This window comes from Exiguobacterium sp. CH10 (assembly GCF_018617635.1).
GTDB classification, from domain to species: Bacteria; Bacillota; Bacilli; order Exiguobacteriales; family Exiguobacteriaceae; genus Exiguobacterium; species Exiguobacterium aestuarii_A.
This window is the reverse complement of sequence record NZ_JACSKO010000006.1, coordinates 1-57,671: the sequence shown is the minus strand read 5'-3', so window position 1 is coordinate 57,671 and position 57,671 is coordinate 1. Positions and strand designations below refer to the sequence as shown.

The window sequence follows — 57,671 nt, the reverse complement described above, 5'->3', positions numbered from 1 at the left end:
GCTTCTTCGCAAGCAATTGATTCACGTGCTGAAAAAATCGGATACGATATTAACGCTATGGGATTATACAACGTTACTGTCGGTGGCTATAACGGAATTGGATTAATGTCATTTGATATGTCAATAACAAGTAAAGTGAGATGGGATGCTTCTACGTCAACTGGACTTAAAGTTACTCAAACGTATTCGCAAGTAGGAGATAAGTCTCGTTAAGCAGTATAATAAGTATTAAAAATATTTTTTAAGAAATGAAAACAATTTTCTAGAGGTACACCATTCTCCGGAATGGTGTTTTTGTTTGGTATCCATTTAGTAATTTCTTATCAATTTGAAACCGATTAAAGTAACAGCTTACTTTAATACAATGGTCATGGTATTATTTAATAAAATCATCGTTGTGTTAAAAGGAGGCTTATCATGTATACGATTGATGAGGCATTTGAAATCTTATCGAAGAACAAGCTCACAAGTCATAAGGAGACGGTCCACTGGGTACGAAAAGGCGTGATCCAGGCAGAACCGCTCGAGTCACGTAAAAAAGGATATCGGATCAGTGAGGAGGCGCTCGAACAGTTCATCAAAGAACGGATGCCTGAAGGGTGGGAGCTGCATCCGGAGTCGGTGACAGGGGAAGCAAGGGATGTCATCAAGAATGAAGAAGAGGCCCCGTATCATGTTGAAGTCGATGTAGAAGCGATTAAAGAACGGGTCCGCGAGGAGATGTGGTATGAGCTTCTCGGTAAATTCGTCTTTGAAGACTATTTTGTCCTGAAGAAATCGGAGGTCAAGGCTGCCGTCGAGCATATGCGCTATTCAAAAGAGTTCGAAGCCGAGGTGTGGGAACGTTGCTCGGAGCACACGTGGGGCCACGCAACACCTCGAGTCCCGTACCTGCTCGATTACTTCATGTTCGAAGGAGAGCGGATTCCCTTCAATAAAGATTTCGGTGGAAGAGATGAGCAAATCATCCACGCGTTAATTGAGAAAATTCGGCTCGATAAAGTGAATCGAAAACGTAAATGAATATAAAAAGACATTCTCTTAGAAATGGAGAATGTCTTTTTTACAATCATCATTGTTTTAATTTTTGGGTTGAAATCATTCCCCGACCATCCCGTCATTGTCGTTATCACGCATATAAGGATAAAGCCAATGGTCGCTCATTATCGGCATCGTGAAACCGGCGTCTTTCGCCTATTGAATCGTCACCTGACCGTCTCCATTCGTATCTCATCACCAGCAGGCTCGTTCGTGGCTGGGGATTCCAACTCACTTTCTGTGAGTGCCTCGTTCAACTCGTCCGGATTGACCTTGTCGAACGAGTCGGTAACCACATTTCTTTTGACCGTATATGTGTATTGGTAATGTGATGTAATATAAGTTTTCGTATCTAGATATGTGATGATCATTTTAAAGTCAATCGCGCCGCCGTCCTTACGGATAACATGTCACCTGTCGAGCTTACTGTATTCGACGCCTGAAACCTTAACGACCGTCTGACGTGACACGGATCAATTTACAATGCTCATTCGTGGACGCACAATACTCGCAATCCCCATATTTGATATCGATAGGTCCTTCTGTAATAGTCGCCGCACTTGATTCCGTGGTGCCCGGCTCGGACGTCTTGATGTTTTTCCTCTGTCGTAAGTATTTTTTCTGTGTTCTCTACTGTAGAGGAAATGCTCTATTGGGAACATCAGGAAAATAAAGGTATAGCTTGAGGTGCGGCTGAGTAAGTGAAATTCATTTCCTTTCTCTTGAATGAATAGTTTCAGTATTACCAATTCTTTTATTTATCTGACTGTGAATCCAAGTTGTTTGAGACTCGTGTATATCCAATTTCATCATTAAGGACCTCTGTTCGTTTGCTTACTCATCAAATATAAAAAACGAACATTGATAAAAAGATGAGTTAATGGACAATTAAGACAAAATGAAAAGGACTATTTAAAGCCCTTTTCATTTTTTGTGAAAAGATAAACAAATATGTCTTTCTAACGTTCGTTAACGGGAATTACTATTAGAAAAATCATTTTATGTTTTTCATTCAAATATTCACTTGAATATTGACCAAGGAAAGGTATATACTATATTCAAGTGAACACTTGAATATCAATGGGGTGATAATGTGAATAAGAAAGATACTTGTGAAATTTTTTGTTATGACGAGGAAAAGGTCAATCGAATACAAGGTGATTTAAAAACAATCGATATTGTTAGTGTTGCCCAAATGTTAAAAGCAATTGCGGATGAAAATAGGGCAAAGATTACCTATGCTTTGTGTCAAGATGAAGAGTTATGTGTGTGTGATATAGCAAATATTATTGGTATTACGGTGGCAAATGCTTCTCATCATTTAAGGACCCTTCATAAGCAGGGGATTGTAAGATATAGAAAAGAAGGAAAACTAGCGTTTTATTCGTTAGACGATGAACATATTAGACAAATAATGATGATTGTACTAGAACATAAGAAAGAAGTGAATGTCAATGTCTGATCAAAAGGCAATAACATCTGAACAAGAAATGAAGGCCTATCGTGTACAAGGTTTTACTTGCGCAAACTGCGCGGGTAAATTCGAAAAAAATGTAAAACAGCTATCTGGAGTTGAGGATGCAAAAGTAAATTTTGGTGCATCTAAAATTGCTGTTTATGGTAATGCAACGATAGAAGAACTAGAAAAAGCAGGTGCATTTGAGAATCTCAAAGTGACACCTGAAAAATCTGCTCGCCAAGCATCACAAGAGGTAAAAGAAGATACGAAAGAAGATAAAGTGCCATTTTATAAAAAGCACAGTACGCTGCTCTTTGCGTCCTTATTGATTGCGTTCGGTTACCTGTCCCAGAGTGTGAATGGGGAAGAGAACCTCGTTACTACATTATTATTTTTAGCATCCATGTTGATCGGAGGATTATCGCTTTTCAAAGTCGGTTTGCAAAACTTGTTTCGCTTTGAGTTTGACATGAAAACCCTTATGACAGTGGCTGTTATAGGTGGCGCTATCATTGGGGAATGGGGAGAAGTGGCCATTGTTGTCATTCTCTTTGCGATTAGTGAAGCTCTTGAACGATTCTCTATGGATAAAGCAAGACAATCCATTCGTTCATTAATGGATATTGCACCAAAAGAGGCACTCGTTAGACGAAATGGGCAAGAAATGATGATCCATGTGGATGACATTGCCATTGGTGATATTATGATCGTGAAACCCGGCCAGAAGATTGCCATGGACGGGACTGTAGTAAGCGGCTATTCGGCTGTTAACCAGGCGGCCATTACGGGCGAGTCTGTTCCTGTTGCGAAAACGGTTGATGATGAAGTGTTTGCAGGTACTTTAAATGAAGAAGGCTTGCTTGAGGTAAAAATAACTAAGCTGGTAGAAGACACAACGATTGCAAAAATTATTCATCTTGTAGAGGAAGCACAGGGAGAACGTGCCCCATCTCAAGCATTTGTCGAAAAATTCGCGAAATATTATACGCCAGTCATTATGGTCATTGCAGCTTTAGTCGCTATAGTCCCTCCATTATTCTTTGATGGCAGTTGGGAAACATGGATTTATCAAGGATTAGCTGTTCTTGTTGTCGGCTGTCCTTGTGCATTGGTTATTTCCACTCCGATTTCCATTGTTTCAGCAATCGGGAATGCAGCGAAAAAGGGCGTTCTTATAAAAGGCGGTATTTATCTAGAAGAAATGGGTGCCTTAAAGGCCATTGCATTTGATAAAACGGGCACACTAACAAAAGGTGTCCCAGTGGTAACTGATTTTAATGTGTTGAACAAGCAGGCAAATGAAAAAGAATTGCTGTCCATCATTACTGCATTAGAATATCGTTCCCAGCATCCTCTTGCTTCAGCCATTATGAAAAAAGCAGAAGCGGAGAACATTAATTATTCTGACGTACAGGTAGAGGATTTCTCTTCTATCACAGGAAAGGGTATAAAGGGTATCGTAAACGGGACGACTTATTACATCGGTAGCCCGAAACTCTTTAAGGAATTATTGACTAATGATTTCGATAAAGACTTAGAGCAAAATGTTACTACTCTTCAAAACCAAGGCAAGACAGCTATGGTGGTCGGAACTGAAAAAGAAATACTTGCTGTGATTGCGGTAGCGGATGAAGTACGTGAATCAAGTAAAGACGTTATTCAGAAATTGCATCAACTTGGCATCAAAAAGACCATTATGCTTACAGGCGATAACCAAGGTACCGCGAATGCGATCGGCGGCCATGTTGGCGTATCGGATATTCAGGCAGAACTGATGCCAGAGGATAAATTAAACTATATTAAACAATTGAGATCCGAGTACGGAAAAGTAGCCATGATTGGAGATGGTGTCAATGATGCCCCTGCGTTAGCAGCTTCTACCGTTGGGATTGCAATGGGTGGAGCTGGTACAGATACAGCACTGGAAACGGCAGACGTTGCTTTAATGGGAGATGATTTAAGAAAACTTCCATTCACTGTGAAACTAAGCCGTAAATCCCTAAATATCATCAAAGCTAACATCACCTTTGCAATTGCCATTAAATTTATTGCCTTGCTATTGGTCATACCGGGCTGGTTAACACTTTGGATTGCCATCCTTTCAGACATGGGGGCAACTCTTCTGGTAGCGTTAAATAGTATGCGGCTTATGCGGGTCAAGGAATAAAAGGGAAAAGGGCTTTCTGGTTGTCTGGAAAGCCCTTTTTCTTACCATGTATAGAAATTTGGGGGTTAGTTACATTAAAAATGATTAAAAACGGGTACACGTTACAGGCTGGTTCACAGCAGTTTTAGGATTACATATTGCACGAAAACGGTTCTGTTTTTTCGTGAAAGACCGTTCGTTTATTTCATTCTGAAATCACCGGAGGAGGAAGCTAAAATGACAAAAGATGTCGATTTGTTAGTAATAGGAGCAGGATCTGGAGGTTATGTGGCGGCCATACGGGCGGCCCAGTTGGGGAAAAAAGTGGTTCTGGTAGATAAAGCAGAACTAGGGGGCGTTTGCCTTAACCGGGGGTGTATCCCATCAAAAGCTCTTATTAGTGCGTCTGAGCGGGTAAAACATATTCAACACGCCAGTGCAATGGGCATCAAGGTTTCTGGTGAAGTTCAAGTAGATATGCCGGAAGTAGTAAAGTGGAAAGACGGCATCGTGAATAAGTTAACCAGCGGGGTTAAGACCTTACTGAAAGGCAATGGAGTAGAGGTAATCAGTGGAGAAGCCTATCTTACTAAACCCTATACGGCTAAAATCAAAATGAATAACGAAGAACAAGTATATTCCTACAAAGATTTAATCCTTGCGATAGGATCTTTGCCTTTCGAACTAAAAAGTATGCCATTTGATAAAAAAAGAATCATTTCTTCCACTGAGGCATTAGTGCTGCAGGAAGTACCAAAACATTTAGTTGTGGTAGGCGGTGGTTATATTGGTTTGGAGCTGGGCACTGCTTATGCCAAATTCGGATCAAAAGTGACCATTCTCGAAGGGTCCAACACGATTCTTCCAGGTACCGATCCTATGCTTACAAATGTGGTAAAACGGCATCTAAAAGAACTAGGTATCACAGTTGTAACCAATGCTCTGGTCCAAGGCGGAGAAAACACAGGGGATGAAGTAAAAGTTCGTGTACAGGTTGATGGCAAGGAAGAAGTGGTTAACGGAGATTATTGCTTAGTTTCTATAGGAAGAAAGCCGAACACAGGGAAAATTGGGTTGGAAAATATCGGAGTAGAATTAGACGAGCGTGGTTTTATTAAGATAAATGAGAAATGCCAGACAAACGTGGAGCATGTTTATGCAATAGGTGACTGTGCTGGCGGATACCTCCTTGCCCATAAAGCTAGCTACGAAGGAAAAGTAGCTGCAGAAGTGATTAGCGGACAAAACAGCATCATTGATTTTCAAGCCATGCCTTTTGTTATCTTCAGTGATCCTGAAGTTGCCTACACAGGATTAACAGAGAAAGAAGCAAAAGAACAGGGATACGAAACGGTTTCCAGCCGTTTTCCATTCCAAGCGAACGGAAGGGCATTATCTGTTTCAGATGCAGATGGCTTTGTGCAGATTGTAGCCGAGAAGAACAGCAAAAGGGTGTTAGGCGCACAGATGGTAGGACCAGAAGTATCGTCGCTTATTGCTGAAGCAGTTTTTGCCATTGAATCTGGAGCAACTGCCGAAGATCTAAGCCTTACAATCCATGCCCATCCAACGTTGCCTGAGCCATTGATGGAAGCGGCGGAAGGGGTGATGGGGCACGCCATTCACATGCTGAATAAAAAGAAATAATGTGAATGCAGCAGACCTGCACTTTTCATAAGTACAGGTTAAACTTTTCATTTAATGGAGTGGGGGAATTAATGGACATTTTGTTTTACGTCCTAACTGCGGCTTTCGCAAATGTCCTGGGTGGCTTTGTGATCTTTCTTAAAAAAAATTGGTCTAGAAGGGGCTTAAATGGCTTAATGGCGCTGAGCGCCGGGATACTTTTCGCTATTGCGATTATGGATTTAATACCAGAAGCATTAGAAATTCAGGAATCCAGTGCCCTATATATTGTTATTGGATTTGGTTTGATCTTTTTGTTCCAGCAGTTTCTTGCACCCCATTTTCATTTCGGAGAAGAGACTCATAAACATTCTCATTCTCAAAGCACAACCTTTAGTGCTTTATTGGGCATGCTGGTTCACACGTTTTTTGATGGTGTCTCTATTGTAGCCAGTTTCAAAATAGACGAGAGAATAGGATTTGTTGTATTGATTGCTGTATTAATACATAAAATTCCGGATGGTTTAACGATTTCTTCCATCGTATTTGCAAGCTTTGAAAGCAAGAAGAAGGCGATAGGAGCATCTTTCTTATTGGGTCTATCAACGATAACAGGCGCGATCGCAGCCGTGTCTCTAACACAATTTTTTATGGTAGATAGCAGCATCCTCGCGATAGCTCTTTCCATTACAGCAGGAATATTTCTATACATATCTACCGTTGACTTGCTGCCTGTTGTTAGTGCCACTGAAGACAGAGTCGTTATTCTTTTCTTTTTTGTAGGGATATTGCTATATTTAGCTCTTCACTGGATAGGGGAGCTACTTCCCGTATATTTACACTAAGCAGGGGAGAACCTATTCATAACATTCAAACATACGTGCGAATGTTTTAATAACTTACCATGGAGTTGATAAAAGTGGCTTTGACTATTATTTCCGCAATTGGGGCTTTCTTAGTAACCAATATTGATGATATTTTTGTTTTGATGCTGCTGTTCTCTCAGGCAAATGCACAGGCTAGAGCGACTGGCGGTTTAAAGATGAACGCGCAGACAAAGAGTAACCGGATCTACCCTAAAGATATAGTCATTGGGCAATACTTAGGTTTTGCCTTGCTGGTTTTGATCAGTCTTTTGGGAACTTTTGGCGTCATGTTGATTCCAGAAAAATGGGTTGGATTGCTTGGTTTAATTCCGATCTATTTAGGGATTAAACTGTTTATTAAGGGTGAAGATGAAGATGAAGGTGCGATCCTCTCCAGTTTAAACTCAGGGAGATTTAACAAACTATTTATGAGTGTAGCCTTCATCACATTCGCTAATGGCGGGGACAATATCGGCATCTATGTGCCTTATTTTACAACTTTAAGTGTGAATGAACTGGTAATTACGGTTATTATCTTCTTTATAATGGTTGCTGTCTGGTGTTTTGTAGGATATCGTTTAGCTTCCTTCAGACATGTTTCTGAAGTTTTGGAGAAATACGGAAGATGGATTATCCCTATAGTCTTTGTTGGATTAGGGGTATACATCATGGCAGAGAACGAAACTTTCAGTGCCCTTTTGAGTTTAATAAATTATTAAAAAATAATCTGAACTGCCCCCCGTCAAGTAGACAGTGGAAATAATAAAAGTGATTTAAGCGGCTTTCGCTCTATATTCTTTAGGGCTGAGGCCGTTTAATCGTTTTTGGTATCTTTCGTGATTATAAAAATAGATGTACTCATTTATGGCAATGTTAAGTTCTTCAAAGGTCTGATACTTATGTAAATAATACTTTTCACATTTTAACGTGCCGAAAAAAGATTCCATTGGTCCATTATCAATACAGCGACCAACCCGTGACATACTTTGAGTCATTCCTGCCGCCTCTAATTTACGCTTGAACGCCTTAGAGGTGTATTGGAATCCACGATCACTATGAATCAGTGGGTGTTCTTGATGCAATCGTACGATTGCCTGGTCAAGCGTTTTAAATACCAGTTGATTATTATTAGAGTGTCCCAGCACATAGCTAATAATGGATCCGTCATAAAGATCACGAATCACACTGAGATAGGCCTTCTTAGATAGGCCATATTTAAATTCTGTCACATCCGTTACCCATTTCTCATTCGGCTTTTTAACTGTGAATTCACGGTTTAATACGTTCTCTGCCACATGTTGTGGTGACGACTTTTTGTGCCGTTTTCGCTTCTGGCGGATGACCGAACGGATCTCATGGATACGCATGAGACGATAGATGCGCTTCTCATTGTATGCCGGCAGGTCATGCTGGCGTCGTCTGCGATTGACCGTCATGGTGATCCGTCGATAACCGTAGGTCCCGTTCACCTGGTCGTAGAGGAGGCGGATGTCTTCCAATAGGCTCAAGTTCTCTTCTTCGCGTACCGAGACGGTACGCTTCAACCATTTATAGTAGGCGGCCCGTGAGACCTGCGCGATCTCGCACAGGAGCACGACCGGGAACGTGTCGGTCGTCGACATTTCCTCGATGACCATGTATCGCAATTGTAGCCTGATCTGGCTGATCAACCTCTCCTCTCGATTTCCTCCAACTTTTTTAGGAACAGGTTCTCGGCACGAAGGCGCTCGTTCTCCCGCTCGATCTGTTGAATGCGACGTTCGAGCTTCTCCTCGTTGGTCAGTTCCTCTTCTTGCTTCGTCCGTCCGCGCCGGTCCTCGAGCCCGTGCACGCCGTCGGCGTCATATTTTTTCGTCCACCCATAGACCTGTTGGTACGACACGGCGAATACCTCGGCCGTCCGTTGATAGTTCCGTCCGTTGTCCAGGCAATACCTGACTATCTCCATGCGTTCCTCGAATGCGGTCTTTCTCCCTTTTGTCATAGCTCGATCCATCCCTTTTCTCGAATCTGTTAACTCGCTATGACTAGTATACTTCTTAATCCATTTTCGAAGAACAGATCCATCACTGATTTGATAGTTGGAGAGGACTTCCATCGTGGTGGCCCCGTCGAGGTAGTCACGGACGGCCGCGATTTTCTGTTCCTTGGTGTACAGTTTCCATGTCTTCGATTCCTTCAATGCGTCACTCCCGCCGGTATCGAATTTCACTTTCCACACCCGGAGGGTATTCTCAGAAACGTGATGAGTCTCCATGATTTCCTTCCATGTATGCGTTTCTTCTTCCATCATGCGCAGTGCAGCCAGTTTTTGTTCGATTGAATGCCGACTTCTCGCCATAAAAAAACACTCCCCAATAGAATAAACAGATTTGTTATTTCATCTGTCTACCTATTGGGGAGCATATCATTCTTGAGTCAGTTATTCTTTTTGTTTATTTATTTAGGAGTCAGTATGTACTTTCTCACAAAAGATGAAAAAAATTAAAGAAGTACAAAAATATATAATGTCTTGATGTTTTAGGAAGCTATTCTTTGATGATAAAGTTAATGAGAGCTAATCAGGATTTTATTTCATTTTTAGGGAAGTCTGTGTCACGAAATAATTTTCGTGACACAGACTTCGAACAACCGCCAGGGCGTTAGTCCATCGATTGTTCCACGTGAATGATTACCTCGAACGGCACATGGATGATCCCGTCCCGCTGATTGGCCAGTTCGACGGTCCGCTCCAAATAGTTCGTCCGGTGCACGAACCCCTTGAATCTTTTCATCTCCCGCTCCTCCACATATCTCACCTCCACCATATCCCCGCTGAAGATCGCGTCATTCAACACATTCTCATAGACCGATAGGACCTGTTCATCGACATCGGGCATCTCAATCTTTTGGATTTCCTTGTAGTACTTCGTCAGCAGCGCCTTGTGCTCGGGCATGAGGAATGGGATCCATTTTAACTCACCCCGGTCGCGATACATCGTCATAACAATCACCCCTCTCAATAAAACGAACGTTTGTTCTTATTTTATACCCGATTTGTCTCGTTTGAACAGTCTTTTTCGTGATTGGTGATCCGTGCGTCCTGTTTCCGTACTCTAGCTTGCTGGTCGTCGGTGCAAGGGACGTCAAAAAAATGACGCGCCCTCCGGTCCGTCTTCCTCCGCTTAAAGCTCAAAGCGAGGCTTTTCGCTCGTTGGCTACGGAAGCCTGTCCCTCCGTTTGCTCTACGCATTTTTTTGAGGCTCTCCCTGCGGTCGCCCTTGCACCGTCTCCCGACGCTCGCTGCGTTCCCGTCAACAGGACGCACAACGGTGTTCGTTCTGAGGTCAGCTTATCCGAAAGGGGACAAATCATCATGGAACTATCCGCCATCATCGAGGTCATCCGTATCAAACAAGAGGTTCGCGAGGAAATGGTCGCCCTCGAGCACGCCATTATCCATTCGCCGGACAGCGCCCGACAAATCGGGTCATCGTTCATCGGGGATGACGACCGTGAAGTGTTCCTCGTCATCATGCTTAACACGAAGAACCGGGTCATCGGCGTCCATCGGGCGCACGTCGGGAGCGTCAACTCGAGCGTCGTCCACCCACGGGAGGTCTTCAAATGCGCCATCTTGAACAACGCCTCGTGCCTCATTGTTTGCCATCAGCACCCGAGCGGGGACCCGACCCCGAGCCGGGAGGACATCCTCGTCTCCGAACGGTTACATGAAGCAGGGGACCTCATCGGCATCCCGGTGCTCGACCATCTCATCCTCGGAGCGGCCGAGTCGTACGTCAGCATGAAACAGCGAGGTTACATGGGTTGAACAGAATGGAGTGGGGCCGGGGGACCGGTCTCGGTCCTTCCGGTAAGGGCAAGGACGAAAAACGTGCGTTTTTCTTTGAGGGGACGGGCGACTCGCGTTGCTCTCGCCTAGATCCATAGAGCGGGATCCGGAAAAGGTCCGTTTTCGTATGACGAAAACGAGATGGTTCGTGTGTGAAGATTGGACGTTGTTTTGGACTGTCTCGTAAGAAGATTGTTTGATGAAATGGCAGAAGTGAAAACACGGTTTGTTTATTGAAAATGACCATGTTTTCTAAACAAGCCCTAGGGCTTGTTTGAAACAACACCAGGGCTTACGTGAAAGTAGCCGAGATGTTGCTTACGTGGATGCGAGATATCATTAGGCTATCAAATGGAGAGGATGATTCAGATGGACAGCTTCCAACTAGATCAACAGACGATGGACGAGATGACGGAGGTATTGCTTCGACGCCTTCCTGACCGGATTCAAGAAGATTTTGACGACTTAAAACTTGTGAGCATGGATCTGCTTTGTGATGTGAAGGAAGGAGAACGCTTGACCCACCTCACCGTCTTTTTCAATACCAATATGATTCGACGGAATCGTCGTACATAAGAAAAAGGAATGTTTGTATACATGTATATTTGTATACGTGTATACATGTATATGTGTATACAGTTTTAAAAAGTCTTCATTTCTGTAGGTTCATGAACAAGGACTGAACTGGCTCTGGAGGGGGAATCGTTTTAGAGAGGACCAGAAGGGGGGAGACGTGATGAACGAGGGACTGCTTGATGACTATGCGTTCGAAGGGTTGGATCCGTTCGTCCGGACGGTGTTCTCGGAACTGATGGAACATCCCGAGTGGATGCGTGTCGTCGACAAGGAACATTGCGTCGAGAAGGTCGTCCGGTTCGATGAGGGACGGAACTCGCCTTACTTTCGCGTGGTGATCTATCTGGATGCGGAAGAGCGTCCAATCAAGATCGTGTATCTATATGGGACATGGGTGGTGGCGGATGGGGATGTCAGTTTCGTCGTCTCAGAGCTATCCAGGGATGTATTCGAATATGAGGTGATGCATGTCCATTGGCTCATCAAGTATCGGTTCGAGGATTGGGGCGTGTCTGAAGACGGGGCATGGAAGAAGGAATGGTGATTTGGGCTCATGCGTGAGCGTCTAACGCCTTAGGGCGAAGTCGCTCATCGCACCGCTGCCTCCCTGACGGCCCGATAACAAGAGCTGCCGGCTCACCGCCGCATCTCTATGTTCCTGGACCTTTCTGACGGAAGGCACGGAGCGTAAGAGCAAGGTCAAAACCAAAAACGTGGGCGTGTCTCACGCCACGCGAGGAACACCATTCGGTCGAATGGTGTTTTTGTTTGTAAGCTATTCGTTTTTTTTCTGATCAACTCGGATTCCGTTCAGAAATTAGCTTACTTTAATACAATGAATATAGTATTATTTAATAAAACCATCATTGTGTTAAAGGGAGGTCTATTATGTATACGATTGACGAAGCATTTGAAATCTTATCAAAGAACAAGCTCACGACCCACAAGGAGACGGTCCGCAACTGGGTACGAAAAGGCGTGATACAGGCAGAACCGCTCGAGTCGCGTAAAAAAGGCTATCGGATTAGTGAGGAGGCGCTCGAACAGTTCATCAAAGAACGGATGCCTGAAGGATGGGAGCTGTATCCAGAGTCGATGACAGGAGATTCACGAGATGTCGTCAAGAATGAAGAAGAGGCCCCGTATCATGTTGAAGTCGATGTAGAAACGATTAGAGAGCAAGTCCGCGAGGAGATGTGGTACGAGCTTCTCGGTAAATTCGTCTTCGAGGACTATTTCGTCCTAAAGAAATCAGAGGTCAAGGCTGCCGTCGAGCATATGCGCTATTCAAAAGAGTTCGAAGCCGAGGTGTGGGAACGTTGCTCGAAGTATACGTGGGGTTATGCGACACCGCGAGTCCCATACCTGCTCGGATATTTCATGTTCGAAGGGGAGCGGATTCCCTTCGACAAAGATTTCGTAGGGAGAAATGAACAGATCATCCACGCATTGATTGAGAAAATTCGGCTCGATAAAGTGAATCGAAAACGTTTATGAACATAAAAAGACATCCTTTATTTTTAAGGATGTCTTTTTATACCATCAAGTCATTAGTACATAATTCGAGTTTTACTGTACATCGTTTCAGTACCAAGGTAACCAGTATAGTCATAATATTTATAGTATAGAGCTACATTTTGACTATATTTATAAATTCCTTCAGTATACGCGTACATTCGTTTCTTCCAATATAATTTTGGTAGGGCATAAGATACGGCTGCGCTAGCAATAGTAGTAATCACACCTGTGATAGGTCCTCCTAATAGAGAAGCCATGATTCCAGCAACTGATGTAGAGGAAAGCCCGATAATATCGAAGCTTAAATTAACAGTTTTAATGTACTTGTACTTACTTCCAGATCCCGGATCAATTGCGACAGCATATGTACCTACATTTGAAGAAGAAGTTACATTAAAATTTGATGCGGTTTGAATGGGATTTAAGCTCTCAGGTGCATCTTCAAAAACTTCTACGCTTTCATAGGAAATATCATCAATGTTGTATGAAGATACTACTTTGTCAGTTTTCATGTCGACAACATACACGATGTTATTTTCTTTATATATTTTTTGTTTTTCACCTTTTGATTTTGAAATGAAATATCTTTCCCCATTTTTCTGAATTTCCTCTAAAGTACTGTTGTTAGGAAAGTAGTAAATTTTACTGTTAAGTGATTCTTCAGCAACAGCGTATTGAGTATTATTCTTATTTGACTTAGTGTTTGTAGCCGCTTCAGTTACGTTTGTCGTCACCATAGTGGTTAGCAACATTGAGGCCACTAAAGAAGCAGTAATCTTTTTCATAAAAACACCCCTATTATTAATTTAAGAATATTCAGAAAATATCCTTAAATTTAATAATATACTTACAAAAATATTGTTCAACCCTTTTTAGGAAAAAGATTGGAAATTATAATCATTAATAATGATAATCCATAAAAAGGGATTAGTATTGAATACATTTCTTCTCTAGACATATGTACGTCATTGATCATAAATATAGTTAGTCCAATTGTAGCCAGAATCGCTAAAAAGAATGCTATCCACTGAATTTTTTTTCTCATTTTGGTATCCTACTTTCTATTTTATATTTCGGAATTAGTGATTTAATGGTTTTAAAGGCATTTAATTGCTAATTATTTATAATATTAAAACTAATGTGATTTATCTGTCAAATCACATCATTGTAATAAAGTGAATAGACGTATGAAATTAGTGAGAATTTCATACGTCAGAAATTTAAATTAATCGTTCAACATTTATAACAGCTGTTCTTGATAGTGACTTCTTTTCTTCTTCAAGTAATACATTATGCCAACTAGATTCAAGATTTTTGAGGATTGGTTTTTCAATCTTACTGTTCTTTTCTAAATCGTGTAATGGATGAACTGTTTTTTCAGGATCAAAGTGACCGCTAATCAATGACTGATTGGGTAGGACGACTGTATAGGCAATCAATGCGTTCTCACTAAAATCGTGATTGTTGGCGACACCGAACTGTTGAAACCCAAGACCTTTGTCATGAATATACATGAGCGGCTCATTCACACAATCCATCTTCAGATTTGTCTCGAGGGTCGCTTTTGCGTTCAGATAGGATTCCACTTCCTCAGGAAACACACTCTGTACGGCATGTACTCGCTCATAGAGTGTGAGGTCGGTGTCTTTCCATCCCATACGCTGATTTAGCTGCTCGATATATTCAAGTGGAGTCTGTTCCTTTTCTTGCTCCAACGCGCGTACCTTTTCTAAGTGTGACTCGATATGATCAAGGAACGTGGCGGATGTCTGATGGACCTCCTGCAACAGCTGTTCCTTGTCGAGGAGTTCTTTGTCTTTCGTCCAACCGGCCAAATAGGAGAGCGAGAAGTCGTCCGTCGGGAACCCGAGCTGATGTGAGACGACGTAGGCGACCATCTCGGCCTGGAACTCCTTCTCCGGTGCCGTGAGCGGTTTGTTCCGTTCAAAGTTCCGTTCCTGATTGTGTAGCTCCGCGTGAGCGAGTTCGTGGATTAGGACGCTGATGTCCTCAATCGATGTGTTCCGCGGGTTTAAGGCGATTGCATGCAACTCCGGATAGTAACAACCCTTCGCCGTCCCGATCTCGTCGAGCGGTTCCTCCAATAGCGTCACATTTCGGGTATCCGCGAGCGTCGTCAAGGCGTTGCGGATGTCTTGTTCGTTCTCGATCCCGCCATCTCGGTGATACCGTTTGAAGATGTCCGAGACCTCGATCCCTTTTTCGCGTGCGTCGGTCTGCGTGTACTCGAAGACGTGACCAATCTTGAAGTACATCATCTTGCGTGACGGAATGCGTCCTTGTTTCACGCCGTCTTTGATCGGGTTCGGTGCCTTGCTGAGCGGTACCCATTCGTCTTTATGCAGGGCGTACGTCACTGGACTTGGGACGAACACCTTGATGCCACGCTCGCCTTTTTGCACCTGTGCGCCTTGTTTCTCCCAGAACGGATAAGAGCCGACTGCTACCGCGCCGGGGAATTGGGACTCGATCAAGATCGCGTTCCGCATCGAATATTGATGGAACTTGCCGAGGAACTGTAGATGTTCTCGAATCTTTTCTGGACTCTCGAAGTAGCTGTCGATCTGTTTTCCCATCTGTTCCGTCAAGGCCTCGAGCTCGGCTTTCCGTTCTTCGTTCGTCTTCATCTTGTCCATGGTGTCAGACTCCTTCCTTCAACAAGTCGGTGACAGGTTCTGTAGTATCCGTGAATTCGTTCAGTTCACGTTCAAGTTGTGGCGACGTATCCGGGATGTCGAGTAACAGCCGTGTCCGTTCGAAATTGACGGGAAGCAAGACGATTTCGTCTTTTGCGATGGCGGTTAAAAGTTGGTGCTCGGAAACGGACACCGGAATGTCGTACCGTTTTCCATAGATGAGGACCGTAACGGTGTCGGGTCGAAGCGTCAACAGTTGTCCCATCGTGAAGGGACGGTTAAGTGGTCGCATAGAATTCATCCTCTCTCAAAAGTTAGTGTGTCCTTCTTCTGTTTTTGGTGTTCGATACGTTCCTGGACGATGCGTTCCGCCGTCTCGAGGAACGTCGGCTTGAACTGGTCCGTCGTCATGATGTCCTCGATGCCCTCGGTCTGCATGAGCGCCTGCAGGAGCTCTGTCAGGATTTGCCCGTGACGGTCAGAGCGGTTCGCGGCGAACCGGATCCGCTCGAGTTCTGTCGATACCTGCTCGTTGATCGACTCCTCTATATGACGGGAAACCTGCGTGCTGATCGAGCGGGTGAGGAACTGCATGTCCCACTGCTCGTCAGTCAGTTCTTTATGCTCGTCTGCGATATGGTCGATGACCTGACCGAGATGGCCGAAGCGTTTGTCGTCGGCGAACTCCTCCAAATACGCGACCGTCTCCGGCTTTAATCGAAGGCGGATCTGTCTCAACTCTTCCATCGTCCTCCCTCACTTTCCATATTCGATGTCCCGCTCCAGCTGTTCGAAAGCGCGTTGGTTCTTCAAATGTTCGAACTCGTCATTCATGTGCCGTTCGATCCGGTAGAGTGATTCGTTGAATATCTTTTGCTGGTTGAACGCGCGTCGGACCGGATGTTTAGGGGTTTCACTTTTCTTGAATGGCGCCTGTTTTTTCGACAAGTCGCGCATCTCAGAGAGGATGGCGTTCCCCATCCGGGTGTAGAGGTCCTGTCGTTTCGTCGTCCGATAACGCTCGGCCTTCTCCGTGTCGCCATAGCTGCGACGATGGAACAATACTTCCTGTTCAAGCCGCTCGTTGAAGGCTTGAAACTCTGATTTGAAGTGAATGTCGATATAGCGGTCGGTCAGACGGTCGAGTGATTCCTGGAGCGGCTGCATCCCGTTCATGTTGTAGCGCCACTGTCGTTTGTCTTCCGGCAACCGTTCATAGATGTCCTTGAACTGACAGACGAGGTCGGGATGCAGGACACGGTTCGGGAGCGTTTGAATCTTCCGGTTCCGTTTATGGGCGACCAACTCGTCGCGGATGAAGGCGTTCAGTTTCTCCTGTTCTTTCGTCCGGTCGGCGAGGGAATGGATGACCTTCGACTTCATCAGCTCGATCGATTTCGGTTTGCGTTTGCCGCGCTCGCGCATGTGACTCGTCTCGACGATGGCGACATGCACGTGAATGTTGTCGGTGTTGTAATGCACGGCACCGGTCCAGTAGGCATGGACCATCTTCTCTTTTTGGAGCATCGTCTCGACCGCGTTCCGCGTCGCCTGGATCAACCGTTTCTCGTCGACGAGGTCGTCGTGGAGCACACCGGTCTCTAGTAGCCAGGTGTTGTCGAACGAGATAACGTCTTGCCAAAGGATACTCCCGTTCTCTTGTGCATGCTTGAAGATGTCGCGGACAGCGCGACGTTTTTCGTCATTCAATCGGTCGTCCTCACGTGTGAACAGACCGCTCGATTTCGTCTCGTCTTCCATATAGTCGTGATATGTTTCGAACTGTTCGCGGCTGTCTTTCGCGTCCGGTCGATTGATGTAGTCGAGGTATGTCGTATAACGACGCGACTTCTTTTTCGTGCCCGGCACCTTAAATTTCGACTTGATAACGACGCCCGGCGTCTCACGCATCCTGCATCACCTCGTTCAACAACCGGGTCACCTCGGCGAGCTCGTCCGCACTTCGTTTCAGGTGGAGTGTGTTTGCCTCGAGCTGTCGTTCGAGCCGCTCGACCTGCGTCGATTGGATGCCGTTCGCGCACCAGGAGGCGAGCAGTTCTTTCAAATATTGTTGCCGGGAGCGGTTGTGTTCCTTCGCCCATTCATCGATTTGCTTCACGATGACGGGGTCGATGTCGCGGAGTAACAGATCCATCTGCCTGACCACCTTTCTAGAGGCTGTATATTGCCGAGGTCCTAAAAAGTTCGTTCAAAGAGCATAAGGGGAAACTGCTATCACTTGTCGTGATAGCCCAGGCAGAGCCTGGGGTTTCCGTGATATCACCAAAAGTCCGAAAGTGGCACGAAATGTGCCAGTAAAACCAACGATTTGGCACGAAATGTGCCACTTAAATCGACAGTTCCCGGAGCCTAACGCGCAATTTGTCGTGCTTTTCTTCGAGTGCTTGGACCGACTGTTCGAGTTTCTCGAGTTCCAGTGTGAGCTCGTCACGCTTCCGGCCGAGGTCGAAGATTTCGTTCTCCTGTTCGACCTGTTCGTCGAGCGAAAGATAGGGGAGTTCGTCCTCAAGTTCCTCTTTGTCACGGTCGAGTCGCTCGATCTGTTGCCGTTGTGCTTCGACTGACTGCTGTGCTGTTTCCAAATGCCGTTCGGTCTCCGCGAGCTCGTCCTCGACGAATAGTCTCGTGAAGGTTGTCTCATCAGATGAACTGTGGTTCGCCTGTTCGATGGTCCGGTGGTCGGCATAGAGTGACGTCAAAAGACTGTTCTCCCGTTCCTCGGATGTGAGTGTGTCGATCGATTGTGACTCATCCAATCCGTAAATCCGGACAGCGAGCTGGTCGAAGTCGCTCGGCACATCTTTCAATTCGAGCACGTATTGATCGTTCCGGTCATACAGCACCATGACTTCCTTCTCGGAATCCGGACGTGCCTTATAGACATAGCGGAAGAGATGATCGTTCGTGTTACCTGGTGCTTCATCGAGCGAGAGTCGGATGCGTATTGTCTTGGCCTCCGTATCGTAACTGGACGCGTGGAGCGTCACGGTCTCCCCGTTCGAGAGACGGATTGCCTCGTTGATCGGCGTCTCATTGACCGGTGCCTCCTCGGCGAAGAAGAACGACGAGGTACCAAAGAAGAGGAAGCCGATGACAAAGAATGCGCCGAGTACGAGGTAGAACCGGGAGACGTTCTGGGTGAGACGCCGTCGTGTTTGTCGTCGCATCTAGATTCCTCCTTCAGGTGTCAGGTCTTCCATCTCTGTGACGACCAAATGGCCGTCGATGGACTCAAATGTCAGGGCTAACAATTCTTGCGTCACCTCTTCATAACCTGTCTCGGTGATCGACAGGTCTTGTTCGAACCGTATGAGACATTCTTCTCCGGAGTCAGAAGGGAACACCTCAATGTCGCGGACGGTCGTCTCGAACGTGCCGACGTCGCTCCCATCAGCGGCGAAGAGTGTGGCCGCGAGTTCCTCCGACATGACGTCCTTCGCCTGTCGTTTCTGGGTCGTGTAACTGTCCTTCGTGATGGTGAAGGCGTACTCGACGAAGCGCGTCGCCTGTGTCGTCAGCTCCTCCATTCGTTCCGTCTCCTTTGAAGCGACGACTTGTTCGGTGTCCGCTGACGTATCCTCGGAGGTTGCCGATTCAAGGGAAGTGACGCTCTCGTTTTTCGTCTCACTAGGGTCTGAAATACTCGTGACAGCCGTCGCTTGTTGATAGAAAAAGGCGTTCGCCGCGAGTGAAACGAGAAGCAGTACCCCGAACAGGTACGCGAGGTGACGTGCGGTGAAGTTCATTCTTCTTCCTCCTTTCCATACATCCATGACTCAAAATCCGAAGACCGGGGCGGGGTCGATATGACCGGACCATTCACCCGTCTTGATCTCGAAATGCAGATGGTTCCCGCTCGAGCGACCGGTCGTGCCGCAGTACCCGATCGCCTGTCCGGCGTCAATCTGTTGTCCGGTCTGGACGCCGAGACGACTCAGGTGTGCGTACGCCGTGATGTAGTTGTCGTGCCGGACCTGGACGAGATTGCCATACGGTCCACGGTTCCCGCTATAGATGACGGTGCCGCTCTTGACCACGTGGATCGTGTCGGAAGGCGTGCAACTGAAGTCGATGCCGGTGTGGTTGTCCCGTTGTCCGAAAACGACGCGCCACCCGAAACGCGATGTCACGTTGAGCGGGATGGCGAGTGGGGAACGTAACCCCGACAACAGTTCTTTCGTGATGACTCCGTCGGCGACGGCGACCGGTGCGAGATATTTCAACACCGCATCGACATACTCGATGTCCCCGTAACAGGCGCCGTGCTGGACAGCACTCGGTCGATGGCAACGGTAAATGCCGGTGTGCTTCACGCGCTGATACATCATCTGGGAGAACGAGATGGCGAGTTCTTTCGAGTAACGTCCGCCGTTCTCCTGAACATACTCGATAAAGCCGCCGCCGAAGTTGTAGCTCTGTAACGTAAGGTGCACGTCACGGTTCGCCCGTTCGAAGACGGACGCGAAATGTTTGACGCCATAGACGATACTTTCTTCGGGCGAGGTGATGCACCCAATCCGTCCACACTTCGATTCGCTCGCCTGCATCGGGTCGTTCCCGCGTCCGCCGCTCTCCTGCATCATGAGCGCGAGCACGAGGTTCGTCTGTTCGGCCAGCCCGTGCTTCGTCAGTTCCGATTCGACCAAGGCTCGATATTGGAGCACCTGGTCACTCACCTGGAGACCGCCTGTTGTGTCGAACGTGACGTCGGTCGGTTGTTCGTTCTGGACACCTGTGAGCGTGTCGAGGATTCCGACGGTGAGGATGATCAAGAACAAGACGAGTGCCACGATGCCGAGCAGGATGAGCCGCCACTTCAGCGTCGCGAGTTGCCATTTCGATGTGACGGCGAATCGGGCGGTCCGTTTCGCGGCCGCCCACATCAGGCACCTCCACCGAACAGGGCGAGCTCCTCGGGTGCGACATCGACGTCAAAGATGAGGTTCTGCACGCCGGAAATGCTGAGGACGACACGCCCCGTCTCGAGCGAGGGGATGATCCGCATCTCGGAATTCGAAAGTTGGCCATCAAACACCGTCTGGATGATCGGGATGCTCTCCGCATCCTGTTCGCCGATGATCTTGTATTGCGTAAGCTGGAAGAGCGACTTGACGTTCTCCGCGTTCTCGGACTTCGATCCGGCCGGCACGAAGTCTGTGATCAGATGCGACACGAAAAAGATGCCGCCGAAATACTTGCGCGCCTCGCGCATGCAACGTTGCAGATACAGGATGGCCGGCTGCGCGATGTCGCGCGTGTTGATCAAGTGGTGCGCCTCATCGATGACGATGAGATACTTGCATGCCTCTTCGGTCCGGAGCACGCCCTGGTTATAAGCCTTCAGTTGACTCGAACCGTTGGCGATCATCCCGTCCCACAGCATGTTCATCAAGGAGAACACCTGCGCCTGGAACACTTCGTCCCGTAGGCTCGTCAGGTTCCGGAGCGGGAACGAGACGATGAGCTCCTCGTCGAACCGGTCGATCGAGGAGTGCCCGTCGAAGATGTTGCCGTAGTTATGGACGAGGTTCGTGACGGCGAGCTCGATGTTCTCGAGACGTCGGACCCGGTTCGGGCTGATCGCTTCCTTGATTGAGGTGCGCGTGTCGTCCGTGTAGAGCTCACGACGCACGAGATGCAAGAAGTCGGAGAACGTCGGGTACCGCTTCGCCGGATGCGTCGTGATCGGTAGTTCGCCTTGTTCGTCCCAGAGCCCGTGCCGAACGTACAAGTCCCGGAGCAGGATCTCGAATTCGTTCGTTTCTTCCTGCGTCGCCGCCGGATTGATGTAGTGATAGAACACGGCCATCTTCGACAGATGCTGCATGAACGAGAGTGCCTCGTTGGCGCTGCCGTCATTATTCGTCACCGTCTTATAGACATGGAGCGGGTTGATGAGCCCGGCCGACCCGTCGAGCGCGATCTCTTTCCCACCGAGCTGACGCACGAGGTCGGAGAATTCGCCCGTGACGTCGAGGATGCGGATCTTGTTGCCCTTGATCGCCTGATCGAGCACGGTCTTCTTGAGGAGTGTCGATTTCCCGGATCCCATCTTGCCGATCATGAGCGCGTTATAGAACTTGCGCTGTTTGTCCTTGTGGAACAGGTCAAAGATGACGCTGCCGTTCGTGTCGGTCGTCCCGTAATACGTTCCGGTCGCGTCCTGGAGCGACGTGAAATGGAACGGATAACCACCGGCGATGGAGAGGGAAGGGATCTCTTTCCCACGGCGTCGGTTCGGGAGCTTTTGTTGTTGGTCATAGTTCGTGAACAGGCTCTGCCATTCCCATTCCTGTTCGTTCAGGAAAATCGTCGAGCGGAAGTTCCGGGCCTCGAGTTCTTCCATCACTTCCTGTACTTTCACCTCGAGCGCGTCGAGCGTCTTCGCCTTCACATAGAGGCGCAGATGCAGATATTTCATCGTCTCGCCCTGGGTGATCTGTTCATAGAGCTCGTTCAGCTCCTTATATGTCTCTCGAGCGTCGATGCGGTCGATGTTGTCCTTCGCATTCTCGAAGCGTGTGTTCTGTTCGGCCATCGACTTGTTGATGGTCTGGATGATCTCGCGCTTGTCGGCCGTCCCGATGTCGAGCGTCGTCAGAACGCCCGGCATGTTCAGGATCGGTTCGAGCCAGTAGTCATAGACGAGCGACTGATATTTGTAGACATGGAGGCAAGACAGATAGCCGTCCCCGAGCCGGACGAAGTTGGCGTCGAACTTAATGCCGCCCTGTGGCTGGATCTTGGCGATGACGTCAGGGTTATAGCCTTTCTCAATCTTGACGGTCTCCGGGTCCTGGTGTCTGGACAATTTGTCACGCAGGCGCTGCCACATGCTGAGTCACTCCTTTCTTCAGGCGTCGAGTTGCGGTTTCGTGTTCGGGTTGTTTAATTGATAGAGCACATGTACCTTCTGGTCGAGCGTCAGCTCGCGCATCGGGTTCGAGCGGCGGAGCAGTTTATAGAGATGCGTCTTCCGTTCGCGTAGCGTCCGCTCGTCGTCGGCATAAAAAAAGAGGAGATAATCGCGATTGGTGCGATGCTCCTCGAGGTATTCAAGTTCCTGTTTCTTCTTCAATAGAAAGGGCAGGTAGGCCGGTGTCTGATTTTGTCGAATCTGTCGTTCGATGCTGATCTTCTGCCGCTCGAGACTGAGCGGTGTGTTCAGTGGCACTACCTTAAGTGGGTGCGTGTACGCTTGAAAAAGATAGGCGAGCGAGAACACGTCATGGTCTTTTTCCTCCTCATTCAAGGAGTAGATGTCCTTTGAGGTGAGCTGGACCATGTCGAGATACGTCCCGTCGCGCATCTCGAACGCCTCGGTCCCGGTGATGTCGACGACCGGCATCAGTTCGGCGACCGTCGGTTTGACGACGACCTTGTCTTTGACTTTCCGTTTCTCGACCACTTCCTGTTCGTCGAGCCAGGTGCCCGTGCGTCTCGGTTCTTGTAGCGACTCCTCGATGAAAGCCATCTCAGTCACGTCCTTTCGTCTGCGCGTCGAGCGCGAGATAGGTGTCTTTCCGTTTGATGAGCGCGTAATAGAGCGCGTGGACCATCCGCTTCTGCGGGTTCGTCGCCGGCCGGAGCACCATGAACAGCCCGAAGACGACGAGAAAGACCGTGAACGGGATGTGCAGCACCGACGGGATGAGCGGGAGCGTCACGAGCCGGAGCACGATGAGCCCGACGAGGAACAGGAAGTCATGAAGATAGAGCATCTTGTTGATCTTGAGCTCGGTCGTGACCTCGTTCGGGATCCGGTATTTGCGCATGGGTCATCACTCCTTTTTCTTCATGTTGTCAGGTTTCGGTGGCGAGGTCGGATAGATCCGTCGCGACTCTTCCAGGTGCCGGCTATGACGGTGCGTCTGATTCTCACGCACCTGTTCGATGACCTCGGTCTCGACGTCGAGCGCGGTCTCCTGATGGATGGTCCGGCGGGCGCGGCCTTGGCGTTTCTCTGTTGTCGTATCACTCGAGTCTGTCGCAGATGCCGAAGACGAGGATGAATTGTTTAAATGTGTTGCCTCATGAGTTGTCGGTGACGTCCCGTCGTTTCGGGCTAGAGATTCATTGTGACGATTGTTTGATCCGGATGTGGTATCGATAGATCCAGTGACCGGTTCAAGAGTCGACGAAGCCGGGATTGGAGAATGCCCAGAGCTCGACTGATCGTGAATCGATTCCGGTCTTTGCGTTTCCGATAATATTGTTTGATGGTCGGACCCACGTTCGGCATTTGATTCAGGGTTCGTCGAATGGATTGATTCGGGAGACGTGCGACCCGACGTTTCTTTGACATGTGGAGAACTGTGCGCTTCAGGTTCTGATTCTTGACCACTGATTGGTTGCGCAACGTCCTTCGGATTTGTCGGTTTATCTTGGTCGTGTTGACTACGACTTGCGGTTTGATTCGTCTGAGCAACACCATCTGGATCGTTTTGTCTCTCGGTGTCCATCCGCTGTGAAGATTGGCCTGTTGCACTAAGCGGTGAACCGTTCTGCGGTATGGCGTTTGAATCCATCCGCGTCGTCGCGGCCTCATGGAGCGATGGCATCTTCGGTACGCCTTGTGTGGCTCGCGCGACCTTCGAGACCGCATGGGCACCGGCCGAGGTCGCGCCTTTACCGGCAGCATAGGCGCCGAGCGCGACACCCCAGCCCCTTTTGAGCCCGGCATCGATTCCGAATAGCCGCTCGACCATGTTCGGCCCGTCGATCAATGCGACCGAGAAGGCGATGAGGGCGATCAGATAGGCGAACCCGTCCAACGTCTCCGCGAGATAGGCGGTCCCGATCGTGTACAGCTTGATGGAGACGAAGATCAGAATGATCACGAGGAACGTGTTCAAAATGCTTTGGATGACCTTTTTCGTCTTTTGACCACTGTGCAGATCGGCCGGTGCGACGAGGATTGCTAAGACATAGTTGAAGGCAAGCTCGAACGAGAGACGAGCCAGTTTGTAGGCGATCGAGAACAGCGTGAAGCCCATGATTCCGAGTGTCACGAAGATGGTCAACCAGTTCGGCTGATAGCGGTAGTAATACTGGTTGTTCCATTCGACGCCACTTTGGTCGAGTTTACCGAGACTTGTCTCTTTTCCGTTCCATAGAATATAGGACTCGGCCAATTTGTTTCCTGTTGCCGATAAGTCATAGTTGTTCTTGTCGAAAATCTCATTAATTCGGATATTATCAATCAACTCAGTCGGAATGGCATTTAATGATTCGCCTGTATTAGCATCAAAATTCTTCGAATCATGCTCAATCAAATCATGCACATTCCGCTTTAAGATACTCTCAGATAATGAGGCTTCTCCGTCGTAAAGCGAGTCTGTTCCGATTTCTGCGATTGCCTCGTCAGAGAACTCCTGAATTCGGCTCATAGTTGGTGAAAGTAAACCTAAGATCAATAGTGTGATGAACAGGTTGATCAAAAAACTCTCACGTTCAAATTTCTTTTGGAAAATCAACAAGTACCCAGTGAACAAGAAACTTCCTGCTAAAAGAACATACAAAAAAGGTTGAATCGTAAGAACGAATTCAACCACTTGTTCATTATTGAAGAATGTATTGGTTAATAGGATTTGATTCGTGATTGATTCAAGGCCGTCAATCAAGACTGATAGTCCTCTGACAAGAATCCATCCCATTGAGCGCAGTGCGTCATTGACCATACTACTTATTTGGAGTACATCTTCGTATTCCTGTAATTTGGTGATTAAATCGGAATCAGCCATTGAAAGACCCCCAATCTACTGAGTCCTAGTAAAGAAGTCTGCTAACTGTTGTTTGTAATTATCCGCCGTCAACATTCCAACATTGATTTCATCTGTGACGTTTCCATCTTGAATCGAGTATAGAACGGCACCTTTTAGTTCGTCAGTGTATTCAAAGTTACCACGATCGACAAGTTCTTCGCCATCTGGCTGAAACGTATTATAGAGCGTGACTTGTTGACTCTCTTTGTTCGCTACCTCTTTTACGAATTCAACGAACTCTTCGAATTCACCATCTTCTTCTTTTACAATCAGCAAATAATCATCCTCTTCGGCTGTCATGACCTTCTCAACGTGTTCAATATCACGTTGAACCAAAGACTCATTGGAATTTGAGCAAGCTCCAAGTAAAAACAAGCTGATTCCTAAAGTACCCGCAAGTAGTTTCCTCATAACGTTTACCCCTCCGTCAGACGATTTTCCCCTTCAATAGATCCGCGACTTTCAGGTTGACGCGGAAGTCGAACTTATCTATTAGTGTAACAGTTTTCGGGGTGTCTGAGGTGTCGTCCTGATAGACGGTCAGAAAGCCATCGGTCGTCTGAATGTTGAGCACGTCGCCCCGCTCGAGGCGGACGCGCTGCGTCTCGATGATCCTCGCGACGACACGCAATTCGTTCTGGATTCGCTTCTCTCTCGCACTCTCGGCCATGGGTTCGGCCTCCTCTCTACGGTGTGCCTTGCTTCAGTTTCTCGAGTCGTTTCGCGATCATTGTGCTCAAAAAGCTCTTCTGGCTGTCGGTGACGTCGTAAACTCCTAGGTTCAGGTTCGTCTCGAACTCGGGGAGGGACATCCCACCGATGTCATGCCCTTCGAACATCGAACGGAGGATGCTGTCCTGAAGCACGTCACGTACCGTCAAGGACGTGTCTTTCTGATTCGATGGCGCGTTGCTATCCGTCTTGTCTTCCTTCTTCGCGAAACGGACACGGATTTGCTCGAAGTCGAGACCGGCGTGACGGCAGGGGATGTCGATATCATGCAGCGAGCGGTCCGTGTCAAAGTCGTTCGCCAGGTATTCGTAGCGGTACTTCATCGCCGTCTTGCCGCTCAGGAAGATTGGATACGACTGGATGCGTCGCTTCTTCATGTCCTGACGTTTGGTGACACGGATGATGAGCATCTCGCCTTCTTTGAGTCCCATGACCTCGGTCGCTGTCATGAGCCGACGACCGTCCACGTTCTCCGTTTTCGATTTCTTGAACGAGAACGTTTGACCGGAGCGCGATTTCGTGACGATGGTCGCCTCACCGAGCTTCTTCGAAATCAGTTCGGCGGTCGACTCGTCCGCGGTCAATAGATAGTGCGTGTTCCCACAGTTGCCGTCAATCGTCTTCCAATCCTCTCCGTATAGGTTCTCGAGTTGGGAATAGGCTTGGATGACGAGATTGAAGCGCATGTTGCGCCCGAGACAGACGGTGATGATGTTGGCCATGCCCTCAATCGGCGGCATGTTGCCGAATTCATCGAGTAAGAAGACGACCTGACGCTCGCATTTGCCTTGTATAGTCTGCGAGGCGACCCGGGCGAGCGCCGTGTACACCTGTTTGATATAAAGAGATGCGATGACGTTGAATGTCGGGTCATAGTCCGGGACAATCAGGAACACCGCCACAGGTTGGAGTTGATGCATCACCTCTCGGATTTGGATGGCACCGTCGATGGCGTAGTGGAACCTCCCACTCTCCTCGTCATGCGCTTCCAGTTGGATCGTCGCAGTGCTTGAGTCGGTCGAGATTTGAACGGTGTTTCCAGATTGAAGCGACGACGTATGATACACGATGAAGCTGCCATCGTCATCGGTCGTGAGCGCATGGGTTGTCCCATCTGGGAATTTGAACTTGATCCGTGTCAAAGGTTCAGTCCGTCCACTGATCCAGCGGTTGAATCCGATGCGTCGCATGTCGAGCGAGTTCATCGACGTCAGTTTCCCGGTCCCGTTCAACGTGAAGATCCCGAGTTTCGCATTGGTATTGGCTAAAATACTCGCTCGTGTCTGACCACCCGAGAAGTGGAGCGTCGCGAACTGGAGCCGGGCCGGATGGTTCTCCGGGAACCGTTGAAAGAACTCGTCTAGCGCGGAGATTTCCTGTCCTTGTCGCGTCACGACCATTCGTGAGCCGAGGTCCGAGAGCATGAGCGCGACGTTGTACATGTTGATCTTCTCCGGCGTGTCCTTCGCCTCCTCACAGAGTCCGAGGATGAGCGCCGTGCACAGGTCGATCGACGAGTTGGCCCAGAACGGGTCCCGTGCCTTCGGGTCATGGTACAACATGAACGCGACCGAGCGCGCATACTGTTGGGCGAGCGAATAGTTCTCTTCGAGAAATGCGTCAATCGTCAGCTGCAACAGATTGTACGACATTGATTGGAGCGGGTTCATCAGGTTCAACACCTCGACCTGATAGCCGCGTTGCTCGAGCGTCTCCTTTGAGGCCGCGAAGAGCTCACCTTTCGGGTCATTGATGATCAGGCTCGCCTGATTACTGGCTCGACTGTACAGGTCAATCGTCGAGAACACAAACGTCTCGCCCTTCCCAGATCGGGTCGTCCCGATGACCAGGTTATTGACGGGGGAGTCATCGATGAACAGCTCGTTCTTGACCCGTCCAACCGGGACACCGCCCAATCCGTCATACTGTTTCTTCCGGTCCGGGACGCGGCGGTACTGTTGCTTCAGTTCATCGAACGAGGTGAAGCGGGCGCTGCCTTTCTGATCTTTCCGCAGGTCCCGGAAGTTCAGCCATACCTTGCCGAACACGACCAGTCCGATGAACAGACTGAACGACATCAAGCCGATCAAGACGGTCGAAGAGGGAAGACTCACCTCCAAGAACAGGGAGGGGGAGAGAGTCGGAATCGTCGCCCCGGCCAACAGTCCGTCTTGTACGATTGGGGTCATGATTTGTCGAATGATGTTGTAGACACCGTTCAGTAGATAAAAAATCCCGACCGGCAACACCAACAGGCAGAACAGGACGGGGAAAACTAGACGTATCGGGAATCGTAGTGATCGGGACGGAGTTCTCAATTATTTCACCTACCTTAATCTGAATAAAGAATCGTTTCCAGGTTAACTTCTTCAGTAGCGATAGCGGCTTGAATCTTCTCACGGGCCGAAGTGTCCTTGCTAGAGGTCTTCTTCAATTTTTCGTTCAGTTCGTTGATCGTGGCCGTAATGTCTTGGTATTTATCGATCTTTACTTGTACGGCAGGGTCGTTTGTTTTGGACGCCCACTCATTAGCGGACTCGATGTCCCCGAGGTAGAGATAGGCGGTCACTTTCGAGGAGACGCGGGGAGCGGTCCACTCCACGTCATCCGTTTTAGCCACGGTCTCATGGTCCCGTTTCAGCACGGCAAGATCGAACGCGCCCTCATCGGTCGGATATGACGCTTGGAAGTCCTGGAGCCGTTCCAATTTCTCCTGATCGGATAGGTCGAGCCCAGCCAGCTTCGTCTCGATCAGGATGGGGTCATCCGTGAGCTCGAGCGCTTTGTGGTCTGCGCCTTCTGCCAAATAGAGGTCAACCAATAGAGCACTTTCTTCTTCCGACCTCTCTTTCCGCTCTAGCAGTTGGATGAGCGAGGATTCCTCACCTTGGAGCGCCTGTTCGTAGGCGTCTAACCATGCCTCTTCTCCACCGGTCACCTGTTCGGCGTGCGCCTCTTTATCAATGAACCATTGCGTGGCAGTGAACAACGATGTGAATAGAACCCCGGCCGTGGCAACCCCGTAGATGAGGCGGCGCTGCAAGCGGGTCAGCCGTGACTGATAGGTCGACGACACAATCGGGTTCGATTTGGTGGACGGGTGCTTATAGTCTTCCGGTGTCTCGGACTCGATCTCGTCGAGGAGCCACATCTTCTTCGCATTATCCTCTTTCTTCGTCCGGATCCGTTGTACCCGGTCATTCACTTGATGATACAGGTTCGGATAGGTGCCTCCAGTCCCGAACGTGAACGTGCCTCGATAGAGCAACTCGTCTTTCTGGTCGAAGAGCCGGAAGTCACCGGAACAGGTCGTCCCTTCCTCGCTACGTGCCTGGTGCAGATCATGGGTCGCGACGACCGCCTCGGCGAAAGTGAGCCTTTCATAGTTCTGGATCCGTGTATCCGGTACGTCGGTGAATCGTACAAACAGCATCTCGTTCCTCCTCTCGTTTCAAGCAACAAAAAAAGCCTTCCGATTGGAACGCTGCGTGCGTGTGCATTAGAATTTGATGTTCTGGTCGACCATCTCGGCGAGCGTGAACGCGCCCATGACGATGATCAGGCCGACTGCGCCACCGACGAGCCAACCGACGGCCTTCGAGCGACCTCGATCCCCGCCGAAGATGAAGTAGAAGCCCCCGATCGCGAAGGCGATGGCCGCGGCGATGACGGCGAGCCCCTGGAAGAACTGAAGCAAGCTGAGCCCTGTCTCATTGAGTCCCATGTCGTTCCCTCCTTAGTCCTGGTGCGCCGGCGACTTGAAGCTGAGCTTCGCCTCGAGCGCCTCCATGATGAGTTCCTGGTTGTCCTGGATAACCTGTTGATGTTGTTCGTCGAGCCACTCCTCATAGTCCTTCCCACGGATGCGTAAGAGTTTCTCGGCGAAGCTACGGTTCTGTTTCTGTTCTTTTGATGCCACAGTACACACTTCCTTCCCTTGATCTCTTGATGTGCAGCAGCACATCATTAAGGACAGTCGGATTCGGTGCGATGGGTTTCTAGCCGTTCCCCCACGAACTCCGCTCCTCGTTTTGATAAGGAGCTGTACAGGGTTTTTCGATGACCCGAAACGATGCGGTGACCTTGTGGCGAGTTTTAGGCGACTCTCGCCGAACCATCTGTGCGTAGATCCCGCCCACCCGGTCACTGGTGAGGGACACGCCGGTATGTGATTGGAGTAGACCATCCTTAAGGATGTGCTGCTGCGTCGATGTCGGTTACTGTCGGACTCTTTTCCGCTTCTTGACATGGATGAGCTCGTCATCCGGATTCTTTCGTTTAGCGAGCACATGGGCGTCACAGACGACCGTACGGATCCGATAGTAGAGCTGCGTCAACTGGACCGCCTCGCCGCTTCCTTTCTCGATGCCGATGAAACCGTGCAGTTCATAGGTTTTTCCGTCGAACGTGCGGACCGAGTCGGCCTGTGGCAACTCCTTCAGGTCGAACCGGCGTCGCTCGAGCTTGGTGACGGAACGCTTCGCCCCGTATCCGAAGTCGATGGCGTCCCACGGGACCGTTGCGAGCGTGTGTCCGAACGCGCGGGCCAGGTGATCAATATCGGCAATCGACGGCACCGACCGGTTCTGTTCATATTGACTGATGGCGGGCTGCGATATCTCCCCTAATGTCTTCTCTGATAGTTCGACCTGTGACCAGCCCGAGAGCCGGCGGTTCTCCTTCAACCACTCCCCGAATCGATACATAAGCCTTCCCCTTTCTATAAACCAGAGCGGCGACCAAACAGATGTTTCCTTTTGTTGGTTCCAATATAGCAGGATTAAGCTAAAAAGAACATCAGTTTTCTGATATGTAAGAAATTTTACAATTGACGGTTCTTGTCGAATCCGCTCTGTACAAGGGATGAAGAGCAACAGTAACTCAATATTTTTTGTTTTGTCGCACAACTGTAAAAAATAACCCATTTTAGATAGAAAATAATGACAAGTGTTTTGATTTCAAGAGATTATGGTAAGGTACAGGAATAGAGGCGTTGGTAAAGAATAAGGATGAGGAGAGAACTTGGATCGTGGGGTGAGCAAGTGGAGTTGAACGAGGTAATCATCGAGCGGATGAAGGAGCTCGCAGCTGAACATAACATGACCATCCATCAAGTCATTCAAAAAGGTGGATTGAATCAAGCTACAATTTCAGAGCTGATGAGCGGGAGGACAAAACATCCGAAAGTAAGTACAATTCAAAAGTTTTGTAATGGATTAGGAATTCATCTTAGCTCTTTTTTTGATAATGATAGGTTTAAATAATTCATGGCACATGAATCGATAAGGAGAATACTATGGAAAATTCCATTGATGAAGTGAACATAAATGTAAGTTATATAGAGTCATTAATTAAAAATTATAACGGGGGAGAGTTCGAAACTAAAATAAACATGATTCTACAATTACTATCATCTGACTATAACTCCACTAGGGTAGTGAAAGATGGAAAAGTAGATGGCCTTCAATATGAAAAATCGAAAAAAGTGTCTGCCACTTCAATTTATGGTCCTGAAAAACTAGAATTTAGTAAATTCAAAAAAAAAGTTGATGAAGATTATGAAGGTGTAATGGAGTTTTTAAAAACTACCGAGTGTGACTTAAAAGAATGGAATTTCATTATTAATAAAGAGTTGGCCGCTGAACATATTGAATATGTTAAAAGGAAAAATAATTATTCGAAAAAAACTAATATAATTACTCCGAGTAAATTGATGTCTATCATAATATCACAAAATAAAATAACGGAAGTAGCGATGGCTTTAAACGCATTCCAATACCGTTTTCCTTTATCTTTGTTTAGAAGTGATATTTTTATAAAACTATCACTTGATAAATTGTGTGAATTACAAAAAAACAAAGAAAGGGAAATTAAAATCGCTGAGCTTCAAAAGATAATTACATCGATAGAAGATCAAGCATCGCTCTTTCTAATTAAAAAAGAGAGTGGCAAACTTAAACCTTCAAATATTTTGTTAGAAATATTAACTGGTCGGGATTTCCCTCATCAACTTATAAAAATATATAAATATAAAGATGGGTTTTTTAAAGAGGTTTACCAAGATCAGACTATAGATGAGACTGATGGATTGATTATTTCTTTTTCTAATTTTGCCAATCTTTATTTGTTATGTAATAGTCTATTGAATAATGTCCAATCTAACAATTGTTATGATATTCAAAAGACATTAATTAATATGTCGAAAAGTACTGAAGATGCTCGAAAAACAAGAGAAATAATTAGGACCAAAAAGAATTATTGGATGAGTAGTGATCATTATAAATCCCATTAAGTATATGATAATTGCTATTTATATGGTGAAAGTCATGAAAATTTTCTTTGTCGTAGTTTACATGAACTTTGGAAGTAATTATTGAGATAAATGACATAACAAATTCAAGTGACTTTATCCGAACCCCCGTATGGTCGAATATTTGCATGACTAGAAATTTGACTTGCCGTGGTAATCTGTTTCAAGAAGCGTCATCCTAATAAGTAGGGCGTAACGTAACAAGGAGACGTAGCTGGCTAAATATGAGGCAGACAGTAGCTCTAGAAAACGACTTCACAATTATCGACAGATTAGCCTCTTCTCAAAAAACAAGTAAAATCCCTCTTTATAATCCATAATATAAAAAGCCTATTCCAAGTCATAGTAATTACAATACTCACAATGGAATGGCTTTTTTTCTTTAAAATGACTAACTTTTCGTTACAAGGTTAAGGTTAAACTGGAAGTGAGAAAATTTATTACACCTCCACACTATCTTTGCTAGTACTTTGATAGTAAGTTTCCGTCAACAGAGAAACCAAATAGTCATCTCTTAGTACTTTTAAAAACAAATTTTGCGATTTCTTTGTATCTAAAACGAACATATCCGCTGTCTCATTTACCTTAAACTTGTCTTTTAAAGGTTCATAGGCATTTATAAAATCATGGATTTTACTAAAGTTTAAATTATTTAATACCTCTGAATGTGTTTTTATATCTGCTAATTTTCTTGCAAAATTCAAATCATCTATTCTTGAGCTTATATCACTCAAATTTTCGATTAAACTTGAAGCTTCTAATAATTCAATACACTCTGTTGCACTTTTTTTTATTATTTCGTGGAAAGAGAAAGATCTCTCCAATAATTTTAGGTTTTTTACAAAGAGATTATTATTAAAATAAAAAAAATCTGTACTTGGATATACTTTTAGAATATCTTCAGGTATTTGAATTAAGCGTTCTCTTGATTTAATTAGTCCCATCGCTTTGCTATCACGTTTATAGAGATTTATAGGATAGTTATGTTTATAAGATACTATTTTATTGTTGTCATAATTTAAAACAAATACAATTCCTGTTATTTCATTCAAGTTATCGACTAAGAATGAAAACATCTCAAAATCTCGCTCACCTTGAAACTCTGAAAAAATCGAAAATTCCTCTATCGGTTCTTCATAATCGTATTTGAATATGAAGTTTTTTCGTTCTTCAATTCTTGAAATTTCTACCAGCCTAAGATCAGCATTACAAACAATACTTTCATTTAAGTGTTCTAGAAAATCTACCTTTAAAGTCTCTTGATCTTCAGCATCAATATCTGCAAATTTAATTTCATTTCCGTTTTCCTTTTTTAGAATGAAATAAACTTCGCATACAAATCTACTAGATTCAGATACAAAAACTTGAAGTTCTTGCTTTAATTCTGTTAAGTTCATATTCTCACCCTTACATAATAGATATCTTCGTGAATTTTCCTATAACTAAGCGTATCACTCAAGGATACGTTTTCTTTCGAAATAATTATAATTCCTTCTATGTAGTTCCCATTAACTTCAGCATCTATTCTATAAATTCTATAGCCTAACAAAGCTAAAGTAGGGTTAGTATAAAAAATATTTGTTTTTACATACATAACTCCGATTGCTACCAATAGCAGAAATAAAACAATTACATACTTTATTTTAGTAAGATCAAAAGCAATCAATGGAATTATATAAGTAGTAAGAAAAGTCAAATGTTCATAATTCCGATTTTCAATTTTTTTGACTATTATATTATTTCTTTGACTACCTTGAAGCTTATATTTGAATCTGTACATAAAAACTACGCCTAATAAGAAAAAAGAGAATGAAACTATTGGAATTAAATTTTTTAATATTAATTTATCAAAACCAATAAAAGAACAATTATCCTTTATGCATATAGGGACATCAATGGTTACTACTATTATTAATATAAATAGAAGCCATAGCGATATGATGTATAGTTCAATTTTATCCCAACTACTTTTAATCATTTTTACCACCCATTATAATTTTACCAAAAAAATCATAACATTTACATAACGAACTTTTACATCTTAAAATCCTTAACTTGTGATAATATAAGGTTATCACAAGTTAATGGTTTATATCCGAAATCACAGATACTAATGTATTACTTTTAAATTACTAGAATATCTTTTAAAAACATCTGTAAATAATCAAAAATACAGATGTATTACACATAAAATCACTAGTTACTGTTCGTAAGTTTCATTTTGTATGAAAATTGATTAGAAAAGAGGAAGAGGTATGGAGATCAAGAAAAAGCAGCAGGCGTTCGAAGTGGCATTGCGTGAATTGACCGGGGCAAATCCAAAATTAGCCGAGGCGTTGAAAAAGGACCATATCGATCTCGATACGTTAACTGACATCGAAGTGATTGAATTGTTCTGGGCAACGGAACTATTCCCAATCTACGCTGATAAGAGTCCGCACACGCGTCGTGCCTATAAGCAAGATCTCGAGTTCGTTCTCAGTTTTATGATGACCAAAACTGAAGGTCTAAAGCGCTTAACCGTTCTAGATATTCATCGTTATTTGTTTGACGTAAACGAGCAATATTCACCTCGCACTGCACAACGCAAGAACAATATGTTAAAGCGTCTCCTGACTTACCTTCACATCAATAACTATCATCAACACAACTTAGCTTTTCATGTGAAAAATCAGAAGCGACCAGAACCCCTTCGTCGGGAAGTTGATTTTGAAGAAATTGAACGCATTGCTGAATCGTTTCGTTACACGGTTCAACGAGCGCAAAAAAAGGAGCTCATGGAGCTCCGGAACGAGACGATCGGTTATTTGTTGTTGACGACTGGCATGAGGGCTGCAGAACTATTATCAATAAAGTTCACTGACGTAAAACGAAATCAGCATTCATTCTACCTCGAAGTGAAGGGAAAGCGCGACAAGTGGCGCCGCATCCCGCTCACCGAGAAGGCGAACCATCTCGTGAGTCGGCTGCAGGCATTGATGATGATTGAGGGAGTCTCGTCCCCTTTCATCGCCTTCAGCACTAAAAAAGCCAATAAGGCGCTCACCTATGAGTCTCTACGGCTGATGACCCATCAGGCGGTCGACCATGTTGCGAACGAAGAGAAGAGCCCACCCCACTGGTTCCGCCGAGCCTATATCACAAAGCTCCTGGCGAACGGAAATTCGTTGATTGAGGTCATGCAGTTAGCTGGTCACGAATCAATCAACACAACAAATGAATATCTACAAACACTTAGTCATCTTTCAAACATATCGAATGCAAACTTACCTTATAAATAAGTGTATAGTTAGTCAGAATATTCTTTTCCTACTTTTAGACTTTTTACTATTTTATATACACTTTTAATACCTATGAAACTATTTTTAAAATAGATAAAATGAGTACCAACTAATGATAATTGGTACTCATTCTATTGAATGTATAACAAAAATTTCTTCCTCTAAATTAATATCAAAATTAAATTTACTTTTTAGAACTTTTTAATCTCTAGATTTTAATATTCTTTCAATTTCACTTTTATATTCTTCCATGATTAATTGATTTATTTTTTCGAATTTTTCTAAATTTTTGATATTAAAACTTAATCTATCGATATCATTTTGCGTTTCACTATCTGTAAAATCATCATTACCCCAAATTAGCTCCTCGTACAATACAGTCATTTTATTTTTCTCTATTTGACCTTTTGAAATTTCTAACCATTTTATTGTAGCTTCGTTAGTAGAGATTTTTGTAGCTTTATTCAGAATATGCAAAATCCATATCCGAGCAACTTTATCAATTTCTATTGCTAAATCTAGCAAAGAATTAAATTCTTCTGAATCTCCTTTTGATGAATCACTTCTATCGAAAAAGTAATTTTGATTACGTTCAGGATCAAGTCTATTAAGCGTTCGGAAAATAGGTTCAAAGTCGGTAAATGGTTTTGTTTTCCCAGGCAGAATAACTTCGTGCTCCCAAAGCTTAAGAATTGTTTCAAAACACTTTTCTTCTGCCACTGCTTTTTCGATTCCCGTAGAATTTTCTGCAATTTTTATTTGTTCAGCAATATAATGCGCCATCCATCGTCCTAATGTATCTACACCGGGATCTAAATTAAGTTCTTCTACTAGGCTCTTACCATAGTTTATGATATTTTTCCGAGTCTCTGAGTCTTCCATCCGCCGATAAGATAAAGAGTTTGTTGTGTGGTGCCTCATATTTATAAGGTTCCCCCGATCTTTGATATGATCCACTAATTAATTTTTTTCTAATTTGAATTTCAATAATAAGCTCACTTTTATACTCTTTACATAGTTTTTTTAAGAAGGACAAAGAGGCAGAAAGTAATTTCCCACGTCTTATATAGTTTTCATCACTCTCTGTAGACATAGGGGCCCACATTTCACAATTTACTGAAGTATCTGAGTCATTTATTTCTCTCCATTCTCTATTTTCCAAATCAGAATACAAGTTCATTTGCTTAGCAATGGTATCTCCAACTTTATATGCTGGATACAGCAAATGTTTAGAATGAGGATCAAAGTAATCGGCACCCTCAGTAAGTGGCTCTTGATACACCCAGCCCTTTAAATTGAAATCTCCTGAGTTTATTTCCATTCGCTCTTCCTGATATTCAGGCAATTTAAAATCATAAGGGTCGGAACATGTAGTTAAAGCATTTAAAAGTGCATCAGATGTTTTCGCTGATACAAGAGAACTAGCTATGTTAAATTCTTCAGATTTATTACCTTCTGTTTCAGTCCACGTCCCGAAAACATTAAGCCATATTTCTTCATTTCGTTTCGAAAAAATCCCTTCAAGAAAGTCATTTATTTCATCGTATTCATTACTTTCTAAACTATTACCCCCTCTGCTTGCTAAAGGTATAGGATCTCGTCTGTCATACAACCAGTAACCATCATTACGGGTTAACAAGTGTCTATCCAACCATTCTTCAAATTTATCTTTGTTTTCACGATTGGCAAATGGAATTTTGTTAATTATTTTTCCAATAACATTAAACATTGAATGGAATGAAAGATAAAAACTATAGGTTTCTATTGAGGGATAATTCCCATGACTATGGTAAGTATTCTCTTGTTCATATGACATTCTCCATAAATATTGTCGTGGATCATTTAGATAGTCACCTTTAAAATCAATATTCCAGTCATTTATTATCACATTAGAAGCAAGGCGTGCAATCATACCATTTGCAATATTAAACACGGATTCTAAAGACTCGAACCAATAACGTTCAAAGTCATAGCCATGATGAAAATCGAGGCTATTTTGATTTATCTCCTTATAATCTGAATCAAATAACGCCGAATGTGTATTTTCTTCAACCGGCTCCAATTCATTATCATTAATTATCAGAATTGAATCTGATACTTCATACTCAAATTCATTGCCATTTATTGAACCAATATTTAGTAAAATATCGGCTGAATATTTTTGAATCAAAAAATGAGAAAAGTCATGATAAAAGTAACGAAATTTTTCGGTATAAGGTAATAGTATTTCTGCTTTGTCTTTTGAAATTCGTGCAAACGAAATTAACAAAAATAACCTTGCATGAAGATTGTAAAAAGGGAATTCAAAATTTCCGAAGGCTCCAACTGTATCTTTCTCCATCCAGTTGATCAACTGGTCAATTTCATTTTCACAATTAAACTCTGCTAATCTTTTAACACTGTGTGCTGCACACCATCGTATTGATGACTTCGGCGACCCTAAAGCAGACCAAATAAATCCTGTAAGAGCACTTGCTAGACCATCTTGTAAAAACAACTTAGGGGACCATAGACCGTCGCTATAATCAGGATCAATATACATTTCCAATCTATATAAAGAGTAATCTAATAACTTTGTAGCTTCTTGTGTGGAAATATGGTTACTTAGTATGTCTACTATCCCAAAAAAGTCGGAACTTCTAACCATTTCTATATGGTTTGTTATTGCTCCAATTACTCCTTTTTCAATATAGGGAAGATTTGCGATGCCAGCATCCAATGAATTAACAAAAAAACTTAGTGTGCTTTTGTTTAAAAAATATAATGCATGCTTATTACCTATCATTTCCATAAAGTGCGGCCATTCTTTTTTTACACTTACTTTTTTTAGCCATTTTTCCGGTATTAACTCTAATCCAAGTTTCAAATCGTAAAAATCAATTTCCTCGGATTGTATCAATTCATATATGAAATTTTTAGCTGTCGCCTCGGGAACTTGTCTATAAATTTCATTCCAGTACGCTCCTCTATTTCCACCCAAATTGTCAGATTCGCGATAAAAAATTAGTGCTTTTTTAATACTACTAGATGACTCCAAATTTAGACTTTGTAGGTACTCACTCCACTTTGATACTTCGTCACTCTTAGAAGTCACTGACGACGCTACCGGTTCGTGGTTAAGTATATTGTTATTTTTGAGTTTGTTTTTACCCATATTAAGAAGTACATCATCTAATAATTCATTATTTAGAGAATATTCTGTTGAAATTTCTTTAATTTTTGTCCATATCTCTCCTTCTGCTCCATTAATCCTTAACTCTTTGATAATTGAATTAAACAATATAGTCCGATTTTCAATTTTTTCTTCTTTATCTAAACAAAGTAATGCAAAGTTCTCTAAGTCATATATGTTCATGAACGAAGAAAGTGACCAACCCACTTCTGGGGTTATATAACCTCTACTCACAAGCTCGCTAGCTAACTCAACTAATTGGTGATTGAAATTTCCAACTTCTCGATCTCGCCATCTACTTAATGCAGCTATAGCTGAAGCGGGGGATAATCGTGCACAGGTTTTTATAGCTTCATTTCTATTCCAGTATTTTTCTCGCTCCACACTTTCTCCAATTAACTCCGCACAACGAATAAATCTGTATGCTGTTTCGTCACATACGTGTTCATCAACATTTCTAATATTTGCAAGAGAAACAATCGATTCCCATCTTTCTACCAATTCATCACCAAATTTGGACAAAGCATTTATTGCACAATCAAAATAGACAGCTGCATCATCCATATCATTGTTCATTACAGCACGAGCAAGCTTTATATAAAAATCAGCTTTTTCTTCTGGATTAATATTTGTCACGGAGTTTATTTGCTGGTAAGTGTGCTGTTCGCACTTTAGTCTTATTTCCGATAAATGATTTAAACGATAAATGGCACGCACTAAAGTTAAAATATCTTTTAAAAATAAATTGTCTGATTTAAAAATATACTTATCAAAGAATGATTCAACACTATAGCTAAATCCGAATTCATGAAAGATTAAAATGTCACAGCATATCTTCGTAATTTCACGCGGAATGACATCATATTCTTTATATCGATTTACCCTTTCTTTGTTTGAAATTTCCTGAGCCTTATTCAATTCAATTTCAATATCACAAGTATGATTAATTAAGCATCTAATTCTTACAAGGTACCAAGGTAGTAACCCACCTGTAAGTTCTTTAATTTCTCGGGCATCTTGATTATCAGTATACTTTTTTTTATCAATTAATTCTGAAGGAACTAATTCATCCGAATTGATAGTCATATTATCCAAAAGATACATTTTTAAAGAAATTGAACGCAAAAAAGCCGATCGATATGCATCGTTATAATTATTTACGATATATTTAATTTCACTACTAGGGAAATAATAATTTATTAGTCGAATCACTTTATTTTTCGGTAAGTTTGTTGCAGCACATAATTCCGCGAATGAGATAAGTGATGAAGTCATAGTCTCATCATAATGTCTGCTAATGTTTCTTTTTGGGATTCTAGAGCGTTTATTAATTAATAATTCCAGACAATCATTTAATACATTCTTATCTGGAATATATCCAATCTCCATAACCTCTGAAGCGAAGGCTACAACTATATATGGATTTCTCAAACCTAGTTTGGCAAAGCTGTTGGCCGTTTCAACTTCTCCAAAATCTATAAGGCGATTAATCAACATTCTGGAGACGTTATAAATCAAGATATCAGGTGTCCATCTCATTAAATATTTATATGCAGCTTCAACACCAAATAAATTTAGATGGGTGTAAGTGAGTTCAAAAATTTCTTCGTCCTTTAACCTATTGTGAAGAGGATGTTTTTGATCATCTTTCATTACCTTTTGATTTTCAAAGTATATCTTTAGCCAATTATTAGCTCCCCTTAGGTAACTTCTAGATTCTCCATTGAATTTATTTACTGTTGAGAGTAAAGCTGCAGAATATACATTTTCCGACCCCTTCCAATCTCCATTAAGTAGTCGTTTATAGGCGAGTTCTTGAACTCTATTCTCATCTTGTAAAGGTGCTACTAAGTCAACATTTTTTTTAATTAAATCTAATTGTCTACTATTCCCTGCGAATTCTTCTCCTGCCCTCATTGCTAATTTAATTGCTTCAGAATATTTATCTTCTTTCATTGAAGCCTTAAATGCGAATTGAAGACGAAATAGCCTAACATTCCTTTCATCAATTGGATTTTTAGGAAGATGTCTATCAGATAAAGCTAGCTCTACCAGCTCAGAATATTTTCCTGCTTGTAACATTAAGCTTGGTAATGCTGATGCTATATATGCAGAGTCATAGGAAAGCGATTTGATTTGCTCAAGGAAAAAACTAATCTGTTTCGAAGATGCCGCAAAAGTTAGTTTAAACCAAGTTTCTGTAGGTTCATCTCGAAACTGTACAGCGTTATCAGTAATCCATAAAGATTTTCCTATATCAGATACAAAACTTGTAATTGTCCCCTCTTCAACCCCCGTTGCTTTGGATAAAATATTGATTGGGATAAATGGTGGCAACGTAGCTAAAGCTGTACAAATTAAATCAATTTGTTGTTGGTAAACATCACTAAGTTTATCTTTAGATAAATCTATAGCGTATGATAGTTGTGATTCTATTTGTTCATCCACAGTTGTGCCAAAACTACCTAAGTTATTAAACATGTCAGAAATTGTTGTTGTTAAACCCAATGCATTTGATTGAACTCTTGGATTACCGTTTGTAAGCCTATGAAATTCAATTCCATCTTCAATACTTACATAAGGATAGTGGTTTTTTAATAAATAAAAAGATTCACTTTCTGTAAACCCTTTTAATTCTATAGTCTTAATATAATTTTTAGGCTTTAGCATATGTAATCGTTCGCTTCTACATAATGCCACAACTTTAACATCCGCTATTGGGTGTTCGCGAAGTAGTTCGTTAACAAAACAATTATCATTAAATTCCGTTGCTGCCATTTCAGCGTTATCGGCAGCGTCAATAATTAGCACCAAATTCGCCTTTTCGTTTCTCAGTTTCACCCTACTTATAGATACCTCTAATCTTTCAAGAAACTTTCTAATTATGTCTCTTTCCGATGCATTATAATTTACAATAAGTGGATCACAATAACCTTTCATTGATAGTTCATTAATCATTTGAGTCAATGCTTGACGATGGTGGTGTCTTGTTTCACTTCTATTTCTATAGCGCCCCCCACCAAAGCAGTCATAAATAATTCCAACTGAATCATTTGGTAAAGACTCAATGAATTGACGAGCAAATACAGTTTTACCGCTGCCACCTGGGGCGTGGATTATTACTGGATTCACTTCATTCATAACTACTTCTAAAATATCAGAATGTTGCTTTCTCATTACCATTTTCTCTATTTTTTCAAATTCAGGAGGAGCAGGAAATAAATCTCGTTCAGAGGTCACATGAAATATTTTAAGTATTTCTTCACGAGTAATAACTCCATTAGAATCTGGAAGAGCTTTTTGTTGAACCAAGGAAGTCAATTTTTCAACTTCTGGAATGTCTACAATACCTGCAGTTAGTAAAGATATTTCTGCATGCAATTCGAATTTTTGTGCATCATAGTCTCCTTCTCCATCCATAAATATAATTCGTGAACAAAAATCATTTAGGTCATTTATATTCAAGTTTGTATATTTTAAAAGGGTCTGCATATATCTCTTGTTTGGTTTTTCACTTCTGGAAATGATCAGCACTTGACTTTTTAATTCATCGCTAATTGGTCTGTTTGTAACTATTGCAAACTTTACTTTGTTTTTATCAATTCGTTCTTTGGCTATCAAATCGTTATATCTTTTTGCAAAACCTTCAAATGTATTTCTAAGGTCATTAAGCATGAAAGGATTGTTTTTGTGCTTTGTAGTATGTTTCAACTGAAAATAAGTTATATTTTCATCAAATCCATTTTGTGATTGTGAGTATTCTGCTACATCGATAACATATTCCCCCGAAAGATTCCTTTCATTTGACCCCTCTATCACAATGCTATTAATTAGAGTCTTTGGTGATATTAAGGCCAAACATCTTCTTGCCGCCCACCGGTAATGAAACACATCTCCAGCTCTTGAGTATCTTACAAGTTCCGTATCCATATTAAGATCACCTCAGTTATTTTTTATTATTACTAGCATTAATTTAATTATATCGTTTCGAAATCGGAATACCATTTACTCCAAATTATATTTTATTATTCATAATTAGTGGGTGGGGATTTTTTAAATGAGTAAAAGTATGCGCCGGCGCATACTTTTACGGTATTTGAAATAAAATATATCAAATGGAAAATGACCTACAAAAGTATGCTTTTTTATAAATATGCTATATTTAGTGAAGAAGAGGTGATTAACATGGAGAACCACTCATCCTCCAACAGCCGCTCCCAACAAATCATTATTTCGCAAGCGGTTAATACTATTAAACAGCATGGTATGGAGGAGATCCTCCATAGTGTATCCATTTTTGATATTCATAAATTTGTCTCAACGCTCTATCAAGAGCACTATGCGCTTGAAAATATCGAAAGCGCCTATAAAAAGATTCGTTATTATTCTTTTATGAAACTAAAACGCCGCTGGGTAAAAACAGCCGTGCGAAATTATCAAGAGAATCGTGGTTATAATAAAGAACTGCGAGCCAAACACGACATGATCTCAGCTTATGTAAAAGTTGCAGGTCTTGAGGGACTTTACAAAGAGTTTCACGTGAAAACAATTGAAGACTATATGAATCTCTGTATCACAGAGATTGAAGAGTGGGCAGAAGATCCAAACCAACTAATTCATACGTATCCGTACTGGTCTCAAAAAACCGTCAATCAAAAAACTACGACGTTAAAAACAGATGTGCTCATGATATTAGGGGAAGTTGCAAAGGAAATTGATTCAACCAAGCGTGTGGCACATCATTCGCCAACACTTGCTGTTGATATTCCATTTTTCGGGATGTCTGATCGCATCAAAAATAAAACAGAACAACTTGATGAAAAGCTCAATGATGCGTCACAGCTTAACCTCGAGCTTTTGAACTACAACTCGGTCGTCCCCAAATATAAAGATGGCGTCCCACAGAACCTTTCTGTTCTAGTTAGTAAAGAGTTTATTCAAGAGTTAAATGGTAAAGTGCCTGATTTAGATGCGAAAGACTTCGAGGCCTTCACCGAGATCTTGTCATACCGGGATATCTCGTTCCAAACGAGTCGCAAGATCATCTTCCCACTCGTTCAATTAGTTGAAAAACTCTATGCTAACAAGAGTGGAAAGAGCTATGACTTAACAACAAAACGCCTTATGAAACTTGGTTATTATCGAGTAGCTGGGCACAATGAAGAAGGCGATTTCTTTATCCGGGGCCTCTTTTCCTCCGTTACCATCAAGAACGCCACAACCCTTGCGGATAGTCAGGTCATCGTCACAGTAGCTGAAGAAGTGTATGATGATCTACTCAAGCAGCAAATCGTCAGTATCTATGGTGAACAGATTGAACAGTTGAAAGGGAGCTTTGCCTATCATTTGGCATTCGTTCTTCAAAAAGAACGTATTGCGTCGCTTCAGACAGGGGAGCAAAGCCCGGTTCGTCGGCATTGGCGTCAATTTACTTATTCGATTCGCTTCAATAAATCACGAAAGTCAGAGAACTTGCGGGAACTTGAGGCAAATCTTGATCGCATTAAAGAACATGAATTTATTTTGAAAGATTGGCATCGTTCGGGCGACTACTATTTCTTCACGTTTTACCCGCTTGAATCATGGGAGCTATTAAATCATCCCGATACATTGCTACTTTAATAGATACAAACATAGAAGAAGCCTGCTATATTAAAGGCTTCTTCTTTTCAATGCTTACTCTATAGTTTATGTTTCACATGGAACGTTTTTAGATGAAGTGATGATTAAATTCAGGTGAGTGCCAGTATTTAATTATAAGCTGTATCCTATCAAACTACATTTATGCGATTTGGACAAAATCATTTTTTTAATTAGTTGCATAAGCTTGTCGTACTGAAATGACACTTATGAGTAATTTAGAAAAAACATTCTTACCAAATTGTTCGCTTTAGGGTGAAATGATTCGTAAAAGTACGTACTGAAACGACATTTTAATTGAATTTGGTCGCAAATTGCCGTACTAAAATGACACGCCTCTTAATTTGGTCGCAGATCATCGTACTGAAACGACATTTATTTGGTTTTTGTCGCAATTTGTCGTACTGAAACGACACTTCTCAACTTTTTGATGAAAAACCAAAAAAAATTTAAGTGTATGTCTCTTAAAAATGGTCGCAAATCATCGTACTGAAACCGCATTTTCGATTGTTTTGGTCGTGAATCGTCGTACTGAAACGACACTTTTATTAAAATGGTCGCAAACCGTCGTACTGAAACGACATTTTGACTACTTTTCGTATAAAATTTCTACTCTGAATCACTCTCAAATGGCTTTCTTAAGCAATTCCTCCTAATTTGGTCGCAAACCATCGTACTGAAATGACACATTTTTATAGCTCTAAAATGGCTTAACATCAACGTTTCATCAAATTTGGTCGCGATACATCGTACCAAACCCACACTTTGACACTATCTCGAAAGAACAAGATACTAAAACTAGCATATTTTAGGATAGAGGAGGTGTAGGGTACGTGGCTTACAAAAACCGTCACATTTTAGTTGCAAACAAACTACTCGTCGCGATGAGTGGCTTAACTCGTTGGACGAAACGAGCTGATCACTATCGCTATGAACAGCATCACTATAACATCCCTACATGCTTCACTTCTTTTAAGTGGACAAAGTCACGGATTCGTCATGTCCTTACACTTCTTTCTTATGCAGATGACCAAGGCAAGATTGAGTTTATGGAAGATACAGAGCTTGCTTCTTCCGCTCATACATCTGTCCGTTCTTTACATAATAACTTAAAAACATTTGAGAGCCATGGCTTGTTACGGCTTGTCCGGCATTTCCCTGGAGTGCTCTCGATTGAACTGACCGATTATCTTGAGAATTATCGTGACCTTTATGTTGACGGAGCCTCTGTCGTTTCGAAGACCGGGTACACGTCTATTTGGCATGATCTTCTTTCCGAACTGCTCACGCTTGATAACGTGAACGCTTTGCGTCTTGCGTTACGTACACTCGTACAAGTTGAAAAAGATATCCATGTTCAATCACATGACCAAGCCATCCTTACCTATGACGAGATTAAAGGCTTCTTGCCTAAATACTGTGGCCACAAACTTGCCATTCAAAAGATGATGGATCGTTTGAAGTTCCTTCAAGTGTCCCTTGTAGAAGGCAGCCGTCATTTCTTAAATGTGGTGAAGCAAAATCTCACGCTTAAAAAACGCGTTCAAGATATTACACGTCCAGTCCTCGTTGAATTGACGTTAGACAAATCTCAAGACAGTAAAGTGATCCGAGAACAAGAGCGTTCAGACGCTCAAATTGCTTGGTTCGAGTTGCGTAAGCGTGTTGGTGAGTTCTTCGATTTCGATGTATTAAAAGTAAGCCGTGAATCTCTCTACTCAATGAGTGATACGTTCGGTTCATTAGCGTTCCGTGAAGTCTTGGCTGACTTGAAACAAGCGTTTCTTCACCATCGTGAAGACTTAATTCATTCAAGTGAGCATCAACTCTTCTTCAATGAGCCGATTCTTTACCTTCATCAACAACTAAATCATAAAGTGGAAAAATTGACGATCGCATGATGGTCTTTTTGGCATGCCTCATTTTGAAAAATTGTATGAAAACATCCCAAATCTATATCCATTGTTGATTCATTCTATCAAAAGGCATCGTATATGACCTGTGTTTCATAAGGTCATTTTTATATTTTACATCTCTGGAAAAAAATCAAATGTGATCGATTTTATATCAAATATATAGCGAATAAAATTGGCTGTTGGATATGATTTATCAAAAAAGAAATGAAAAAAAAATAGTCTCTTTGAATAAAAGAAACTATACCTGACATATTTACAATCTTCTAAATCTCTCGAAAATGTTGGTGTCAAAAGGATTTTCGGACTTTCATTTTTCCTAATTCTTTTAATCTATCTTTAATTCTTATTCATTCTATTTAATCTTTTTTATTCATAAGAATATGGTTTTGTATTCTTCTCTTAATCGATTAGATCTGAGCGTTTGATTACATGTACATTCTCTAACGACTTAAATCATAGTAATCGTTCAAGAAACCGTTCATTCACTATCATGAAAGTGTCACATACATGATGACTTAATCCTACATACCCCTCATACAATAAAGTATATATCATCTTCTAGGAGGTCTTTCCTATGAAACGAAGTATTCGCTATGATGTTGATTATGTATTCGCTGGTTTTGACAATAGTGAAAAATATGGACAGTGGACGTATCGTGATGAAATTACAGATTTAGAACTTAAAAACGCTGGAGAAAACATTGAGAATCTCGTATTTACGGGTCAAATGTTAGATGAAATTTTTGCAACTGAAATTTTCTATGAGTACGTGACAAAACTACTCGGTGCCCCTTGTGTCACCACTAATGCGATCTTTGAACATTTACATAACGAAGATGACGGTGTCTATACACTAGGATCACTCTCTGTTTCGCTGATGGAGCCAACCTATCAACTTGACGTGTAAATGTATTTTTCATTAGAGCTGCACGATTGTCTTCGGTTTTATTTGATGTCATCTTATCTATCGATGTTTCCATGTTCGGTGTTTTTAACTTTAAATATGTATGGGTTAGAAGCTGTATGCTCCTCTAGTGTCCACATATCCTGATAAGGGCTTAGCTCAAGTTGCTATGTATTTTTCATTCACTAATTTCAAATTCGAAGACTATAACCCAAAGTTGTAGTCTTTTTTTATTTCAAATAGTAAAACTCTCTTGAGATGAGAGTCAAAAGTATACGTTTCGACGTCGAAATGTATACAAATCAGGTGATATATAAAAGTGAATAAAATACGTATACATTTTATTTTTACTTTGTATACAAATTATTTATTTAAATATGTCAGTTATTCATTATTTTTAGTTGTTCCATAAAACAGAGTGTGGCATCATAAGAACTAGAAAGGGGAGAGGACATGAACATATTAACGTTTTACATTTCGAAAGGTGGATCTGGTAAAACTACCTGTTCCTTGAACATGGCCTATGCATTAGGAGAGTTAGGGGAACGTGTTCTTCTCATTGATTTAGATCCTCAGGGTTCTCTTAGCAAACTAATGTTAAAAGAATCCGATACGATCAAATACATGACCATGTTTGATGTACATACTCGAAATTTAGATATCAAAGATATTCTATTTGATGACGAAACGTATCATGTCAGTCTTCTTCCTTCAAATGAACGAAATGCAAGGTTGATCAATCTACTTTCTGAGCAAGATAAGCTTTTCCTATTAAAAGACATGATTGCACCGCTCGAAGATGAATTTGATTGGGTCATCTTAGATTCAGTTCCTTCGATCAACGAACTCTCAAAAGTTGTCTTGTCGACTGCCGATACGACCATTATTCCGTTTATGCCGAAAAAGCTTGTCTTTGATCAGCTAGGAAGTACCATTCGCACCGTACAAAAGGTGAAAAAATTCTATAATCCAGATTTAGAGATTGCCGGGGTCTTACCTGTGGCGATGGATCATACGTTAAAAGCCGATAAAGAATATTTCGAAGCGATGGAACAAATTGCGTTGACTGAGTCGTTGCCTATTTTACCTGTCATCAAGCGATCGACATTTATTGAAAAAGCAGCGGATAGCGGAAAAAGTGTCATTCAATACCGCTCCAGAGAATCAAAACAGTTATCTGAACCGTTTCGAGAGTTGGCACACATGATCCGAACAGCCAGAGGTGATTCTGTATGAAGGCCAGAAATCGTAACATTCATAAAATCAAACCGAGTGAGCAACACCCTTATCAGAGCGGTTTAACGAATATCAGTTCACTGGTTCAAAAGCTGCCAATTTCAAAGGAAGTTGAAGACCTCGTTCACGAAATCAATGAACTCGTCAAAGTACAAACCATTTCCGTATTTGAGATTGGCAAACGGCTAGTGATCGCCCGTTCTGAGATGCATGATAAAAAAGAGTGGGGGACGTTTTTAGAAGCGGTCTCCATGTCCGCCTCACTTGCCTCACGATATATAAAAGCCTATGAGACGCTGCATCCACTAGAGTCATCGCTAACAAGTCTACCAGCATCCAAAATTTTTGAACTCATGTATCTCGATAATGTCGATGAGGTCGTCGAGCAAGGCCTATATATTAATGGTGAAAGAAGACAGGTCGAAGAACTCACGGTCAAACAGATCCGTGATCTTCGAAAAGGGAACACTCATACACCCCTTAAAGTGAAACCTTTTCAGCAAGAGAAAAAGTCATCTTCGATCTTGTCCGCGCGTATTCCAAGTGATCTTTCGGAACAATTTCAACAGTATGCCCATGCACATAATCGTAGTGTCAGTGAGTTACTAGCTGAAATGATTGAACGAACTGTATCAGACAATATAATTGAAGCCACAGATGAACAAGGAGAACAGTCATGAAGAAAATCGCATTGTACAATCGTAAAGGTGGAGTTGGAAAATCAACGACAACCATCAATTTAGCTCATGCCTACGCACGGGATGGCTTACGTGTACTCGTGATTGATGCCGATGATCAGGCGTCTTCAACGAATGGATTAGGTCTGACGAACGACTATGAAGGGAAAGTGCTATTGGATTGTCTACTCGAAGAGAACGATCCATTTTATACACCGATTGAACAAGTCATCGTCACTTGTGAATATGAGACTGGAACGATTTACTTAGTTCCGACAAGACGGTCTGCTTCACCGAGTGATTTAACGAGTCAAATTGGTTATGAGTACCGACTCAGTGAAGAGTTGGCTAAACTAGATGAACTATTTGATATTTGTTTAATTGATTGTCCTGGTTCGACGTCAGCGTTGAATCCTTATGCGCGCTGCGCTCTTGTCGCACAAGATCGAATTATCATGCCTGTACAGATGCAAAAGTTTTCGATGGATGCGGTATACTCGGCTCCTGAAGAGTTAGAAGAAATGAAACGATTCCGAGAAGATATTCATATCGCAGCGTTTATCCCGACAATGGTCAGTGCACGTTCTAAAGGGGATACGACGACGGTAGAAGAACTTGAAGAGCTCGGGAAAGAGGTCGGTATTCCTGTCCTTACAACGATCCCGTATGCCGTTAAGGTACAAACCCTACAACGTGAATCTAGACCCGTGATTGATCATAAAAGTCCTGCAACGGATGCTTATTTACAACTTGCCCAGGAGGTACTTTCTCTATGAGTCGCCCTCGTAAAAAACATACGCCTAAAATTTCGACATTCAGTGCTAATTTACCGGTGAAACAAGGAACACAATCTAGTGAAGATCGTACGGATCAAGTGGAAGCTGTCAAAGAATTTTCTGCAACGACGACTATTACGAACCCGTATCAGTCCTTACCAGCAACCGGACTTTCTCGTATTATCACAAAAAAACTGCCCGAAGACATGGAAGGCATTGTTCAATACTATAATCACATTGATGCGATTCAGGCGACAAGTTTTGTCGAAAAATGCCGTATTCTTGCGCATGCAAATAGGTTGTTCCGTGATCCGGAAACAAAAAAGGAATTTAAACAAGAAGAGGGAAATTGGAAAGACTTCTTAGCGAAGATTGGGATGTCTCATTCCCAAGTGAATCGCTTTGTTTCTTTTTGGAATACGTTTGGTCCGAATATTTTAGAAAAAACGATCGAACAAGATTTCAGTGCGACCAAGTTAGCGGAACTCTTATCATGGCCAGAAGACCCAAAGCTCGCATTACTTGAGAGTAAGAAATATTACACAGCAAATGGGGACAAAACAGTTTATGAAATGACACGTGAAGAATTGCGTGAAGTGAAGCGTATGTTGATCGAGCGTCAAGAACAGCGCGTGCTCGAAGTCGAAACTAACTCTGTGAAACCAATGCGTGTCCAGATTCGCTTTGCTGATTTAACGGATCCTTTATATGTCGGGTTGACTCAAGCCGCTAAAAAAGAGCATGTCTCTGAAGATGAAATCATTAAACGGGCCTTGGACCAGTATCTAAAGGGTTACCAAGATTAAATGTTAAACAATTTAATTTCTATATTTCTTAAAGAGTTAGGAAAAAATTACAAACTCCCTTATTTGGAGTTATTTACTTTCGTTGTAATGATGATTATATTTTTCTATCTTTTTTCAACATTGAAAAAATACTTCGATATGAAAGAAGAACGAAACTTGACTGCATACAATGATCAATTGGATGCTCTATTTTCTGTACATCGAAGTCTTAACAAGGACACTATGGATAGAGAAGAATTAAATGACGCGTTATATAAAATGAGTCAAGTCGGGGACAGTCAGATTGCCACAAAGTCATTCTATTGGATTAATGAGAAAAGTATTAACTATCAAGACGTAATGTCTGTTATAAACATAGAAATCAGACGCCTACATAATCTAAAAGGTAGTACTGTTCCAGGAGGTTTTCTAAGAGATCTAGAAGACCTATATCGGCTGACTCTCAGCTTTGTTCGTCCTGCATTTTTTGCCTTTTTACTATGGATGTTACTTATGAGCTTCATGAGTCTATGCATGATGGTTTGGTTAGGTAATATACAAATGCTCGACTTCTTTGCGGTCGTTTCAATACTGTTGATTGCTCTTCTCTTGTTTAGTTTAATAGGAATCATCTTGCGCTCCCTATTTAAAAAGCCTCGTATTAAAAACTGGAGGAAAGTGTTATTAATCATTTTCATAGGTGGAGGTGGGATCATATCTTTGTATGTAGCCTCTACAAATAAAATTGATGAATTATTAGATTCGTTGGTAATTATATCGCTTCATCTTGCTTGTTTGATTTTTATCATATATATCGATCAAGAGACTTTTCCTGATAGGAAAATCGGTTGAATTATAAGTTACAGGTAAAATAATCGAATAAGTTTCTTATACATGACACCATTACTTATCAAAAAGAATGGTGTCTTTATATATCGAATAAATATTAGACTCCTGCTGATGCATAGAATCGGATTTGTCTACAATTTTATTTTATTAATTTGTAGACTGATGCAAAGAGAGGTATAATCAAATTAGAAGGAAGGTGTCATCATGAACTCAAATACAATCATCGTGAACAATATAAAAACATGGTTACAGGATCATCAAAAGCCGCAACAATGGTTGGCCCAAGAAATCGGAGTCAGCAAGGCATTGGTCGGTCATATGTTGAATGAGAGCCGTGTCATCCAACCACAACGTATCGTTGCGATCGCGAAGGCATTAGGTGTATCGGTCAACGAATTGACAACTGATGCTTCAATGAGAGAAGAGCGGATGACGGTCGAGTTGCGCGGGACACTCTCAAATCGACGGTCCAAAATGGAGCTTGAGCGTCTGAAATTTGCGATAGAGGATTACGTCGTTCTCAAGGGTGATTTATGATGAAGCCAACTACAAAATTTGCGGAAGATACGGCAGAAGCGTTCGCGGCCGACTTTTTAGAGCAAGTCATTGACAGTCACGTCTTTATTGGCGCTTACATTGAGCAGGTATTGGCCAAACGTGCGAACCTCATCTTTCAATATGTCGAGGACGACTCATATTACGGCGTCGCGATCAAGCATATGTCAGGAGAAGAATTCATCGCATTGAACTCCTACCAACCGCTGCGCATGCGTTACTTTACCGCGGCTCATGAACTATGGCACTTGTCTGAAGCAAGCGAGTGGCAAGTCGATGGATTCGATCACGAAAGGGCAGCCGATCGATTCGCCGCTGCGATCATGTTGCCGAAGAGTACGACAAAAGAAGTCTGGGAAAAGCTGAGGGATGGATATGATACGAAGTCTGCCATCATCTATTTGGCAGATATGGCCCAAGTGCCATACGTATCGGTTGTAAGACGACTCCGAGAGCTCAATTATCGATTCACTGACTTAAGTGAACAGGAATCCGATTGGCGCGAGGAACGAAGCAGACTAGGGATTGCCCCGAGTCCACTGGATCAAGCTCAACGCTTCGAATCATTTCCAGCCTATGAACAAGTAGTCGTCAAAGCAGTAGAAGAAGATCGAATGACACGGTTGAGCGCCGCCAATAAACTCTCTGTCTATCGACCTGAGTTGGCTCAAGCGTTACAGGAAGATGAAATCAGTCGTCTTCAAAAGGACACTGCCCATGATTAAGGAGCCGGTGTTCATCGATGCGAACATCATCATTCATGCGGCAAGTTTTCGACAAGCCGATGTTTTCGATTGGATCAATAGTCTCTATAAACAAGTCCTTATCCATGTAGAGGTATTGAATGAACTGAAGACATCTTCGGTAAGAGAAAGGGTCGACACGTTCATCCATGATGGGAAGTGGGTGCTATTCGATCCTGAATCGGAAGCATCGATCGCGACGGATGAACTATATGACCTTTATCTCGTTTATCTGACGGAAGTTCGCCTGGCATTCCAACAACTGGATGAAAAGAAAAAAAGAGAAGGTCGGCCACTCAAACATACGAGTGACTTGGGCGAAATGCATAGTCTTGCTGCCGCGAGATTGATGAGCGCTGGGTTGATATGTAGCGATGACGCGGATATTCGAGAGGTCATCACAGATGCTGAATTGTACATCGTAAACCAAGAGGAAGAGGAAACACTCATACGTCAGCATACCCTCCTAGACTTTTGTATACATTTGAAGCGATATGAAGTCGTGAAGAGGGGCCAGATTCGAAAGTTTTTCAAGACGATTCGTCCTCATGATTTAACTGTATTTGATCAACACATTGATAAGATCTGAATACGATGTTGTATCATCAGGACAAAAAGCACCCAATCTGCGTCAACTTGTGACGTAGATTGGGTGCTTTTTTATGTGTTACTAAAAGAAGAAAACACATGTTTTTGTTTTACAGGATCAATGATACACGTTACTCTTTCCTAGGTTTAGAAATCGGATCCGGAAAAGTAAAGAGTCTTTTCGTTCATTTTTGATGGGTATCGAGAAATATGTATATTTCTCGTGTGAAAATTGATATTGAGAGATCAAAGCATGAGTGATTTTTCTAAAAACAATTGTAGTAAGTTCCCTCTACTAGCTATACAATTTTGACGTGTTTTGCTATGTTTGATGTAATAGAACCCACCACGCCTCTTTAAAATGCGGACCACGGTGGGTCATTTTTTATATAAATGGGGGGAAGACGCGGCTTCTATGAAGCCTAACCAGTTAGAAGTCCCAAAAACCTAAGAAAAGCAACTATCTATTTTAAAAGAGCGCAGTCTATATATTAAAAGGGCCGAAGAAATAGTCAATATGTGACTTCTCTTCGGCCCTTTTAATTAAGAATTATTCTGTTGAAGATTTCGCTCCCGAAGAACAGCAAGCTCTACCTGTTCTTGTAGTCGATGTTCAAAAGCTTCTTTCTCGCGTCGAAGAAGTTGCACTTCTAAGTGAAGTTTTTGATTCTCTTCTTCGAGTTGATCATTCCGACGCGTTTTGCTTTTCAATTCATCTACAGCATCCATTAAACTTTGGTTTTGGCGATTTAATTGTTTTTGGCTCTCTTCTAATTTTCGAATGGTTCCTTCCAAATCAAAAATCATCTTTTTATGAACCTTTAGCTCCTCTTTCGCTAATTGTTTCTCCGTCTCTAGTGCATTTAGTAAGTCTTGTTTATCTGTGTGTAGTTGGTCCAATTGCTGTTGAAGTTGCTCTAGCTCTTCCTGGTGATGCATGACTTTAGCTTCATACTCTAGATTTAGCTCTTCACTTTCCTTCACAACACTGTCTTCGAGTTCTCGTATCGTTTCGGTATATTGAATTGTCATACGTTGAGTTTCTTTTTGTTGCTTCTCTAAGCGAAGCGCTCGTTCTTGAAAGAGTGAAGTAATCTGATTAAGTGTAGTTTCAAGTACACCATTTTCTTCGTCGATTAATGGGTCTGGTGATTGTTTATCAGCTAATTGAATGAATTCTTCAAACAATTGATTCGTCGTTAGGTGTCGTTCTTGCATTAAACGTTGAATATGTTCTGTCACTTCTTCAGAGACACGAAATGACTTTACTTTTGTTTCGTTTGAGGTCATATCCTATTCACTCCACGGTATTTTTTTTTAGTATATCATATGGTTTTGGTTCAATTTCGTATTTGAATTGACATGGAACCTGTATATAGAAATTTAAGATGTACAAATAGGACGTTTACAACTTGTAGGAGGTCATCAAAATGGCTTATAAATTATAATGTTCAATTCCAAAAGCGCTTAAATTCATAATGTACGACACTGATAAAAGTAGATAACTCCATTGTATTTATTGGTATTGATGGATCGGAGGAATAATTGTGTTTGTTCAGTGTGAAGATTTTGAACAAAGTTTAACATCGTCTATATTAACCATGTTACCTTAAGTGTAAACATTTCGACGTCGAAATGTTTACACTTAAATTCTAGTATGGTGTATATAAAAAAGAACCTTGCATGTGATGTAGCGACATTCTTTTTTATAGTTCTGGAATGCGTAAGATATCCTTAAATGTATGCCAGGTTTCCTTAAGTTCTGCTTTTTTAGGAATGTAGATAATGAGACCATCATGCCCTCTAGTTAAATTGACACGACATGCATTTCGTTTGATCTGAAGCGGCGCTCTGTCTGGCATAAAACTGAAAAATGTTACGTAGATCTGCCTATCTGATCAACAAGTGGCCAGTTTACGGGTGCAACCGTTAGAGGAATTTATGTGATGCAGACTAATGGTCTCTTTCTTCGCAGTAGTGTTTATTGTAGTTGTGATCGCATTTTCGGTGGATATGATCCTGGGGAATCAGTTGCATCAGCATGGTCGTAGTTTGTAGCGATTCATGTCGTTTTATAAGTCTGACGTAGTACATGTCAGGTTCGTCTTTTTGATGATAGACAGACTTGGCGCTTACCGTTTTATTTTAAATACATGACTGAAAAAGTGTGATCGTTAGATTACATATAGGTATACACTAATTGACGAAGTAAAAAGTTAGATTTGAAGATATCCCGATAAACGTCCAAAAATATGATTATTATGAGTATTTTTGAATTTATGATACGACCAATTATTCATTTTTATTGAAATTAAAAATCGGTGTTGTAGAGGTGAGTAGAGTATGAGAAAGTAAAATCGACGCCAACAAGAAAAGGATTTTCAGGAAATAATGTACATTTTATTAATCGTAAAATGAAAGGTTGTACTTAGAGTTAAGGAGGTAATCGATCGGTGAAAAACATTTGTAATTGTGAAGATTTAAAACGTATTAAGGTAGAAGCGGATATTGGGGCGGACCCGATCTGGTGTGCAGTTTGCCACTACAATGTGGAATTGGACGTCTTTCCGATTTCTGACTCGTTGAAGCAAGATATTCATGACTGGGTTAGTCGATTTGGGGAATGGGTGGACTGGGAAACCGATACACTCACTACAGACGGAAAGGTCAAGGAGAAACAACATAATAGTGAAGGTGAATTCCTTACTAAACGCTTGAAACAAGAGCTTGGTGAAACATATGAAATTGAATTTATTGCTTCAAAAATGTATGAGACATATGAATAAGGGGGGAGTAAGCGTATGTACAAGTGGATTACTGGAGTTATTTTAACTGTATTTTTGTTCGGTGTAATCGGTCCTAACGTTAGCTATGCCATGCAAGACGAAAGCGAGCTCGATTTCGAACAATATGTTGTTGATTACCACGAGGGACTTGAAGAATTTGATGCTCGAATCTACTATGATAATGCAGAATTAGGTTTGATTGAATCTGAACATAGTAAAGATCCGGGTTTCCAAGTAATGGCGCTTCCGCTCGCGCCTATCATCATTGCAGTTGTAGTTCGCTTAGTTGGACAGTGGGTAGGAAAGCAAGCGGTTAAAAAGATTTCTAAACATGCTGCAGAACGAGCAGGACAACGGGGGATTACTGAACGACAATTTGCCAGTGCAATGGCATATGGAACGAAGTACGTAGATAAAAACACAGGCGCGAAGATTTTGTACCACTCGCCGACCAAAACAACACTGGTATTAGATAAAGCAGGGAAAGTCGTTGTGACTACGTATAAACAAAATAGCCCAAAAGCGGTGTGGAAAAAGCAAAGTTGGTAAAAAGGTTCGGGATTGGCGTGTAACCCGTTAGATTAAGAGAAAAAAGGAGACCTGTAGCGATTCGTTCGCTCCAAGTCTTTTTTTCTTTTTTATGGGTTCGTACACATATTTCGGACTAAATAGATAAAGGGATTACTATAAATTTGTTATTGTGCTTTTAGATTTAAAAGTCCATCTCCAGGGAAATGCTCTCGCCTGAATCCAGAATTCGGATCCGGGAAAAGGAATGTTGTCGCGTGGCGAAAACAAATGGTTTTGGTGAGAAGTCAAAGGCATAAAGAAATCACGTTGTTCCGTCTATTCATGAATGTGTATTTGCGATGTTTGGATTAATGAAAAATGAGTGCGTGTTTGGTGAAAATGACCGTTTTTCCTACGTAAGCCCTGGGCTTGTTTTAAACAAGCCCAGGGCTTATATGAAACAAGCCGAGATGTTGAGAGGTCAGATTCAAGGTATTGTTGAGCTATCAACAGGAGAGGATGATTCAAATGAGTCACACATTGGACCAGCAAACGATTGAAGAGACGAAAGAGGTATTGCTTAGAAGACTTCCTGAACGGATGGACATCGATCCTGGGGTATTTGAGTTAGTAAGCATGGATCTTCTTTGTGATGTGAAGGAAGGAGAACGCTTGACCCACCTCACCGTCTTTTTCAATACCAATATG

55 protein-coding genes and 1 pseudogene (1 of these 56 running past the window's edge) are annotated in these 57,671 nt (G+C 42.8%); 28 read left to right on the top strand and 28 right to left on the bottom strand.

What is annotated here, in order from left to right; genetic code table 11:
- Positions 1 to 213, top strand: partial view of a hypothetical protein gene (locus KNP04_RS14180; RefSeq protein WP_214782782.1) — the final stretch only. Its footprint begins 648 nt before the window's first position; the window shows 213 of its 861 coding nt (coding positions 649–861); its start codon lies off the left edge, out of view; the stop codon is at positions 211 to 213.
- Positions 214 to 417: 204 nt separating this feature from the next.
- Positions 418 to 1,023: a hypothetical protein gene (locus KNP04_RS14175; RefSeq protein ID WP_214704250.1), complete on the top strand. Its 606-nt coding sequence runs from the start codon at positions 418 to 420 to the stop codon at positions 1,021 to 1,023.
- Between the two features lie 75 nt (positions 1,024 to 1,098).
- Here KNP04_RS14175 and KNP04_RS15395 read toward each other — a convergent pair.
- Positions 1,099 to 1,442 (bottom strand): annotated as a pseudogene (locus KNP04_RS15395) (DNA/RNA non-specific endonuclease); the annotation flags it as partial.
- A gap of 689 nt (positions 1,443 to 2,131) precedes the next feature.
- On the opposite strand from KNP04_RS15395, the gene cadC reads away from it, so the two are divergent.
- The 5 genes from cadC to KNP04_RS14145 all read left to right on the top strand — a co-directional run bounded on the left by cadC (position 2,132) and on the right by KNP04_RS14145 (position 7,854).
- Positions 2,132 to 2,500 (top strand): Cd(II)-sensing metalloregulatory transcriptional repressor CadC, encoded by a 369-nt coding sequence (gene cadC / locus KNP04_RS14165; protein ID WP_003322301.1) that lies wholly within the window; start codon positions 2,132 to 2,134, stop codon positions 2,498 to 2,500.
- Entirely contained in the window at positions 2,493 to 4,664 is a 2,172-nt protein-coding gene (locus KNP04_RS14160) for a heavy metal translocating P-type ATPase (protein WP_214720006.1), read from the top strand. Before cadC ends, KNP04_RS14160 begins: the two co-directional genes overlap by 8 nt.
- A 216-nt stretch (positions 4,665 to 4,880) precedes the next feature.
- The gene (gene lpdA, locus KNP04_RS14155) at positions 4,881 to 6,290 is read left to right on the top strand and encodes a dihydrolipoyl dehydrogenase (RefSeq protein WP_029336149.1); all 1,410 of its coding nucleotides are present in this window, start codon (positions 4,881 to 4,883) and stop codon (positions 6,288 to 6,290) included.
- A gap of 71 nt (positions 6,291 to 6,361) precedes the next feature.
- Positions 6,362 to 7,114 (top strand): ZIP family metal transporter, encoded by a 753-nt coding sequence (locus KNP04_RS14150; protein ID WP_214876964.1) that lies wholly within the window; start codon positions 6,362 to 6,364, stop codon positions 7,112 to 7,114.
- A 74-nt stretch (positions 7,115 to 7,188) separates the two neighbouring features.
- Positions 7,189 to 7,854 carry a CadD family cadmium resistance transporter gene (locus KNP04_RS14145; protein ID WP_435528659.1) on the top strand — a complete coding sequence of 222 codons (666 nt, stop codon included), beginning with the start codon at positions 7,189 to 7,191 and terminating at the stop codon, positions 7,852 to 7,854.
- A gap of 54 nt (positions 7,855 to 7,908) precedes the next feature.
- Here KNP04_RS14145 and KNP04_RS14140 read toward each other — a convergent pair.
- Positions 7,909 to 9,476 (bottom strand): IS3 family transposase gene (locus KNP04_RS14140; RefSeq protein WP_214876962.1). Its coding sequence is split into 2 segments (ribosomal slippage): positions 7,909 to 8,825 and positions 8,825 to 9,476, totalling 1,569 coding nucleotides; the frame shifts between segments, so codons are not numbered across the junction.
- Positions 9,477 to 9,777: 301 nt separating this feature from the next.
- Entirely contained in the window at positions 9,778 to 10,119 is a 342-nt protein-coding gene (locus tag KNP04_RS14135) for a YolD-like family protein (protein WP_251129986.1), read from the bottom strand.
- A 371-nt stretch (positions 10,120 to 10,490) separates the two neighbouring features.
- Between KNP04_RS14135 and radC the strand changes: the two genes are divergently transcribed.
- The 4 genes from radC (at position 10,491) to KNP04_RS14115 (ending at position 13,040) form a co-directional block, all read left to right on the top strand.
- Entirely contained in the window at positions 10,491 to 10,946 is a 456-nt protein-coding gene (gene radC, locus KNP04_RS14130; RefSeq protein ID WP_214876953.1) for a RadC family protein, read from the top strand.
- A 390-nt stretch (positions 10,947 to 11,336) separates the two neighbouring features.
- On the top strand, positions 11,337 to 11,543 hold the full coding sequence (locus tag KNP04_RS14125) for a hypothetical protein (protein WP_214876951.1): 207 nt from the start codon (positions 11,337 to 11,339) through the stop codon (positions 11,541 to 11,543).
- A gap of 160 nt (positions 11,544 to 11,703) precedes the next feature.
- On the top strand, positions 11,704 to 12,087 hold the full coding sequence (locus KNP04_RS14120; RefSeq protein WP_214876949.1) for a hypothetical protein: 384 nt from the start codon (positions 11,704 to 11,706) through the stop codon (positions 12,085 to 12,087).
- Positions 12,088 to 12,431: 344 nt separating this feature from the next.
- Positions 12,432 to 13,040, top strand: a complete 609-nt coding sequence (locus KNP04_RS14115) for a helix-turn-helix domain-containing protein (RefSeq protein ID WP_214876948.1) — start codon at positions 12,432 to 12,434, stop codon at positions 13,038 to 13,040.
- Positions 13,041 to 13,093: 53 nt separating this feature from the next.
- Here the strand turns inward: KNP04_RS14115 and KNP04_RS14110 are convergent, their stop codons facing one another.
- From KNP04_RS14110 to KNP04_RS14015, 20 genes are all read right to left on the bottom strand, one after another.
- Complete coding sequence (locus KNP04_RS14110; RefSeq protein WP_214704181.1) at positions 13,094 to 13,846, bottom strand: hypothetical protein; 753 nt, start codon at positions 13,844 to 13,846, stop codon at positions 13,094 to 13,096.
- Positions 13,847 to 14,281: 435 nt separating this feature from the next.
- Complete coding sequence (locus KNP04_RS14105; RefSeq protein WP_214876946.1) at positions 14,282 to 15,718, bottom strand: ImmA/IrrE family metallo-endopeptidase; 1,437 nt, start codon at positions 15,716 to 15,718, stop codon at positions 14,282 to 14,284.
- Positions 15,719 to 15,722: 4 nt separating this feature from the next.
- On the bottom strand, positions 15,723 to 16,010 hold the full coding sequence (locus tag KNP04_RS14100) for a hypothetical protein (RefSeq protein ID WP_214876944.1): 288 nt from the start codon (positions 16,008 to 16,010) through the stop codon (positions 15,723 to 15,725).
- Between the two features lie 5 nt (positions 16,011 to 16,015).
- Entirely contained in the window at positions 16,016 to 16,465 is a 450-nt protein-coding gene (locus tag KNP04_RS14095; RefSeq protein ID WP_214876942.1) for a hypothetical protein, read from the bottom strand.
- Positions 16,466 to 16,474: 9 nt separating this feature from the next.
- Entirely contained in the window at positions 16,475 to 17,629 is a 1,155-nt protein-coding gene (gene mobP2, locus KNP04_RS14090; protein ID WP_214876939.1) for a MobP2 family relaxase, read from the bottom strand.
- Positions 17,622 to 17,873, bottom strand: coding sequence for a hypothetical protein (locus KNP04_RS14085; RefSeq protein ID WP_029596487.1), 252 nt, complete (start codon positions 17,871 to 17,873; stop codon positions 17,622 to 17,624). Before KNP04_RS14085 ends, mobP2 begins: the two co-directional genes overlap by 8 nt.
- A 193-nt stretch (positions 17,874 to 18,066) precedes the next feature.
- Positions 18,067 to 18,906: a hypothetical protein gene (locus KNP04_RS14080; protein ID WP_214876937.1), complete on the bottom strand. Its 840-nt coding sequence runs from the start codon at positions 18,904 to 18,906 to the stop codon at positions 18,067 to 18,069.
- The gene (locus tag KNP04_RS14075; protein WP_214876936.1) at positions 18,907 to 19,485 is read right to left on the bottom strand and encodes a hypothetical protein; all 579 of its coding nucleotides are present in this window, start codon (positions 19,483 to 19,485) and stop codon (positions 18,907 to 18,909) included.
- A 30-nt stretch (positions 19,486 to 19,515) separates the two neighbouring features.
- A complete protein-coding gene (locus KNP04_RS14070) occupies positions 19,516 to 20,622 on the bottom strand; it encodes a lysozyme family protein (protein ID WP_214876934.1) in 1,107 nt (368 codons plus the stop codon).
- Positions 20,622 to 22,574 carry a VirB4 family type IV secretion system protein gene (locus tag KNP04_RS14065; protein WP_214876932.1) on the bottom strand — a complete coding sequence of 651 codons (1,953 nt, stop codon included), beginning with the start codon at positions 22,572 to 22,574 and terminating at the stop codon, positions 20,622 to 20,624. Before KNP04_RS14065 ends, KNP04_RS14070 begins: the two co-directional genes overlap by 1 nt.
- A gap of 18 nt (positions 22,575 to 22,592) precedes the next feature.
- Complete coding sequence (locus KNP04_RS14060) at positions 22,593 to 23,213, bottom strand: hypothetical protein (RefSeq protein WP_214876930.1); 621 nt, start codon at positions 23,211 to 23,213, stop codon at positions 22,593 to 22,595.
- 1 nt (position 23,214) lies between these two features.
- Positions 23,215 to 23,514, bottom strand: a complete 300-nt coding sequence (locus tag KNP04_RS14055; protein WP_214828554.1) for a DUF5592 family protein — start codon at positions 23,512 to 23,514, stop codon at positions 23,215 to 23,217.
- Positions 23,515 to 23,520: 6 nt separating this feature from the next.
- Positions 23,521 to 25,482 (bottom strand): pLS20_p028 family conjugation system transmembrane protein, encoded by a 1,962-nt coding sequence (locus KNP04_RS14050; protein WP_214876929.1) that lies wholly within the window; start codon positions 25,480 to 25,482, stop codon positions 23,521 to 23,523.
- A 15-nt stretch (positions 25,483 to 25,497) separates the two neighbouring features.
- Positions 25,498 to 25,914: a hypothetical protein gene (locus tag KNP04_RS14045; protein WP_214876927.1), complete on the bottom strand. Its 417-nt coding sequence runs from the start codon at positions 25,912 to 25,914 to the stop codon at positions 25,498 to 25,500.
- 16 nt (positions 25,915 to 25,930) lie between these two features.
- Positions 25,931 to 26,173 (bottom strand): hypothetical protein, encoded by a 243-nt coding sequence (locus KNP04_RS14040; RefSeq protein ID WP_012390470.1) that lies wholly within the window; start codon positions 26,171 to 26,173, stop codon positions 25,931 to 25,933.
- Positions 26,174 to 26,189: 16 nt separating this feature from the next.
- Positions 26,190 to 28,424 (bottom strand): VirD4-like conjugal transfer protein, CD1115 family, encoded by a 2,235-nt coding sequence (locus KNP04_RS14035; protein ID WP_214876925.1) that lies wholly within the window; start codon positions 28,422 to 28,424, stop codon positions 26,190 to 26,192.
- A gap of 143 nt (positions 28,425 to 28,567) precedes the next feature.
- Positions 28,568 to 29,668, bottom strand: a complete 1,101-nt coding sequence (locus KNP04_RS14030) for a hypothetical protein (RefSeq protein ID WP_214876922.1) — start codon at positions 29,666 to 29,668, stop codon at positions 28,568 to 28,570.
- 66 nt (positions 29,669 to 29,734) lie between these two features.
- On the bottom strand, positions 29,735 to 29,959 hold the full coding sequence (locus KNP04_RS14025) for a hypothetical protein (protein ID WP_012390467.1): 225 nt from the start codon (positions 29,957 to 29,959) through the stop codon (positions 29,735 to 29,737).
- A 12-nt stretch (positions 29,960 to 29,971) separates the two neighbouring features.
- Entirely contained in the window at positions 29,972 to 30,154 is a 183-nt protein-coding gene (locus KNP04_RS14020; protein ID WP_051627825.1) for a hypothetical protein, read from the bottom strand.
- A gap of 298 nt (positions 30,155 to 30,452) precedes the next feature.
- Positions 30,453 to 31,160 carry a helix-turn-helix domain-containing protein gene (locus tag KNP04_RS14015; protein WP_214876920.1) on the bottom strand — a complete coding sequence of 236 codons (708 nt, stop codon included), beginning with the start codon at positions 31,158 to 31,160 and terminating at the stop codon, positions 30,453 to 30,455.
- A gap of 147 nt (positions 31,161 to 31,307) precedes the next feature.
- Between KNP04_RS14015 and KNP04_RS14010 the strand changes: the two genes are divergently transcribed.
- Entirely contained in the window at positions 31,308 to 31,499 is a 192-nt protein-coding gene (locus tag KNP04_RS14010) for a helix-turn-helix domain-containing protein (RefSeq protein ID WP_214876918.1), read from the top strand.
- 32 nt (positions 31,500 to 31,531) lie between these two features.
- Positions 31,532 to 32,527 carry a hypothetical protein gene (locus KNP04_RS14005; protein ID WP_214876916.1) on the top strand — a complete coding sequence of 332 codons (996 nt, stop codon included), beginning with the start codon at positions 31,532 to 31,534 and terminating at the stop codon, positions 32,525 to 32,527.
- Positions 32,528 to 32,985: 458 nt separating this feature from the next.
- On the opposite strand, the gene kwaB is transcribed toward KNP04_RS14005, so the two are convergent.
- Positions 32,986 to 33,942: an anti-phage protein KwaB gene (gene kwaB, locus KNP04_RS14000; protein WP_214876914.1), complete on the bottom strand. Its 957-nt coding sequence runs from the start codon at positions 33,940 to 33,942 to the stop codon at positions 32,986 to 32,988.
- Positions 33,939 to 34,523, bottom strand: a complete 585-nt coding sequence (gene kwaA / locus KNP04_RS13995; protein ID WP_214876912.1) for an anti-phage protein KwaA — start codon at positions 34,521 to 34,523, stop codon at positions 33,939 to 33,941. The genes kwaB and kwaA overlap by 4 nt, the downstream gene beginning before the upstream one ends.
- Positions 34,524 to 34,800: 277 nt before the next feature.
- Between kwaA and KNP04_RS13990 the strand changes: the two genes are divergently transcribed.
- Complete coding sequence (locus KNP04_RS13990; protein ID WP_214876910.1) at positions 34,801 to 35,826, top strand: tyrosine-type recombinase/integrase; 1,026 nt, start codon at positions 34,801 to 34,803, stop codon at positions 35,824 to 35,826.
- Between the two features lie 201 nt (positions 35,827 to 36,027).
- On the opposite strand, the gene KNP04_RS13985 is transcribed toward KNP04_RS13990, so the two are convergent.
- Positions 36,028 to 36,708, bottom strand: a complete 681-nt coding sequence (locus KNP04_RS13985; protein WP_214876908.1) for a hypothetical protein — start codon at positions 36,706 to 36,708, stop codon at positions 36,028 to 36,030.
- Complete coding sequence (locus tag KNP04_RS13980; RefSeq protein WP_214876906.1) at positions 36,665 to 42,928, bottom strand: ATP-binding protein; 6,264 nt, start codon at positions 42,926 to 42,928, stop codon at positions 36,665 to 36,667. The genes KNP04_RS13985 and KNP04_RS13980 overlap by 44 nt, the downstream gene beginning before the upstream one ends.
- A 255-nt stretch (positions 42,929 to 43,183) precedes the next feature.
- On the opposite strand from KNP04_RS13980, the gene KNP04_RS13975 reads away from it, so the two are divergent.
- The 11 genes from KNP04_RS13975 to KNP04_RS13925 all read left to right on the top strand — a co-directional run bounded on the left by KNP04_RS13975 (position 43,184) and on the right by KNP04_RS13925 (position 53,668).
- Positions 43,184 to 44,620, top strand: a complete 1,437-nt coding sequence (locus tag KNP04_RS13975) for a hypothetical protein (RefSeq protein ID WP_214876904.1) — start codon at positions 43,184 to 43,186, stop codon at positions 44,618 to 44,620.
- Positions 44,621 to 45,471: 851 nt separating this feature from the next.
- The gene (locus KNP04_RS13970; RefSeq protein WP_214876902.1) at positions 45,472 to 46,539 is read left to right on the top strand and encodes a hypothetical protein; all 1,068 of its coding nucleotides are present in this window, start codon (positions 45,472 to 45,474) and stop codon (positions 46,537 to 46,539) included.
- Positions 46,540 to 47,128: 589 nt separating this feature from the next.
- The gene (locus tag KNP04_RS13965; protein ID WP_214876900.1) at positions 47,129 to 47,461 is read left to right on the top strand and encodes a hypothetical protein; all 333 of its coding nucleotides are present in this window, start codon (positions 47,129 to 47,131) and stop codon (positions 47,459 to 47,461) included.
- 450 nt (positions 47,462 to 47,911) lie between these two features.
- On the top strand, positions 47,912 to 48,694 hold the full coding sequence (locus tag KNP04_RS13960) for a ParA family protein (RefSeq protein WP_214876898.1): 783 nt from the start codon (positions 47,912 to 47,914) through the stop codon (positions 48,692 to 48,694).
- The gene (locus tag KNP04_RS13955) at positions 48,691 to 49,374 is read left to right on the top strand and encodes a DUF3102 domain-containing protein (protein WP_214876896.1); all 684 of its coding nucleotides are present in this window, start codon (positions 48,691 to 48,693) and stop codon (positions 49,372 to 49,374) included. The genes KNP04_RS13960 and KNP04_RS13955 overlap by 4 nt, the downstream gene beginning before the upstream one ends.
- Positions 49,371 to 50,147, top strand: coding sequence for a ParA family protein (locus KNP04_RS13950; RefSeq protein WP_024127810.1), 777 nt, complete (start codon positions 49,371 to 49,373; stop codon positions 50,145 to 50,147). The genes KNP04_RS13955 and KNP04_RS13950 overlap by 4 nt, the downstream gene beginning before the upstream one ends.
- Entirely contained in the window at positions 50,144 to 50,953 is an 810-nt protein-coding gene (locus KNP04_RS13945; protein ID WP_214704230.1) for a hypothetical protein, read from the top strand. The genes KNP04_RS13950 and KNP04_RS13945 overlap by 4 nt, the downstream gene beginning before the upstream one ends.
- 138 nt (positions 50,954 to 51,091) lie before the next feature.
- Positions 51,092 to 51,784 (top strand): hypothetical protein, encoded by a 693-nt coding sequence (locus KNP04_RS13940; RefSeq protein WP_214876894.1) that lies wholly within the window; start codon positions 51,092 to 51,094, stop codon positions 51,782 to 51,784.
- 201 nt (positions 51,785 to 51,985) lie between these two features.
- Entirely contained in the window at positions 51,986 to 52,318 is a 333-nt protein-coding gene (locus KNP04_RS13935) for a helix-turn-helix domain-containing protein (RefSeq protein WP_214704234.1), read from the top strand.
- On the top strand, positions 52,318 to 53,061 hold the full coding sequence (locus tag KNP04_RS13930) for an ImmA/IrrE family metallo-endopeptidase (protein ID WP_214704236.1): 744 nt from the start codon (positions 52,318 to 52,320) through the stop codon (positions 53,059 to 53,061). Before KNP04_RS13935 ends, KNP04_RS13930 begins: the two co-directional genes overlap by 1 nt.
- Positions 53,054 to 53,668 carry a hypothetical protein gene (locus KNP04_RS13925; protein WP_214704237.1) on the top strand — a complete coding sequence of 205 codons (615 nt, stop codon included), beginning with the start codon at positions 53,054 to 53,056 and terminating at the stop codon, positions 53,666 to 53,668. Before KNP04_RS13930 ends, KNP04_RS13925 begins: the two co-directional genes overlap by 8 nt.
- A 542-nt stretch (positions 53,669 to 54,210) precedes the next feature.
- On the opposite strand, the gene KNP04_RS13920 is transcribed toward KNP04_RS13925, so the two are convergent.
- Positions 54,211 to 54,957, bottom strand: coding sequence for a hypothetical protein (locus tag KNP04_RS13920; RefSeq protein WP_214704238.1), 747 nt, complete (start codon positions 54,955 to 54,957; stop codon positions 54,211 to 54,213).
- A 1,163-nt stretch (positions 54,958 to 56,120) separates the two neighbouring features.
- Between KNP04_RS13920 and KNP04_RS13915 the strand changes: the two genes are divergently transcribed.
- From KNP04_RS13915 to KNP04_RS13905, 3 genes are all read left to right on the top strand, one after another.
- Positions 56,121 to 56,453: a hypothetical protein gene (locus KNP04_RS13915; RefSeq protein WP_214704239.1), complete on the top strand. Its 333-nt coding sequence runs from the start codon at positions 56,121 to 56,123 to the stop codon at positions 56,451 to 56,453.
- 15 nt (positions 56,454 to 56,468) lie between these two features.
- The gene (locus tag KNP04_RS13910) at positions 56,469 to 57,002 is read left to right on the top strand and encodes a DUF4258 domain-containing protein (protein ID WP_024127825.1); all 534 of its coding nucleotides are present in this window, start codon (positions 56,469 to 56,471) and stop codon (positions 57,000 to 57,002) included.
- Between the two features lie 489 nt (positions 57,003 to 57,491).
- A partial coding sequence (locus KNP04_RS13905) for a hypothetical protein (protein WP_214876892.1) occupies positions 57,492 to 57,671 on the top strand: 180 nt, incomplete at its 3' end.

Excerpts from the sequence above, each read along its gene's own strand:
- KNP04_RS14035 (WP_214876925.1), bottom strand. The coding sequence starts at position 28,424 with ATGACCCCAATCGTACAAGACGGACTGTTGGCCGGGGCGACGATTCCG.
- KNP04_RS14015 (WP_214876920.1), bottom strand. The coding sequence starts at position 31,160 with ATGGGTTATTTTTTACAGTTGTGCGACAAAACAAAAAATATTGAGTTA.
- KNP04_RS13985 (WP_214876908.1), bottom strand. The coding sequence starts at position 36,708 with ATGGAAGACTCAGAGACTCGGAAAAATATCATAAACTATGGTAAGAGC.
- KNP04_RS14150 (WP_214876964.1), top strand. The coding sequence starts at position 6,362 with ATGGACATTTTGTTTTACGTCCTAACTGCGGCTTTCGCAAATGTCCTG.
- KNP04_RS14005 (WP_214876916.1), top strand. The coding sequence starts at position 31,532 with ATGGAAAATTCCATTGATGAAGTGAACATAAATGTAAGTTATATAGAG.
- KNP04_RS13990 (WP_214876910.1), top strand. The coding sequence starts at position 34,801 with ATGGAGATCAAGAAAAAGCAGCAGGCGTTCGAAGTGGCATTGCGTGAA.
- kwaB (WP_214876914.1), bottom strand. The coding sequence starts at position 33,942 with ATGAACTTAACAGAATTAAAGCAAGAACTTCAAGTTTTTGTATCTGAA.
- KNP04_RS14010 (WP_214876918.1), top strand. The coding sequence starts at position 31,308 with ATGAAGGAGCTCGCAGCTGAACATAACATGACCATCCATCAAGTCATT.
- KNP04_RS13940 (WP_214876894.1), top strand. The coding sequence starts at position 51,092 with ATGAAAGAAGAACGAAACTTGACTGCATACAATGATCAATTGGATGCT.
- KNP04_RS14125 (WP_214876951.1), top strand. The coding sequence starts at position 11,337 with ATGGACAGCTTCCAACTAGATCAACAGACGATGGACGAGATGACGGAG.
- KNP04_RS13930 (WP_214704236.1), top strand. The coding sequence starts at position 52,318 with ATGAAGCCAACTACAAAATTTGCGGAAGATACGGCAGAAGCGTTCGCG.
- KNP04_RS14160 (WP_214720006.1), top strand. The coding sequence starts at position 2,493 with ATGTCTGATCAAAAGGCAATAACATCTGAACAAGAAATGAAGGCCTAT.
- KNP04_RS14120 (WP_214876949.1), top strand. The coding sequence starts at position 11,704 with ATGAACGAGGGACTGCTTGATGACTATGCGTTCGAAGGGTTGGATCCG.
- lpdA (WP_029336149.1), top strand. The coding sequence starts at position 4,881 with ATGACAAAAGATGTCGATTTGTTAGTAATAGGAGCAGGATCTGGAGGT.
- KNP04_RS14110 (WP_214704181.1), bottom strand. The coding sequence starts at position 13,846 with ATGAAAAAGATTACTGCTTCTTTAGTGGCCTCAATGTTGCTAACCACT.
- KNP04_RS13920 (WP_214704238.1), bottom strand. The coding sequence starts at position 54,957 with ATGACCTCAAACGAAACAAAAGTAAAGTCATTTCGTGTCTCTGAAGAA.
- KNP04_RS14175 (WP_214704250.1), top strand. The coding sequence starts at position 418 with ATGTATACGATTGATGAGGCATTTGAAATCTTATCGAAGAACAAGCTC.
- KNP04_RS14115 (WP_214876948.1), top strand. The coding sequence starts at position 12,432 with ATGTATACGATTGACGAAGCATTTGAAATCTTATCAAAGAACAAGCTC.
- KNP04_RS13945 (WP_214704230.1), top strand. The coding sequence starts at position 50,144 with ATGAGTCGCCCTCGTAAAAAACATACGCCTAAAATTTCGACATTCAGT.
- KNP04_RS14080 (WP_214876937.1), bottom strand. The coding sequence starts at position 18,906 with ATGCGACGACAAACACGACGGCGTCTCACCCAGAACGTCTCCCGGTTC.
- mobP2 (WP_214876939.1), bottom strand. The coding sequence starts at position 17,629 with ATGCGTGAGACGCCGGGCGTCGTTATCAAGTCGAAATTTAAGGTGCCG.
- KNP04_RS14100 (WP_214876944.1), bottom strand. The coding sequence starts at position 16,010 with ATGCGACCACTTAACCGTCCCTTCACGATGGGACAACTGTTGACGCTT.
- KNP04_RS14105 (WP_214876946.1), bottom strand. The coding sequence starts at position 15,718 with ATGGACAAGATGAAGACGAACGAAGAACGGAAAGCCGAGCTCGAGGCC.
- KNP04_RS14050 (WP_214876929.1), bottom strand. The coding sequence starts at position 25,482 with ATGGCTGATTCCGATTTAATCACCAAATTACAGGAATACGAAGATGTA.
- KNP04_RS14045 (WP_214876927.1), bottom strand. The coding sequence starts at position 25,914 with ATGAGGAAACTACTTGCGGGTACTTTAGGAATCAGCTTGTTTTTACTT.
- KNP04_RS14060 (WP_214876930.1), bottom strand. The coding sequence starts at position 23,213 with ATGGCTTTCATCGAGGAGTCGCTACAAGAACCGAGACGCACGGGCACC.
- KNP04_RS14030 (WP_214876922.1), bottom strand. The coding sequence starts at position 29,668 with ATGCTGTTTGTACGATTCACCGACGTACCGGATACACGGATCCAGAAC.
- KNP04_RS13925 (WP_214704237.1), top strand. The coding sequence starts at position 53,054 with ATGATTAAGGAGCCGGTGTTCATCGATGCGAACATCATCATTCATGCG.
- KNP04_RS13955 (WP_214876896.1), top strand. The coding sequence starts at position 48,691 with ATGAAGGCCAGAAATCGTAACATTCATAAAATCAAACCGAGTGAGCAA.
- KNP04_RS13980 (WP_214876906.1), bottom strand. The coding sequence starts at position 42,928 with ATGGATACGGAACTTGTAAGATACTCAAGAGCTGGAGATGTGTTTCAT.
- radC (WP_214876953.1), top strand. The coding sequence starts at position 10,491 with ATGGAACTATCCGCCATCATCGAGGTCATCCGTATCAAACAAGAGGTT.
- KNP04_RS14025 (WP_012390467.1), bottom strand. The coding sequence starts at position 29,959 with ATGGGACTCAATGAGACAGGGCTCAGCTTGCTTCAGTTCTTCCAGGGG.
- KNP04_RS14095 (WP_214876942.1), bottom strand. The coding sequence starts at position 16,465 with ATGGAAGAGTTGAGACAGATCCGCCTTCGATTAAAGCCGGAGACGGTC.
- KNP04_RS13975 (WP_214876904.1), top strand. The coding sequence starts at position 43,184 with ATGGAGAACCACTCATCCTCCAACAGCCGCTCCCAACAAATCATTATT.
- KNP04_RS13910 (WP_024127825.1), top strand. The coding sequence starts at position 56,469 with ATGTACAAGTGGATTACTGGAGTTATTTTAACTGTATTTTTGTTCGGT.
- KNP04_RS14055 (WP_214828554.1), bottom strand. The coding sequence starts at position 23,514 with ATGCGCAAATACCGGATCCCGAACGAGGTCACGACCGAGCTCAAGATC.
- KNP04_RS13960 (WP_214876898.1), top strand. The coding sequence starts at position 47,912 with ATGAACATATTAACGTTTTACATTTCGAAAGGTGGATCTGGTAAAACT.
- KNP04_RS14040 (WP_012390470.1), bottom strand. The coding sequence starts at position 26,173 with ATGGCCGAGAGTGCGAGAGAGAAGCGAATCCAGAACGAATTGCGTGTC.
- KNP04_RS14085 (WP_029596487.1), bottom strand. The coding sequence starts at position 17,873 with ATGGATCTGTTACTCCGCGACATCGACCCCGTCATCGTGAAGCAAATC.
- KNP04_RS14070 (WP_214876934.1), bottom strand. The coding sequence starts at position 20,622 with ATGTGGGCGGCCGCGAAACGGACCGCCCGATTCGCCGTCACATCGAAA.
- KNP04_RS14135 (WP_251129986.1), bottom strand. The coding sequence starts at position 10,119 with ATGACGATGTATCGCGACCGGGGTGAGTTAAAATGGATCCCATTCCTC.
- KNP04_RS13935 (WP_214704234.1), top strand. The coding sequence starts at position 51,986 with ATGAACTCAAATACAATCATCGTGAACAATATAAAAACATGGTTACAG.
- KNP04_RS14065 (WP_214876932.1), bottom strand. The coding sequence starts at position 22,574 with ATGTGGCAGCGCCTGCGTGACAAATTGTCCAGACACCAGGACCCGGAG.
- KNP04_RS13965 (WP_214876900.1), top strand. The coding sequence starts at position 47,129 with ATGAAACGAAGTATTCGCTATGATGTTGATTATGTATTCGCTGGTTTT.
- KNP04_RS14075 (WP_214876936.1), bottom strand. The coding sequence starts at position 19,485 with ATGAACTTCACCGCACGTCACCTCGCGTACCTGTTCGGGGTACTGCTT.
- KNP04_RS13950 (WP_024127810.1), top strand. The coding sequence starts at position 49,371 with ATGAAGAAAATCGCATTGTACAATCGTAAAGGTGGAGTTGGAAAATCA.
- kwaA (WP_214876912.1), bottom strand. The coding sequence starts at position 34,523 with ATGATTAAAAGTAGTTGGGATAAAATTGAACTATACATCATATCGCTA.